The 55,110-nt window shown below is 72.1% G+C and carries 51 protein-coding genes and 4 pseudogenes (2 of these 55 running past the window's edge); 27 read left to right on the top strand and 28 right to left on the bottom strand.

Translation table 11 applies throughout. The features are described 5' to 3' along the window. The 3 genes from ACFYWM_RS08715 to ACFYWM_RS08705 all read right to left on the bottom strand — a co-directional run. Positions 1-551 carry the 5' portion of a DUF4865 family protein gene (locus tag ACFYWM_RS08715; protein ID WP_389911119.1) on the bottom strand. 31 nt of this gene lie to the left of the window's left edge, so the window shows 551 of its 582 coding nt (coding positions 1-551); it begins with the start codon at positions 549-551; its stop codon lies beyond the left edge, outside the window. Positions 552-620: 69 nt separating this feature from the next. Then, positions 621-1,199, bottom strand: coding sequence for a GNAT family N-acetyltransferase (locus ACFYWM_RS08710; protein ID WP_389910779.1), 579 nt, complete (start codon positions 1,197-1,199; stop codon positions 621-623). Then, on the bottom strand, positions 1,196-1,570 hold the full coding sequence (locus tag ACFYWM_RS08705) for a VOC family protein (RefSeq protein ID WP_389910776.1): 375 nt from the start codon (positions 1,568-1,570) through the stop codon (positions 1,196-1,198). The genes ACFYWM_RS08710 and ACFYWM_RS08705 overlap by 4 nt, the downstream gene beginning before the upstream one ends. A 321-nt stretch (positions 1,571-1,891) precedes the next feature. Between ACFYWM_RS08705 and ACFYWM_RS08700 the strand changes: the two genes are divergently transcribed. Further along, positions 1,892-3,517 carry an FAD-dependent monooxygenase gene (locus ACFYWM_RS08700; protein WP_389910773.1) on the top strand — a complete coding sequence of 542 codons (1,626 nt, stop codon included), beginning with the start codon at positions 1,892-1,894 and terminating at the stop codon, positions 3,515-3,517. Beyond that, positions 3,412-4,389, top strand: coding sequence for a hypothetical protein (locus tag ACFYWM_RS08695; protein WP_389910770.1), 978 nt, complete (start codon positions 3,412-3,414; stop codon positions 4,387-4,389). Before ACFYWM_RS08700 ends, ACFYWM_RS08695 begins: the two co-directional genes overlap by 106 nt. 295 nt (positions 4,390-4,684) lie before the next feature. Here ACFYWM_RS08695 and ACFYWM_RS08690 read toward each other — a convergent pair whose 3' ends face one another. Together ACFYWM_RS08690 and ACFYWM_RS08685 are read right to left on the bottom strand one after the other, a co-directional pair. Beyond that, positions 4,685-5,887, bottom strand: a complete 1,203-nt coding sequence (locus ACFYWM_RS08690) for a cellulase family glycosylhydrolase (RefSeq protein WP_389911117.1) — start codon at positions 5,885-5,887, stop codon at positions 4,685-4,687. Between the two features lie 51 nt (positions 5,888-5,938). Then, positions 5,939-6,304, bottom strand: a pseudogene (locus ACFYWM_RS08685) (cellulose binding domain-containing protein); the annotation flags it as partial. A gap of 220 nt (positions 6,305-6,524) precedes the next feature. Between ACFYWM_RS08685 and ACFYWM_RS08680 the strand changes: the two are divergent. Beyond that, complete coding sequence (locus ACFYWM_RS08680; RefSeq protein WP_389910766.1) at positions 6,525-7,526, top strand: carbohydrate-binding protein; 1,002 nt, start codon at positions 6,525-6,527, stop codon at positions 7,524-7,526. A 114-nt stretch (positions 7,527-7,640) separates the two neighbouring features. Here the strand turns inward: ACFYWM_RS08680 and ACFYWM_RS08675 are convergent, their stop codons facing one another. Then, positions 7,641-8,867, bottom strand: coding sequence for a leucine-rich repeat domain-containing protein (locus tag ACFYWM_RS08675; RefSeq protein WP_389910763.1), 1,227 nt, complete (start codon positions 8,865-8,867; stop codon positions 7,641-7,643). Positions 8,868-9,103: 236 nt separating this feature from the next. On the opposite strand from ACFYWM_RS08675, the gene ACFYWM_RS08670 reads away from it, so the two are divergent. Beyond that, positions 9,104-10,276, top strand: a complete 1,173-nt coding sequence (locus tag ACFYWM_RS08670; protein WP_389910761.1) for a glycosyltransferase — start codon at positions 9,104-9,106, stop codon at positions 10,274-10,276. Positions 10,277-10,813: 537 nt separating this feature from the next. Here ACFYWM_RS08670 and ACFYWM_RS08665 read toward each other — a convergent pair. Beyond that, positions 10,814-11,059 (bottom strand): hypothetical protein, encoded by a 246-nt coding sequence (locus ACFYWM_RS08665; protein WP_389910757.1) that lies wholly within the window; start codon positions 11,057-11,059, stop codon positions 10,814-10,816. A gap of 99 nt (positions 11,060-11,158) precedes the next feature. On the opposite strand from ACFYWM_RS08665, the gene ACFYWM_RS08660 reads away from it, so the two are divergent. The 3 genes from ACFYWM_RS08660 to ACFYWM_RS08650 all read left to right on the top strand — a co-directional run bounded on the left by ACFYWM_RS08660 (position 11,159) and on the right by ACFYWM_RS08650 (position 14,256). Next, positions 11,159-12,046: a hypothetical protein gene (locus ACFYWM_RS08660; RefSeq protein WP_389910754.1), complete on the top strand. Its 888-nt coding sequence runs from the start codon at positions 11,159-11,161 to the stop codon at positions 12,044-12,046. Positions 12,047-12,338: 292 nt separating this feature from the next. Further along, complete coding sequence (locus tag ACFYWM_RS08655; RefSeq protein WP_389910751.1) at positions 12,339-13,166, top strand: class I SAM-dependent methyltransferase; 828 nt, start codon at positions 12,339-12,341, stop codon at positions 13,164-13,166. Positions 13,167-13,374: 208 nt separating this feature from the next. Further along, on the top strand, positions 13,375-14,256 hold the full coding sequence (locus ACFYWM_RS08650; RefSeq protein WP_389910749.1) for a TIGR02452 family protein: 882 nt from the start codon (positions 13,375-13,377) through the stop codon (positions 14,254-14,256). A 195-nt stretch (positions 14,257-14,451) separates the two neighbouring features. Here the strand turns inward: ACFYWM_RS08650 and ACFYWM_RS08645 are convergent, their stop codons facing one another. After that, the gene (locus ACFYWM_RS08645) at positions 14,452-15,093 is read right to left on the bottom strand and encodes an NAD(P)-dependent oxidoreductase (RefSeq protein ID WP_389910746.1); all 642 of its coding nucleotides are present in this window, start codon (positions 15,091-15,093) and stop codon (positions 14,452-14,454) included. 84 nt (positions 15,094-15,177) lie between these two features. Between ACFYWM_RS08645 and ACFYWM_RS08640 the strand changes: the two genes are divergently transcribed. The 4 genes and pseudogenes from ACFYWM_RS08640 to ACFYWM_RS08625 all read left to right on the top strand — a co-directional run bounded on the left by ACFYWM_RS08640 (position 15,178) and on the right by ACFYWM_RS08625 (position 18,907). Next, complete coding sequence (locus tag ACFYWM_RS08640) at positions 15,178-15,819, top strand: TetR/AcrR family transcriptional regulator (protein ID WP_389910743.1); 642 nt, start codon at positions 15,178-15,180, stop codon at positions 15,817-15,819. Positions 15,820-16,423: 604 nt separating this feature from the next. Further along, positions 16,424-17,158: an SDR family oxidoreductase gene (locus ACFYWM_RS08635; RefSeq protein ID WP_389910740.1), complete on the top strand. Its 735-nt coding sequence runs from the start codon at positions 16,424-16,426 to the stop codon at positions 17,156-17,158. Positions 17,159-17,240: 82 nt separating this feature from the next. Beyond that, the gene (gene sigJ, locus ACFYWM_RS08630; RefSeq protein ID WP_389910737.1) at positions 17,241-18,206 is read left to right on the top strand and encodes an RNA polymerase sigma factor SigJ; all 966 of its coding nucleotides are present in this window, start codon (positions 17,241-17,243) and stop codon (positions 18,204-18,206) included. A 64-nt stretch (positions 18,207-18,270) separates the two neighbouring features. Continuing rightward, a pseudogene (locus ACFYWM_RS08625) lies at positions 18,271-18,907 on the top strand (transposase). 9 nt (positions 18,908-18,916) lie between these two features. Here the strand turns inward: ACFYWM_RS08625 and groL are convergent. Beyond that, positions 18,917-20,542 (bottom strand): chaperonin GroEL, encoded by a 1,626-nt coding sequence (groL, locus tag ACFYWM_RS08620; protein ID WP_389910735.1) that lies wholly within the window; start codon positions 20,540-20,542, stop codon positions 18,917-18,919. 235 nt (positions 20,543-20,777) lie between these two features. Between groL and ACFYWM_RS08615 the strand changes: the two genes are divergently transcribed. Further along, positions 20,778-21,392, top strand: a complete 615-nt coding sequence (locus tag ACFYWM_RS08615; protein WP_389910732.1) for a TetR/AcrR family transcriptional regulator — start codon at positions 20,778-20,780, stop codon at positions 21,390-21,392. A gap of 140 nt (positions 21,393-21,532) precedes the next feature. Here the strand turns inward: ACFYWM_RS08615 and ACFYWM_RS08610 are convergent, their stop codons facing one another. Then, positions 21,533-22,018: an FBP domain-containing protein gene (locus ACFYWM_RS08610; RefSeq protein ID WP_389910729.1), complete on the bottom strand. Its 486-nt coding sequence runs from the start codon at positions 22,016-22,018 to the stop codon at positions 21,533-21,535. A gap of 81 nt (positions 22,019-22,099) precedes the next feature. Here ACFYWM_RS08610 and ACFYWM_RS08605 point away from each other — a divergent pair, with 81 nt between their 5' ends. Both ACFYWM_RS08605 and ACFYWM_RS08600 read left to right on the top strand, forming a co-directional pair. Further along, positions 22,100-22,699, top strand: a complete 600-nt coding sequence (locus ACFYWM_RS08605; protein ID WP_389910726.1) for a WHG domain-containing protein — start codon at positions 22,100-22,102, stop codon at positions 22,697-22,699. A gap of 278 nt (positions 22,700-22,977) precedes the next feature. Next, entirely contained in the window at positions 22,978-23,649 is a 672-nt protein-coding gene (locus ACFYWM_RS08600) for an SRPBCC domain-containing protein (RefSeq protein WP_389910723.1), read from the top strand. Between the two features lie 44 nt (positions 23,650-23,693). Here the strand turns inward: ACFYWM_RS08600 and ACFYWM_RS08595 are convergent, their stop codons facing one another. The 5 genes from ACFYWM_RS08595 to ACFYWM_RS08575 form a co-directional block, all read right to left on the bottom strand. After that, positions 23,694-23,894, bottom strand: coding sequence for a ferredoxin (locus tag ACFYWM_RS08595; RefSeq protein ID WP_389910719.1), 201 nt, complete (start codon positions 23,892-23,894; stop codon positions 23,694-23,696). Positions 23,895-23,905: 11 nt separating this feature from the next. Beyond that, on the bottom strand, positions 23,906-24,676 hold the full coding sequence (locus tag ACFYWM_RS08590; RefSeq protein WP_389910716.1) for an SDR family NAD(P)-dependent oxidoreductase: 771 nt from the start codon (positions 24,674-24,676) through the stop codon (positions 23,906-23,908). After that, entirely contained in the window at positions 24,664-25,464 is an 801-nt protein-coding gene (locus ACFYWM_RS08585; protein ID WP_389910712.1) for a TetR/AcrR family transcriptional regulator, read from the bottom strand. The genes ACFYWM_RS08590 and ACFYWM_RS08585 overlap by 13 nt, the downstream gene beginning before the upstream one ends. Before the next feature lie 107 nt (positions 25,465-25,571). Beyond that, a complete protein-coding gene (locus ACFYWM_RS08580) occupies positions 25,572-26,789 on the bottom strand; it encodes a cytochrome P450 (protein ID WP_389910707.1) in 1,218 nt (405 codons plus the stop codon). Between the two features lie 142 nt (positions 26,790-26,931). Next, positions 26,932-27,288, bottom strand: a complete 357-nt coding sequence (locus tag ACFYWM_RS08575; RefSeq protein ID WP_389910704.1) for an MmcQ/YjbR family DNA-binding protein — start codon at positions 27,286-27,288, stop codon at positions 26,932-26,934. A 37-nt stretch (positions 27,289-27,325) separates the two neighbouring features. Between ACFYWM_RS08575 and ACFYWM_RS08570 the strand changes: the two genes are divergently transcribed. Further along, positions 27,326-27,829: a DinB family protein gene (locus tag ACFYWM_RS08570; protein ID WP_389910701.1), complete on the top strand. Its 504-nt coding sequence runs from the start codon at positions 27,326-27,328 to the stop codon at positions 27,827-27,829. Between the two features lie 69 nt (positions 27,830-27,898). On the opposite strand, the gene ACFYWM_RS08565 is transcribed toward ACFYWM_RS08570, so the two are convergent. Further along, positions 27,899-28,720, bottom strand: coding sequence for an SAM-dependent methyltransferase (locus tag ACFYWM_RS08565; RefSeq protein WP_389910698.1), 822 nt, complete (start codon positions 28,718-28,720; stop codon positions 27,899-27,901). Between the two features lie 226 nt (positions 28,721-28,946). Here ACFYWM_RS08565 and ACFYWM_RS08560 point away from each other — a divergent pair, with 226 nt between their 5' ends. After that, positions 28,947-30,014 carry a hypothetical protein gene (locus ACFYWM_RS08560; protein ID WP_389910695.1) on the top strand — a complete coding sequence of 356 codons (1,068 nt, stop codon included), beginning with the start codon at positions 28,947-28,949 and terminating at the stop codon, positions 30,012-30,014. Positions 30,015-30,250: 236 nt separating this feature from the next. Here ACFYWM_RS08560 and ACFYWM_RS08555 read toward each other — a convergent pair. Beyond that, positions 30,251-30,889: pseudogene (locus ACFYWM_RS08555) on the bottom strand (ornithine cyclodeaminase family protein); the annotation flags it as partial. Continuing rightward, complete coding sequence (locus ACFYWM_RS08550) at positions 30,886-31,260, bottom strand: proline racemase family protein (protein ID WP_389910692.1); 375 nt, start codon at positions 31,258-31,260, stop codon at positions 30,886-30,888. The gene ACFYWM_RS08550 and the pseudogene ACFYWM_RS08555, both read right to left, overlap by 4 nt. A 142-nt stretch (positions 31,261-31,402) precedes the next feature. On the opposite strand from ACFYWM_RS08550, the gene ACFYWM_RS08545 reads away from it, so the two are divergent. The 8 genes from ACFYWM_RS08545 to ACFYWM_RS08510 all read left to right on the top strand — a co-directional run bounded on the left by ACFYWM_RS08545 (position 31,403) and on the right by ACFYWM_RS08510 (position 39,425). Next, a complete protein-coding gene (locus ACFYWM_RS08545) occupies positions 31,403-31,639 on the top strand; it encodes a hypothetical protein (RefSeq protein ID WP_389910689.1) in 237 nt (78 codons plus the stop codon). A 214-nt stretch (positions 31,640-31,853) separates the two neighbouring features. Further along, on the top strand, positions 31,854-32,942 hold the full coding sequence (locus ACFYWM_RS08540; protein WP_389910686.1) for an AAA family ATPase: 1,089 nt from the start codon (positions 31,854-31,856) through the stop codon (positions 32,940-32,942). Beyond that, positions 32,939-34,285 carry a VWA-like domain-containing protein gene (locus ACFYWM_RS08535; RefSeq protein WP_389910683.1) on the top strand — a complete coding sequence of 449 codons (1,347 nt, stop codon included), beginning with the start codon at positions 32,939-32,941 and terminating at the stop codon, positions 34,283-34,285. The genes ACFYWM_RS08540 and ACFYWM_RS08535 overlap by 4 nt, the downstream gene beginning before the upstream one ends. Beyond that, positions 34,282-35,034, top strand: coding sequence for a hypothetical protein (locus ACFYWM_RS08530; protein ID WP_389910679.1), 753 nt, complete (start codon positions 34,282-34,284; stop codon positions 35,032-35,034). Before ACFYWM_RS08535 ends, ACFYWM_RS08530 begins: the two co-directional genes overlap by 4 nt. A gap of 236 nt (positions 35,035-35,270) precedes the next feature. After that, positions 35,271-35,840 carry a TetR/AcrR family transcriptional regulator gene (locus ACFYWM_RS08525; RefSeq protein ID WP_389910676.1) on the top strand — a complete coding sequence of 190 codons (570 nt, stop codon included), beginning with the start codon at positions 35,271-35,273 and terminating at the stop codon, positions 35,838-35,840. Between the two features lie 450 nt (positions 35,841-36,290). Beyond that, positions 36,291-36,830 (top strand): cysteine hydrolase family protein, encoded by a 540-nt coding sequence (locus ACFYWM_RS08520; protein WP_389910672.1) that lies wholly within the window; start codon positions 36,291-36,293, stop codon positions 36,828-36,830. A gap of 304 nt (positions 36,831-37,134) precedes the next feature. Further along, the gene (locus ACFYWM_RS08515) at positions 37,135-38,139 is read left to right on the top strand and encodes an iron-containing redox enzyme family protein (RefSeq protein ID WP_389910669.1); all 1,005 of its coding nucleotides are present in this window, start codon (positions 37,135-37,137) and stop codon (positions 38,137-38,139) included. Further along, complete coding sequence (locus tag ACFYWM_RS08510) at positions 38,136-39,425, top strand: glycosyltransferase (RefSeq protein ID WP_389910665.1); 1,290 nt, start codon at positions 38,136-38,138, stop codon at positions 39,423-39,425. Before ACFYWM_RS08515 ends, ACFYWM_RS08510 begins: the two co-directional genes overlap by 4 nt. On the opposite strand, the pseudogene ACFYWM_RS08505 reads toward ACFYWM_RS08510, so the two are convergent. Both ACFYWM_RS08505 and ACFYWM_RS08500 read right to left on the bottom strand, forming a co-directional pair. Further along, positions 39,389-39,499, bottom strand: a pseudogene (locus tag ACFYWM_RS08505) (hypothetical protein); the annotation flags it as partial. The gene ACFYWM_RS08510 and the pseudogene ACFYWM_RS08505 sit on opposite strands and share 37 nt — an antisense overlap. 98 nt (positions 39,500-39,597) lie before the next feature. Next, on the bottom strand, positions 39,598-40,497 hold the full coding sequence (locus ACFYWM_RS08500; protein WP_389910663.1) for a manganese catalase family protein: 900 nt from the start codon (positions 40,495-40,497) through the stop codon (positions 39,598-39,600). Between the two features lie 541 nt (positions 40,498-41,038). On the opposite strand from ACFYWM_RS08500, the gene modA reads away from it, so the two are divergent. Continuing rightward, positions 41,039-41,839, top strand: a complete 801-nt coding sequence (modA, locus tag ACFYWM_RS08495; RefSeq protein WP_389910660.1) for a molybdate ABC transporter substrate-binding protein — start codon at positions 41,039-41,041, stop codon at positions 41,837-41,839. Positions 41,840-42,436: 597 nt separating this feature from the next. After that, entirely contained in the window at positions 42,437-47,926 is a 5,490-nt protein-coding gene (locus ACFYWM_RS08490) for a carboxyl transferase domain-containing protein (RefSeq protein WP_389910657.1), read from the top strand. A gap of 111 nt (positions 47,927-48,037) precedes the next feature. Here the strand turns inward: ACFYWM_RS08490 and ACFYWM_RS08485 are convergent, their stop codons facing one another. The 7 genes from ACFYWM_RS08485 to ACFYWM_RS08455 all read right to left on the bottom strand — a co-directional run bounded on the left by ACFYWM_RS08485 (position 48,038) and on the right by ACFYWM_RS08455 (position 53,939). Then, positions 48,038-48,802 (bottom strand): VOC family protein, encoded by a 765-nt coding sequence (locus tag ACFYWM_RS08485; RefSeq protein WP_389910654.1) that lies wholly within the window; start codon positions 48,800-48,802, stop codon positions 48,038-48,040. Positions 48,803-49,111: 309 nt separating this feature from the next. Further along, a complete protein-coding gene (locus tag ACFYWM_RS08480; RefSeq protein ID WP_389910651.1) occupies positions 49,112-50,248 on the bottom strand; it encodes an NlpC/P60 family protein in 1,137 nt (378 codons plus the stop codon). Next, entirely contained in the window at positions 50,245-50,553 is a 309-nt protein-coding gene (locus tag ACFYWM_RS08475; RefSeq protein WP_389910648.1) for a hypothetical protein, read from the bottom strand. The genes ACFYWM_RS08480 and ACFYWM_RS08475 overlap by 4 nt, the downstream gene beginning before the upstream one ends. Positions 50,554-50,705: 152 nt before the next feature. Beyond that, positions 50,706-51,647, bottom strand: coding sequence for an SRPBCC family protein (locus tag ACFYWM_RS08470; protein WP_389910646.1), 942 nt, complete (start codon positions 51,645-51,647; stop codon positions 50,706-50,708). A 43-nt stretch (positions 51,648-51,690) separates the two neighbouring features. Further along, positions 51,691-52,005, bottom strand: a complete 315-nt coding sequence (locus ACFYWM_RS08465; protein WP_389910644.1) for an ArsR/SmtB family transcription factor — start codon at positions 52,003-52,005, stop codon at positions 51,691-51,693. Positions 52,006-52,477: 472 nt separating this feature from the next. Further along, on the bottom strand, positions 52,478-52,762 hold the full coding sequence (locus ACFYWM_RS08460; protein WP_389910642.1) for a hypothetical protein: 285 nt from the start codon (positions 52,760-52,762) through the stop codon (positions 52,478-52,480). 178 nt (positions 52,763-52,940) lie between these two features. Continuing rightward, positions 52,941-53,939 (bottom strand): CPBP family intramembrane glutamic endopeptidase, encoded by a 999-nt coding sequence (locus ACFYWM_RS08455; RefSeq protein WP_389910639.1) that lies wholly within the window; start codon positions 53,937-53,939, stop codon positions 52,941-52,943. A gap of 547 nt (positions 53,940-54,486) precedes the next feature. On the opposite strand from ACFYWM_RS08455, the gene ACFYWM_RS08450 reads away from it, so the two are divergent. Further along, positions 54,487-54,888: an SRPBCC family protein gene (locus tag ACFYWM_RS08450; protein WP_389910636.1), complete on the top strand. Its 402-nt coding sequence runs from the start codon at positions 54,487-54,489 to the stop codon at positions 54,886-54,888. Positions 54,889-55,015: 127 nt separating this feature from the next. On the opposite strand, the gene ACFYWM_RS08445 is transcribed toward ACFYWM_RS08450, so the two are convergent. Continuing rightward, a protein-coding gene (locus tag ACFYWM_RS08445) for an SMP-30/gluconolactonase/LRE family protein (RefSeq protein WP_389910633.1) crosses the window boundary here: on the bottom strand, positions 55,016-55,110 show its 3' end. 793 nt of this gene lie beyond the right edge of the window; only the last 95 of its 888 coding nucleotides appear in the window; its start codon lies off the right edge, out of view; it ends in the stop codon at positions 55,016-55,018.

The raw sequence follows: 55,110 nt of genomic DNA, 5'->3' as shown, positions 1-55,110 counted from the left end.
AGGTGCGGTGTCGACAGGTGCAGCACCCGGTAGGCGGTCCCCTCGTCCTCTCCGGGCACCTCGTGCTCCCACAGCGTGAAGCGCACCAGCTCCCAGTGCCGGGGGTCGACGGCGAGGGCGGCGGAGTGCACGCCCGCCGTGGCGGCGTGGCGGCTCAGTTCGGCCAGGGCCCGCTCGACCACGGGCCCGGGGTCGGCGTCGGCGGGGATCGGGTCGGTGCGGCGCGAGGCCGCGCGGGGGACCGACGCCGCCGACGGCCCCCGCTCGTAGCCGGCGCCGGTCCAGTGCCGGACCACGGGCCTGCCGAAGTCGCGCACGATGTTCTGGAAGCCGCCCCCGCCCCACAGGAAGCCGTTCATGCCGGTCGGGGAGCTCCACAGGTAGAACGGCGCGTACTGGTTGACCGCGGAGCCGTCCACGCCCCGCTCCCTGATCAGGTACGCCTTGAGCCCCAGCCCGGCGTAGCCGTCGAGCGCGTGGCCTCTGGTCGCCACCCGCTCACGGATGATCCCCATGTCGTAGTCGGCGGGCAGGCCGATCTCGTACTGCATGGCGTGCACGGAAGGGACCTCCTGGTGATGGTGTGGTACGGGACGGATGCCGGATGATCCGGGGTGACCTCAGGATTCAGGACTCAGGTTTCCGGCTTCAGGTCTCCGGTTTCCGGTCTCCGGTTTCGCCGGGGCGGTGAGGTGGAACCGGTGGACCGTGCCCGAGGAGCCTCCCGGCGCGGGTTCTCGTGTCATGGAGTTTCGTGAGGCCGGTTCTCGCGTCATTCCCAGGCGCAGGGCCACCCGCGCGGAGGCGGCGTTGCCCCCGTCGACCTCGGCGATCACCCGGGGCAGGGACAGCGTCGCGAAGGCGTACTCCAGGACCGCGGTGGCGGCCTCGGTGACCAGGCCCTGCCCCCACAGGCCGGGGGAGAGGCTGTAGAGCAGCTCGACCTCGCCGTCGGGGGTTCCGCGCAGGCCGCACACCCCCGCCATGGCGGAGTCGGGGACGAGCGCCCACAGGCCGTAGCCCCGCTCGGCGAAGTCGCGCAGGCTCTCCTCGACCAGCCGGTTCACGAGTGCGGGAAGGACGGGCTCGTTGTCGAACAGGTGGCGCCGGACGAGGGGGTGGTCCCAGTGCTCGCGCAGCGCCTCGATGTCGCCCGTCCCGACCGGGCGCAGGGTCAGGCGGCCGGTGGTGAGGATCACGGGCCGTGGTCGAGGTCGATGACGCAGAAGAGGTTGCCCTCTGGGTCGGCGAGGACCACGAAGTCGGGATCGTCCGGGTAGAGGTCCCAGTCGACCCGCTCGGCGCCCAGCGACACCAGCCGCTCCACCTCGGCCGCCTGTGCGGCGGCGTCGGGGGCGAACAGGTCGAGGTGCATCCGGGGGTGCTCCTGAACGGGTGTCAGCGTCACGTCGAGCGCCAGCGGGACGCCGTTCCCCTCCACGGGCTCGATCACGGTCCAGTCGTCGCCGGCCTGGCCCTCGCGGGGCGCGTAGTCCAGCGCCCGCGTCCAGAACCCGACGGCCCGCCCCATGTCGGTGACGCCCAGCACCACCTGCCCGATCCGCACCATGTCGCAATCCTGGCAGGAACCGCCGTTCCGAGGGAATCCGGTATCCCGGCGTCACGGCCGTCCTTACGGGGAAATCTCCGCCTTCCGTCAACCATGGTTGACGTGGACATGATGTCAACTTGTATTGACGGAAGTGGGGGTGCGCGGGCCCGGGGCGGGTCTCCTCACCTGGTCGCGTACGGGTTCCGTGCCCGTTTCCGTAGCTGTTCTTGTGCCCTGCTTTCGGCCGCCCCGGTTCCCGGCGAGCGGCGTGTCACCGCGCCCGTTCCCCCGTACGAGCACGTTCGACAGATCCGAGAAGTTCGACCAAGGAGGTGCCCGATGTCCGTTGACGTCGTGATCGCCGGTGGCGGCCCGAACGGGCTGATGCTGGCCTGCGAGCTGAGCCTGGCCGGTGTCCGCCCGGTGCTGCTGGAGCGGCTGCCGGAGCCGGGTGACGAGCCCAGGGCGAACGGCCTGGTGGGGGAGGTGGTCAGGGTTCTCGACGGCCGGGGCCTGTACCGGCGCTTCACCGGCGCCTCGGAACCCCCGAAGCCGGTGCCGTTCTTCATGTTCGGCGGCATGCTCCTGGACCTGAGCGCGCTGGATCCCGGCCCGCTGCACACCCTCCCGATCCCGCAGCGCCGCCTGGAGCGACTGCTGCAGGAGCGGGCGCTCGAACTCGGGGTGGAGATCCGGCGCGGTCACGAGCTGGTCGACATGTCGCAGGACGAGGACGGCGTCACCGTCGCCGTTCACGCCCCCGGCGCCCCCGACGGCGACTACGAGCTGCGCACCCGCTACCTGGTCGGCTGCGACGGCGCCCGCAGCCTCGTACGTAAGAGGGCGGGCATCGGCTTCCCCGGCGTCACCGACGAGGACGTCGTGTCCCGCAGCGCCCACGCCGCCCTGCCCGCCTCCCTGTTCGACCCCGCGACCGGCGAGCTGCCGCTGGCCGGGGAGCGCTGGAGGCCGTTCATGATCCATCGCACCGCGCACGGCGTGTTCAGCCTCGCCTCGTTCGAGCCCGGCGTACACCTGCTGAGCACCATGGAGTGGGGACAGCGGGAACAGGTCGACGAGCGGGTGCCGATGACCCTGGAGGAGTTGCGCGACAGCGTGCGCAGGGTGCTCGGGGCCGACCTGCCGCTGAGCCCGCCCGAGGGGCCGGGCCCCCACGTGCTGCGCCGCGTCACCGGCGGCAACACCCGCCTGGCCGACCGCTACCGCGCCGGTCGCGTGCTGGTGGCCGGGGACGCCGCGCACGTCCACTCGGCGGCCGGTGGTCCCGGGCTCAACCTCGGCCTGCAGGACGTCGTGAACCTCGGCTGGAAACTCGCCGCCGAGGTCCACGGCTGGGCGCCGCCGGGACTGCTCGACACCTATCACGGCGAGCGGTACCCGGTGGGTGAGCGGGTCGTCATGCACACCCAGGCGCAGTCCGCCCTGCTCGCGCCCGGGGGAGAGGTCACCGCGCTGCGCACGCTCTTCGCCGAGCTGCTCGAACACGACGAGAACCGGCGGCGCGTCGCCGAGCTCATGGCCGGTTCCGACATCCGCTACGACATGACCGGCCCCGGAACGCCCTCCGGCGCGGACCGTCCCGACCCGGCCGACGACGCCGGGCCGCGGCGGGCTGTGGCGGCTTGCGGTCGTTCTCCAGCGACCTCCAAGTGGGACCTCATAGCGTCGCGCCCATGCGAAAAGCCGGTACGGCGCTCATGGCGGTCCTGGTCCTGGCGGGCTGCGCACAAGCGCCCGCCACGTCCCGGGAGCCCGCCAGGACCCGGAAGCCCACCACCCAGAAGTCGGTCAAGACCGGCAAGCCCGCCACCCGAAAGCCCGACAGGAGCGGGGAGCCCGTGGCCACCCGCCTGCTGGACGCGATGGCCGACGTCTCCGGTGACGGCCCCGCCGCCGCGTACTTCGAGTACGGGGAGCCCGCGCGGTGGAGCGAGCTCGGCGTGAGCGCGGGTTCCGGCGGGGCGGCGGAGCGGCGCTGGCTTCCCGCGACCGCCTGGGGTCTCGGCGGGCTGGCCCCCGCCGCGGCGGGACTGCCCGGGGTGACGGGGGTGGCGCCCCTCGCGGCGGAGCGGGCGATCACGATCGGCGTCGCTCCGGGCCAGGCGTTCCGTTTCGACGGGGGCGTCAGGGAGGACGTCATCCGGTCCAGGCTGGAGGGCCTGGGGGCCACGCCGCGTCGCGTCGGCGGTCACGACGGCCTCTCGTTCGCCGCCGGTGCCGACGTGAACCCGCTGCGGCCCCCCGTACCGGTGAGCGGGGTGACCAACCAGTTCAACCAGGTCGTCGTCACCGGTACGACGGTCGCCGTGGCCCCGGACACCGGGCCCCTGGCGGCGGTGCTCGGCGGCGGGCGGTCGCTGGCCGGGAGCGGGGACCACGCCGCGGTGGGCGCCTGCCTCGGCGACGTCGCCGCCGCGACCGTCACGGCCTCCCAGGGCTCCGGGGCGGTGACGCTGTACGGGGTGGGCCTGCGCCGCCCCGCGAGCCCGGGGGAGCGGCCGGTCAACGTGATCTGCGTGCTGCCCCGCCCGGCCTCCGTCGCCGCCGTCGGGAGGACCTTCGGCGCGCGCCTCACCACGGCCGCCACCTCGCGCGGCGGCAGGGCGTTCGGCGAGTTCGCCGGGGAGATCGCGCACGACGAGGTCCGGCACGGTGACCGCACGGTCCTGCGGGCCACCCTCACGCTGACCGGCACCCCGTCCGCGTTGTTCGCAGCCCAGCTGCTCCAGCGCGGGGAACTGCCGTTCCTGGCCGATCCGTCCGCTCCGGGAGACCCTCTCGCGGTCACGCCCACGCCGGGATCACCGGCGCGGTGACCTGGGCGGCGCCCGGCGGACGACACCCGCACGGTTCCCGTCGCAGGGGAAGCCGGAAAAGGGAAGCCGGGAGAAGGAAGCCGGAAAGGGAAGTCGGGAGAAGGAGGCCGGAAGAAGGAGGCCGGAAGAAGGAGGCCGGAAGAAGGAGGCCGGGAGAAGGAGGCCGGAAGAAGAGGGAGACCGGCTGTCGCGCCGGTCTCCCTCTCCGTCATCCCGGACGTTCCCGGCCTTTCCGGGTCCTCCGGTTTCTCAACGTCCTTCCCGCGCCTTCAGGGTTCCGAAAGGCCCTTCCAGGTCAGAAGTCGTCGGCGGTGCGGATCCTGTCGCGGATCCACACCCCGGCCTCCTTCAGCGACGTGGTGCCGGTCCAGGGGCCGCCGGCGTTGCACGTGCCGACCTTGAAGACCGCGCCGGAGCGCTGGTCGTCGGAGAAGTTCCAGTTCACCCAGCTGATCTTCTTGCTCGCCATCAGGTCGAGGTAGCGCTGGGACATGGTGAAGTTGTTGGCCTCCTCCCCGGCGTAGTTCTGCGTGCCGAACTCGGTGACGAACATCGGGATGCGGTCGGCCGCGCGGGACAGCGCGTTGAGGTACTCGTCGCCGTGCGAGGCCGCGTAGAAGTGGAAGGTGTACATGATGTTCGAGGCGTTGACGGGGTTGCCCGTCACCTCGGTCTCCGTGGCGCCCTCCGAGACCCCGAGGGAGGACCAGGCGCGGGTGCCGACCAGGACGATGCCGTCGGGGTCCTGCGCCCGGATCACCGGGATGATCTGCTCGGCGTAGCCCTTGATGGTGCTCCAGCTCACGCCGCTCGGCTCGTTGGCGACCTCGTAGAGGATGTTCGGCTTGGAGGCGTGCCGCTGGGCGATCTCGGTGAAGAAGGTCCTGGCCCGCGCGAGGTTGTAGTTGGGGTCACCGGGGGTGAGCATGTGCCAGTCCACGATGACGTACATGCCCAGCGCGCTGACCTGATCGATGAGCGTGTGCGCGAGGTCGGTGAACATCCGCGGGTTCGTCTCGTAGCCGCCCTCCTGGACGTACGTGGACAGGCGCACCACGTCGGCCTTCCAGTCGGTCGCCAGCGCGTTCAGCGAGCCGGTCGTGACGCACTGCCGGTACCACTGCAGGCCGTGGGTGCTCATACCGCGCAGCTGGATCTGCTTGCCGTTCTTGTTGCACAGCTTGGTGCCGCAGACCCGCAGCTGGCCGTTGGCCGCGACCGGGGTGCCGCCCCCGCCGCCCGCCTGGGTCGTCGCCGTGACGGCCGCGCTCCTGGCCGACTCGTTGTTCGCGGCGTCGCGGGCGGTGACGGTGTAGGTGTGGGTCGTCGAGGCGGCCAGCCCCGAGACCGTGGCGCTCGTGCCGGTCACGGTGGCGACCACGGCGGAGCCCTCGTAGACCCGGTAGTCCTTGACCGTGCCGCTGTTGTCGGTCGAGGCGTTCCAGGCCAGGCTGATGGAGGAGGACGTCGTGCCGGTGCTGCGCGGGGACGACGGCACGCTCGGCGCCGTGGTGTCGCCGGGGTTCTGCCCGCCGCCGCAGGGGGCGCCGTTGAGCGTGCAGTTGAGCGGCGAGCCCGGACCGGAGGCGGTGAAGCCGAAGGTGGTGCTCGCCCCGGGGGCCAGGGTGCCGTTGTACTCGCGGTTCCTGAAGGTGTAGCGGCTGCCGCTGCTGGTCATCAGGGAGTCCCAGTACGTGCCGAGGCTCGTGCCCGACGGGAGGTCGAAGGAGACCGTCCAGCCGTTCAGCGTGGAGGTCCCGGTGTTCTTGACCGTGTACTGGCCGCTGTAGCCGCTGCCCCAGTCTTGTGCCTTGGTGAACGTCGCGGTGTCCGCGTGGGCGGCGGACGGGACGATCAGGGTGAACAGTAACGTCAGCAGCCCGGTCAGCACCAGGGCTGGGGTGGTGCGCCGCATCATCGCTCCTTGAGTGGGGGGTCGGGGCACATCATGGCGCTTTATTAGGAAACTTTCCTAACGTGACACGTGACGTTAGGTGGCGCGGGCCTGTCATGCAAGCCCTTCGCTCCCTTTGCCGGATTAAGAAAATTTAATCGTTAGGAAGCTTTCCTAACGGTTTTCGCCGGGGCAGGATGGCGTTCACCCCCCGAAACACCGCGACTCCGAGGTGGCCGCCATGAAACGTTCGCGCACGGCTCTGCTGGTCCTCGCGACCCTGCTGCTCTCGACCTCCTCCCTGCCCGTGTCGGCGGGAACCGCTCCCACCTGGCGGCTCCGCTGGGCGCCGCAGGCCGCGCAGACGGGCCTGTCGGCCTTCGAGACCGTCGAGGACGACCGGGCGGGCTCCCACTCCCCGGCCGCCCCGCACATCAAGGTGTCGGGCGGCGACTTCCGCTTCGACATGCACACGGCCGACCGCGACACCGCCGCCGACCGGCAGCGCCACGAGGTCACCGGCATGCGCGAGGGCGGCTCGTACCTGCAGTGGCGGCTCGGCGAGACCTGGCGGGTCACCTACTCGATGTACATCCCGAGCACGCTGAAGGCCACCACCACCTTCACCCACATCATGCAGACCAAGCAGCCGGGCAACGGCACCTCTCCCATCACGGTGACCTCGCTGCGCAGGGTCGGCGGCAAGCAGACCATCGAACACAAGATCTTCGCCGAGAACATCCTGGTGGGCCGGACCGACCTCGAACCGCTGCAGGACAGGTGGGTCGACGTCGAGTACGAGATCAAGATCGGGAACGGCACCGCCGGGTCGGTGCGCTGGGTCCTGCGCAGCGGCGGCACCACGGTGATCGACGCAACGAGGACCGGCGTCGACACCTTCCTGGCCGACCGCGTCCGTCCCAAGTGGGGCATCTACCGCTCCCTGGGCGACACCTCGGGCTCGCTGCAGAACACCTACCTGCTCCTGCGCAACATGCGCGGCTACCAGCTGGAGGGCGGGACCACCCCGCCCACCCCCACCCCGACGCCCACCCCCACCCGGACGCCGACGCCGACCCCCACGCCCACCCAGCCGGGCGCCACGTCCTGGAAGGCCGGTACCGCCTACGCCGTCGGCGCCCAGGTCACCTACTCCGGGGTGGGCTACCGGTGCCTGCAGGCGCACACCGCCCAGGCCGGCTGGGAGCCGTCCACCACCCCCGCCCTCTGGCAGCGCCTCTGAGCCGCACGCGCCGAGGGCGCCTGAGTTCGTACGCGCGGGGAGCCTGAGCCGCACGCGCGGGGCGCCCGAGCGCGTGCGTGCCGCCGGGGTCGGGCGGGGCGCGGGCCCGGCCGGTCAGCCGGCCGGGCCCGATCCCTGCCCGATGATCCGGTCTCCCAGCCTGGCGACGAGCTGCGCGCGTACGTGCGCCGGAAGGGCACAGCCGTGCGCGACGAGCGTGTCGAGCGCGGGCAGGTCGAGGAGCACGGCCCAGTCCTGGACGTCGTCGCAGTAGGAGACGTCGAGGTGGCGGAGGTCCTTCAGCGCCTGGAGCGGGGCCAGCGCCCGCACGGGCGTGTTCCTGATCGACAGGTGCTCCAGGGTACGCAGGCCCTCGATGCCGTCCAGGCCGGTCAGCGGCGTGTGCTCCAGGTCCAGCCGGGTCAGCGAGGTGAGGGCCGAGATGTCCTCGGGGACCCGGTGCAGGCGGCTGCCGGACAGGTCGAGCTCCTCCACCCCGGAGGGCGAGGCCAGGGCCGAGAGCAGGAGCGCCGGGGGCGGGAGGATCACCGGCCGGGGCTGGGCGAGCACCGGTGAGCGTCCCGCGGCGGCCTCCTGCAGGACGCGCCACCTGTCCACCGGCGCGCCGTACCCGCCGAGCCGGACGTAGCCCGAGGGCAGCCACGGCGCCAGCCGCTCGGCCACGATGTCGTCGCGGTCACCGGCGCCGATGACCCCGGCCAGCAGCCGCCCGTAGTGCTCGTACGCGTGCTCGGCGGGCACGAACAGGTCCGCCACGATGTCCCCGCCCGTGACGAGGACCCCGTCGTTGCCCGAACAGAAGATCACTCCCGCGGCGACGTTGCCGAGCACGAGGTTGTCCGCCGCGCTGTGCAGCGCGCGGGCCCGCAGGTCACCGGCGACCGCGAGGTAGCTCTCCGAGACGTCACCGTCGTCGAGAAGCCCCTCCACCACCAGCCCGCCGATCACGATCAGGGGCGCCTTCACGTCGAGCCAGCCGGGAACGTAGGTGTCGCCGAACCAGATCGTGGCCCGGTCCACGATCCACCCCGCCTCCGTCCGCTCCGCGCCGTCGGGGAAGACCGGGGGCGTCTCGCCGGGGAACGCCAGCGCCCACGCCTGGGCGAACAGCAGGCCGTAGACGGGAGGCATGATGTGGTGCGGCCACTCCCCGGCCTGGGCCGGTCGCCGTAGCCAGGATCCGATCGGGTGCAACTCCTCCGCGATGTCGCCAAAATAGTCCAGTGCCTCCGCGCCGGCCCCGGCCTGTTGCCGGAGCACCGCCAACGCGTCACCGAGACGCTCCGACGCCCCGGAGAAATGCTCATCCGTCAGATCCATGTCACATACCGTACTCATCGCCGCGAAATCCGAAAGCCGTTCGGATGACGCTCCCGGATGGCGGGCGTGTCGGAGGAGCACCGGGCGCGACCGTGCGGCGACGGAGGGCAAAGTGGATCTTCGCTTTGACGTCGGGTACCGTGCCCGAGGCCCTTGCGCGCTTCGGACGCGAATCGCGTACGAACCCGAACACGACCGGGCACGGACCATGGCGACACCGGAAGGATGGAAGACATATGGAAACCGGAAATCGCCGGACCCTGCGGTTGCTCGTCACCGGAGGCGGGACCGGTGGTCACACCTACCCCGCGCTGACCACCGTCGCGGCCCTGCGCGACCACGCCGCCGCGCGGGGGCTCGACCTGGACGTGCTCTGGGTCGGTACGGCGGCCGGACTGGAGGCCCGGGTGGCGGCGGAGCACGGCATCCCGTTCCGCGCCATCACGGCGGGGAAGCTGCGGCGCTCGCCCAACCCGCGGGAGCTGGCCACCAACCTCGCGGACATGTTCCGGATCCCGGTCGGGGTGTTCCAGGCCTTCGGCATCGCCGCCCGCTACCGCCCCGACGTGGTGCTGTCGACCGGCGGGTACGTGTGCGTGCCGCTGGGCGTCGCCTCCCGGGTGCTGGGCCGCCCGCTGGTGATGCACGAGCAGATCACCTCGCTCGGCCTGGCCAACCGCATCCTGTCGCGCTTCGCCCGGCGGATCGCGCTCACCCACCCCTCCTCGATCGAGCACCTGCCCGCCGGGGCGCGTGACCGGGCCGTCATCACCGGCAACCCGGTCCGCCCCCACCTGCTGCGCGGCAACGTCGACGCGGGACGGCGCCACTTCGGGCTCTCCTCCGACCTGCCCCTGGTCTACGTGACCGGCGGCGCCCAGGGGAGCCGCCAGATCAACACCATGGTCGAGGCGATCCTGCCCGCGCTGCTCTCCCGCGCCCAGGTCATCCACCAGTGCGGGCCCGGCTGGATCGCCCAGTTCACCCGTACCGCCGCGGAGCTGCCCGTGGGCGTGCGCGACCGCTACCGCCCGGTGCCCTACGTCGGCGCCGAGCTGGCCGACGTGTTCGCCGCCGCGGACGTCGTGGTCTCCCGCAGCGGGGCGGGCACGGTCGCCGAGCTGACCGCGGTGGGCAAGCCGTCCGTCCTCATCCCCCTGGTGCCCTCCGCCGCCGACGAGCAGCGCCAGAACGCCCGCTACCTCGCCGAGGCGGGCGCCGCCCGCGCGCTCCTGGAGGACGGCCCCACCGCCGACCACCTCCTGGCCGAGCTCGACGCCCTCCTGCGCGACCCGCACGCCCGCGCCGCCATGGCCGGCGCCGCCGGCGCCCTCGGCCGCGTCGACGCCGCCGACAGCCTGGCCCTGGTGCTCCTGGAGGCGGCGGGGGTGAACGGCAAGGACGGCTGAGCCACCGGGGGCGGGAAGGGGCGGCCGGTGGGGCCTTCGCCCGCTGTCCGGTGTCGGAGAACGCGGGGCGGCCGCCAGGGTCTTCGCCCGCTGTCCGGTGCCGGAGAACGCGGGGTGGCCGGTGGGGCCTTCGCCCGGTGTCCGATTATCCGCGGACGTCTTCGCCGCCCGGATCGACGGGAAGGCCGTCTCCGTCCGCCCATCACCTGACCTGGCGACATACGGCCCCCTTTTCCGGACGTCCCGCTGGAGGGGAGAGCCGGGCACCTAAACGCCGGTCGGGTAACGGCCGGCCACGGCGGGTGGATGCACATGAGGAAACCGCGTCACTCGCGTCCCCGGGAGCCCGCCGACCATGACCGAGCCGTACGGGAACAGGATGGCGGTCCTTCTGTGCCGGGCGGCACTGACGGTCGTCGCCCCGCTCGTGCTCGCCGGTTGCGGCGGCGGCGAACCGCCGGGGACCACCGTGACGGTGACGGAGAGCCCGGACGCCCCGGCCTCCTCGGCTTCCCCGGAATCGTCGGAGACGAGTCCTCAGGACACGCCGGAGCCGTCGCGGAAGTGGCCCACCGCCGATCCGGCCGCCCCGTCGAGGAGACCGGAGAGGCCTCCGGACACGCCGGAGCCGGAGCCGTCGCGGGAGCGGCCCACCGCCGATCCCGCACCGTCGGCGGAACCGTGCCCGACCGGTGGCGGGGACCCCGTCGAGGGCCCCTGCCCGAGCGTCGGCCGCAGGGTGCCGTCGCCCAGCCTCACCGCTCCGGAGCCGGAACCGACCACGACCTCTCCCGAACTGGTCCCCTCCGTGGATCCACCCGGTATCTCTCCCGAGCCGGTCCCCTCCGTGGACCCGCCGTCCCCCCTCCAGACGGGGTGAGTGTGCGGCATGCCGGCCAGGAGCGCCCCGAACGGTCCAGGCCGCTCGACGTGATAGGGCTGGTCACCCTCCTGCTGACCGTCGGCGGCGCGGTGCTCGTCTACATGGGGTGGGCATACCTGGACGGCTATCTGGGGTCGTTCCAGCTGAAGGCGACGGACATGGGCTTCGGGGTGGACGAGTACGCCCTGCGGGGCCTGAACATCTTCTCCCCGGTCTTCCTGCCCTTCATGGTCGGGGGTACGGCCGTGCTTCTGGCGGCCACGACGTACCGGTCGTCGCTGACCGCCGCGCTCCCGCGACGGGTCCGCGCGGCGGGCGCGGCGCTGGCCGCGAGGAGGTCCGTCCAGATCGCGGCGGACCCGAGGTCCGGCGGGGCCGTCGTGACGGTCTGCGGGACCGCCCTGGCGTTCGCCGCGCTGGCCGGACGGCAGGTCGACACCTTCCTCGTGCTGGCCCTGAGCATCGCCGGCCCGCTGCTCCTCACCTGGCCGACGCGCGGGCTGGCGGCCGGCCGTACGGCGTTCGCGGCCGCCGTGGTGACCTCGGTCCTCTGCCTGCTGTGGGCGGCGTCCCTGCACGCGTACCGCAAGGGAGAGGCGGTGGCGGAGCAGTTCGTGGCCGCACTGCCGCACCACACCTCGGTCGCCGTCTACAGCGGGAAGACGCTCGCGCTCAACGCGCCGGGAGTCACCCGCGTCCCGCTGGCCGACAGGACCTACCCGTTCCGCTACGAGGGACTGCGGCTGCTGATGACGCGCGGGGACCGCTACTACCTGATCCCGGTGATCACGGTGGCGGACTGGAGGAAGGGGAACGGGCGCACGTTCGTGGTCGTCGAGCGTGAGGACCGGCGGGTGGAGCTGCTGCCGGGCACGCGAACCGGATGAGGCCCGCCGGGGGTGGTGTCATGGGTGAAGGTTTACCGAACAGGCGGCGCAGGCCCGGCGCCTGCCGGGGGGTGCCCTGAGTAATCTGGCGACCGCACGAAGTGAAGCGCGGTGACACCGAGAACGCCATGAACGCCGCACCGTGAGTGTTCGTCCCGGGATCTCCAGGAAATGTCGCGGGCGGGTGAGCGTGCGGTCCCACGCGGCCGCACAGTCCCCGGCGGGCGCGTCTTTCATGGGGCCGTCCCGCCATGGGGTTCCACGCGGACCGCCGTTGAGAGACAGGTTGGTTATGGCCCGTCAGGAAAAGCCCTCGCCCGAGGTGATCGGCGAGATGGACAACCGGCTCACCGATTCCCGCGCCGACGCGTTCGGCGGCAACCTCCACGTCGGCTACTGGACGGACGACCGCGACGAGGCGCCCGTCGCCCAGGCGACGGACCACCTCACCGACCTGGTGGCCGAGCGCCTGGAGGTCGTTCCCGGCGAGCGCGTCCTGGACGTCGGCTCGGGCACCGGCAGGCCCGCCGTGCGCATCGCCACCGCGCGCGACGTCCACGTCACCGGGGTCACCCTGAGCGAGAACCTGGTGCGGCTGGCCGAGGGGCGCCCCGAGGCGGGCCAGGGGCAGGGACACGCCGACTTCCAGCTCGCCGACGCGATGTGGCTCCCCTTCGACGACGCTTCTTTTGATGCCGCGTACGCCATCGAGTCACTCGTCCACATGGAGAACCCGGCGGCGACCCTCGCCGAGATCGCCCGGGTGCTGCGCCCCGGCGGGCGGTTCGTGGTGGGGGAGTGGTACCTGCTCGGCCTCCTCGCCGCCGACGACGCGGCGGACCTGGAGCACTTCTCGCGGAGCTTCGACGTCCACTTCCTGCCGACCGTCGAGGAGTTCTACGAGGAGATGGACCGCGCCGGGCTGAAGATCGAGATATTTCACGACATATGGCCAAATATCAGCCGATCCTTCCAGCTCGTGGACGACATCCTCCCGGCCTCCGTCATCCAGCTGGGCGGTGGGCTCGGCGAGCAACTCGCCCTCCGCGAGCGGATATACCGGCGCTTCGGGGAGATCCCGCAGATCAGCTACGCGCTGTTCACCGCGGTCCGCCGCTGAGAGCTCGCCGCTCGTCCGGGGAAGGTGACCCGATCCCGCCCGGCCGGAGCTCCCGGAGCGGCGGTGATTCTCTCGTGGCCGGTCGCCGTGGCGCCGCGCCCGCCCGGCCGCAGGTCGTGCGCGAAAAGCATCGTCTTCACGTCTTTCTCGTATTGAGAATTTCTCAGCATGAGGATAACTTGTGCCCGGAGGGAAGCCGGGAGGAAGAATGACGCAAGCACGCCGGGCGCTCGCCGCGGAGACCGTGGAGATCCTGGAGCGCGGCTGGTACGACCACCCCTCGCGGGGGCGGGTGTCCATCGCCGAAGAACTCGCCGGTGCCGTCGCGGGCACCCGGCTGTGGGGGCCCGACGAGCCGGTCGGGCCGCCCACCGCGCCTCCGGCCGTCGCGACCTCGGTGGAGGTCGTCAACGAGACCTCCCTGTCGGCCGCCCGCCGGATGGTCGGCGGCGACGTTGACGGCGGCGACGGTGACAGGAATGGCGGTGACGGTAGTGGCGGTGGCGGTGCCGTCGGCTGCCTGAACTTCGCCTCGGCGAAGAATCCCGGGGGTGGTTTCCTGAGGGGGACCCAGGCGCAGGAGGAGAGCCTGGCGTACGCGTCGGGGCTCTACCGCTGCCTGGTCGAGGCGCCGGACTTCTACGCCTTCCACCGCGAGCGGGGCGATCCGCTCTACAGCGATCGCGCGATCCTCTCGCCCGCCGTCCCGGTGTTCAGGGACGATCGGAACAGCCTGCTCGCCCGCCCGTACCCCGTCTCGTTCCTGACCGTGGCCGCGCCGAACGCCGGTGCGATGGACGAGAACGACGAGCGGCGCGCCCGCCTGCCGGAGGTGCTGTTCGAGCGCTCGGGGAGGGCGCTGGAACTCTTCGCCGCCTCGGGGCTGCGCAGGCTCGTACTGGGGGCGTGGGGGTGCGGGGTGTTCCGCAACCCGCCCGCGCTCGTGGCCGGCTGCTTCGCCACGCACCTCGGCCCCTCGGGGGCCTTCCACGGGCGTTTCGAGCAGGTGGTCTTCGCCGTGCTCGACCACGCTCCCGGAACGCCCACGCACGACGCGTTCGCCCGGGTGTTCACCGACGAGCCCGGCTAGGGCGCCGGTCCCCGGGCTCCCGGAAGGGGCGTATGCCGGTCCGGCCCTGCCCCGGATGGTCCTCCTCTCAGGACGGTCGTATGCCGGTCCGGCCTGCGCCGGATGGTCCTCGGAGCGGCTCTGTGCCGGGTCCTGCCGGGTGCGGGTGCCGCCGGGAACGTCCGGGCGGGAGCGGTTGACGGAGGTTCGGGGGAGTCAGTACGCGACGCCGACCACCTGTCCCGCCGTCGCCGGGTCGTCCAGCACCGCGAGGATCGCGTGGGCCAGGTCGGAGCGGGCGATCGTGCGTCCGCCGGGGACGTTGCCGCCGACGGCGAGCCGGTAGGTCCCGGTGAGGGGTTTGTCCAGCAGGCGGGGCGGCCGGATGACCGTCCACTCGGTGTCGCTGCCCCGGATGGCCTCCTCCATCGCCCCCAGGTCGGTGTAGACGTCGCGCAGGACCCTCCGGATCAGCGGGGTCATGATCTCGCGGTCGAGGAAGGGGTCGCCCTGCGGTGACGGGCCGACCGGGGCCGCGCTCACCGCGACGAGGCGGCGCACCCCGCAGATCTCCAGGGCGGACAGGATCCCCCGCGTCGCCGGTGCGACGACGCCGTCCCGGGCGTGCTTCCTGCTGCGCGGGCCGAGAGCCGAGATCACGGCGTCCCGTCCCTCGATCGCGGGGCGCAGCGACTGGGGGTCGGTCACGTCTGCCGTCACCACCCGCACGCCGCCGAGGCCGTCCGGCAGTCGCGCGGGGCCGCGTACCACCGCCGTCACCTCGTGCCCCGCCTCCAGCGCCTGTCGTACGACCTCCCGGCCCGTACCGCCCGTCGCTCCGCAGACTGTCAGCTTCATGGTGCCCTCCTGGTTAGTGAGTGCTCACTAACCAGTAGGGTGAGTGCTCACCCACCCCTTCGTCAACTCCGGGGAGCGCCCAGCATGAAGCCGACGCGGGTCCGGATCCTGGACGCGGCCGACCAGCTGATGCGGACCGTCGGGCTGGCCCGCACCACCACCAAGGAGATCGCCCGCGTCGCGGGATGCTCGGAGGCCGCGCTCTACAAGCACTTCGACAGCAAGGAGGAGCTGTTCACGTTCGTGCTGAGGGAACGGCTGCCCCGGCTCGCCCCGCTCCTCGCCGAGCTGGAGAGCGGGGGAGCGAGCGGGGCCGGGGACGGTCATGACGTCGAGGAGACCCTGATCGAGATCGCCCAGAACGCCGTGGCGTTCTACGCGTCGACCTTCCCGATCGCCGCCTCCCTGTTCTCCGACCCGGCGCTGCTGCGGCGGCACGGCGAGGAGATGGACAGGCTCGACATGGGCCCGCACAAGCCGCTCGACGCCCTCGCCGCCTACCTGCGCGGGCAGCGCGCAGCCGGGCGTCTTCACGCGGGCGCCGACCCCGAGGCGGCGGCGGCCCTGTTCCTCGGGGCGTGCTTCCAGCGCGCCTTCCTGCACGCCTTCGCCGGGGATCGCCCGCCCTCGGGCCCGGCCGCGCAGCCGATCGACGAGTTCGCCGCCGCGCTGGCCAGGACCCTCCTGGAGGGCGTACGGGAGCCGGAGGGGCCCGTCCGGCCGTGACCGGAGGCGGACGCGGGAGTGCGTGACCGGAGGGACCCGTCCGGCCGCGATCGGAAGTGGACTCGGAGTCCGTGACCAGGGACCCGGAAGCCCGTGACCGGGGACGGACTTACCGATCGTTTCAGAATGAGGTTCGCGGGCGGCGGAGGCATATGAGGCCGCAGGCCGGTTCGGGCAGCCCGTGGCGGAGGTCGGCGCGTCGTTCGGGAGCAGGCGGCGACAGCGGAGCGACCCGCTCCCACAGGTCGTCAGGAACAAGATCAGCACGCATCCCGGACACACCGCCGACCAAGATCGTCGAGCACAAGGCCCGCGACTCAACCCATTCTGAAACAATCAGTTAGGGCGATGCCGCTGGGTCGTCGAACGCACCATCCCTGGCTGTCAGGCTACCGCCGGCTCGGCCCCCGCTACGAACGCGATCCCCGTAACCACCTGGCCTTTCTCGGACTCGCCGCCGCCCTGTGCCGCTACGGGCGACTCCTCCGCCTCACCGCACAGGACACGGTGTGGCAGCAATCCTGCTTCGCGACCTCACATTTTTCCGGCCTGCGTCGTCCTGTTGGCGAGGGCGGCGACTGGTGCCCCGGAACGGAGTGAGGAAATGAAGGTTTTCATCGCTGGTGGGCGCGGCCGTGTCGGGTCCCGCCTTGCTGACAACCTGGAGGCCAAGGGCATCGAGGTGGTCTCGGGAGGACTCGAGGACGGGATCGACGTGATCTCGGGCAAGGGGCTCACCGAGGCTCTCGCCGGAGTCGACACCATCGTGAACGTCCTCAACACCCCCCGCTTTGACGCGGAGGGGGCAATCTCGTTCTTCGAGGGAGCGATCGACAACCTGACCGCGGAGGGCAAGCGGGCAGGTGTGCGTCATCACATCGTGCTCTCCATTGTCGGCGTTGGGGAAGGGGACGCATCTGAGATCGGGTACTACCTCGGCAAGGTGGCGCAGGAGAAGGCCGTGCGATCCGCTTCGATCCCCGCCACCATCATTCGGGCCACCCAGTTCCAGAGCTACATCCCTGTCCTCATTGACCAGCACACCGTGGACGGAAAGGTTCTCGCTCCGAGGTCATTCGTCCAGCCCGTCGAGCTGGACGAAGTCGTCGAGCTGCTCGCCGAGGCTGTCACGACGCTGGAGCCGGGAAGTGTGGTCGAGATCGCTGGACCCGACCGGTTCTACCACGACGACCTCTTCCGTGCCACTCTGGCCGATCGCGGAGACGATCGTGAGGTTGTGACCGTGGACGGACAGGAGCCCCTCGATGCCATGGTTCCGCGCGGCGCGTGCCGGACAGGCAGCGTGCGGTACCCGATTACAGGGATCCCCACCGCCTGAATGCGATAGTGGAGAGAGGCGGGAACGTCTGACCGCCAGGCAACAGGTTAGGCGTGCTGCGCCCAATGGGAAAGGGTGCCCCATGTCGGAAGATCTTCCTGTCGAATCCGCAGAGTTCGGAAAAGCCGAGCGTGACGAATCACGGGCTCTCGATTCGGTCATGGCGGAGCGGCATCGTCTGCTGTCGCTAGCCTTTCGCATGATGGGCACCCTGGCCGATGCCGAGGACGTCGTGCAAGAGACATATGTGAGGTGGTACCGCCTTGAGCCCGAGGAACGCGACGAAATTGCCGCGCCTGTGGCATGGCTGATTCGAGTTGCGAGCCGCATCTCACTCGACCTGCTGGGTTCCGCGCGGGCACGACGGGAGACGTACGTCGGGCAATGGCTGCCGGAGCCGGTTCCGGCTGACCTCTTTGCAGACACAGCCATTGCGCCACTGAACTCCAGTCATCTCGCTGCTGATCCGCTCGAACGTGTCACCCTCGATGATGCCGTCAGCATGGCATTGCTGACGGTCCTCGAGGCCATGACCCCAGCAGAGCGAGTGACGTTCGTCCTGCATGATGTGTTCGGCGTCCCGTTTGACGAGATTGCTGGTGTCGTAGGTCGTTCAGCAGCAGCAACAAGGCAACTGGCGACGTCCGCACGCCGCCACGTCCGACGAGGAAGACGCGCACAGGTTTCTCCCCACCAGCATGATGAGGTTGTTCGGGCATTCCGTGGTGCAACTGTCGGAGGGGACATCGAGGACCTGCTCCGCGTGTTGGCTCCAGACGTCGAACTACGAGTAGACGGCGGCGGCTTCGTCAATGCCGCACCTCAGGTCATCCGTGGGCCGGATCATGTAGCCCGGTGGCTCATGGGAGTGATGCGCAAGCAGCCCGCCCTCCGTCTTGAGCGACGCGACACAGCTGACGGTCTCGGATACATTCTTCGAAATGAAGGGCGTCGATACGGAATGGTTACCTTTGACGTCAGCGATGAAGGCATCACGAATGTGTGGCTGATGCTGAATCCAGTAAAGCTAACGAATTGGTCACTCTGATTGTTTTAGAATGGGTTGAGTTGCGGGTCTTGTGTCGACGATCTCGGTCGGCGGTGTGTCCGGGATGTGTGCTGATCTTGTTCTTGACGACCTGTGGGAGCGGGTTGCTCCGCTGTCGCCGCCTGCTCTCGAAGGGCGCCACCGCTATCCCGGGCGGCTGCGCGTTCCGGACCGCGTGGCACTCGCCGGCGTCATGTACGTGCTGCGGACCGGTGTCGCCTGGCGCGACGTCCCCCCGGAGACCGTGGGCTGCTCCGGGGTGACGGCCTGGCGTCGGCTGCGGGACTGGACCGAGGATCGTCGACCGTCACGGAACCCCGCTCGCCGTCACGCTCGCCGGCGGCAACCGGCACGACGTCACCCAGCTTCTGCCACTGCTGGACGCGGTCCCACCGATCCGGGGTCTGCGCGGACGCCCCCGCCGCAAGCCCCGGCGTCTGTACGCCGACCGGGGCTACGACTTCGACAAGTACCGCCGCCTGCGGTGGAAGCACGGCATCAAACCCATGATCGCCCGACGCGGTCTCGCCCACGGCTCGGGACTGGGCAAGGTGCGTTGGGTGGTCGAGCGCGCCTTCGCCTGGCCGCACCAGTTCAAACGACTCCGCACCCGCTACGAACGACGCGCCGACCTCCACCACGGGCTGCCCGAACCGGCCTGCGGCCTCATATGCCTCCGCCGCCCGCGAACCTCATTCTGAAACGATCGGTTAGAAGTCCATGTCGCCGCCGCCGGGCACGGCGGGGGCGGCTCCGGCCTTCTCGGGCTTCTCGGCGATGACGGCCTCGGTGGTGAGGAACAGCGCCGCGATGGACGCCGCGTTCCGCAGAGCGGAACGCGTCACCTTGGCCGGGTCGATGATGCCCGTCTCGAACAGGTTGACGTACTCGCCGGTGGCGGCGTTGAGGCCCTCACCCGCGGGAAGGTTGCGCACCTTCTCCACCACGACGCCGCCCTCGAGACCGGCGTTGACCGCGATCTGCTTGAGCGGCTCCTCCAGAGCCTTCTTCACGATCGCGGCACCGGTGGCCTCGTCGCCGAACAGCTCCAGCTTGTCGAAGGCCTTGGCGCCGGCCTGCAGCAGCGCCACGCCGCCGCCGGGCACGATGCCCTCCTCGACGGCCGCCTTGGCGTTGCGCACGGCGTCCTCGATGCGGTGCTTGCGCTCCTTGAGCTCGACCTCGGTCGCCGCGCCGGCCTTGATGACGGCCACGCCGCCGGCCAGCTTGGCCAGACGCTCCTGGAGCTTCTCGCGGTCGTAGTCGGAGTCGGTGTTGTCGATCTCGGCGCGGATCTGGTTGACCCGGCCGGCGATCTGCTCGGCGTCGCCGGCACCGTCGACGATGGTGGTCTCGTCCTTGGTGACGATGACCTGGCGGGCCCGGCCGAGCTGGTCCAGGGTGGTGGACTCCAGCTTCAGGCCGAGGTCCTCGCTGATGACCTGGGCACCGGTCAGGACGCCGATATCGCCCAGCATGGCCTTGCGGCGGTCACCGAAGCCCGGCGCCTTGACCGCGACCGACCGCAGGACGGCCTTCAGCCTGTTGACGATCAGGGTGGCCAGGGCCTCGCCCTCGACGTCCTCGGCGATGATCAGCAGCGGCCTGCCGGCCTGCACGACCTTGTCGAGCAGGGGCACCATCTCCCGGTTGGCGGAGAGCTTGCCGCTCACGAGCAGGACGTACGGATCGTCCAGGACCGCTTCGAGCCGGTCGGGGTCGGTGACGAAGTGCGGGGCGACGTATCCCTTGTCGAAGCGCATGCCCTCGGTGAGCTCCAGCTCAAGGCCGAAGGTGTTGCTCTCCTCGACGGTGATGACGCCTTCCTTGCCGACCTTGTCCATCGCCTCGGCGATCATCTCGCCGATCTGCGGGTCGCCCGCGGAGATGGAGGCGGTGGAGGCGATCTGCGCCTTCGTCTCCACGTCCTTGGCGAGCTCGGACAACTCCTCGCTGACTCGTTCGACGGCGGCCTCGATGCCCTTCTTCAGCGACATCGGGTTGGCGCCGGCGGCGACGTTGCGAAGACCCTCACGGACGAGAGCCTGGGCGAGCACGGTGGCGGTGGTGGTGCCGTCGCCCGCCACGTCGTCGGTCTTCTTGGCGACCTCCTTGACGAGCTCGGCCCCGATCTTCTCCCACGGGTCCTCGAGCTCGATCTCCTTGGCGATGGAGACACCGTCGTTGGTGATGGTGGGGGCGCCCCACTTCTTCTCCAGCACGACGTTACGGCCCTTGGGGCCGAGGGTCACCTTGACGGCGTCCGCGAGCTGGTTCATGCCGCGCTCGAGACCGCGCCGGGCGTCCTCGTTGAACGCGATCATTTTCGACGTCATTCCTGCTCCTGCTCTCGACTGCTCTCGGCTGTTCTCGACGGGGGTCTCCGGGACGGCGCCCGCGACGGACGGTCCGGCGGCGGGCGGCCGACCCGCCGGCGAGCCTCGCCGTCCCGGCACGCGCCTCGTGGTTGGCACTCTCCAGGCGTGAGTGCCAGGCGCTCCACCGCACTCTATCCACAACTTGCGTGTCACGCACATAGTGCGGGGTGCGCAATATCGGTAGGATCGCCGCATGAACGACGACGCGATGGACCTCCGGGCACGCAACAGCCAGGCCACCCGGGAGGCGATCGGCCACGCCGCGCTGCGCCTGGCCATCGAGCAGGGCCCCAACGGGCTCGCCCTCGTCCGCGTCCACGACATCGCCACGGCCGCGGGAGTCTCGCCCCGCACCTACAACAACTACTTCTCCAGCAGGGCCGAGGCGATCTGCGCCTTCCAGGCCGACCAGTCCAAGCGCCTGGGGCGGGCGCTGCGCTCGCGGCCCGCCGGCGAGCCGCTCGGTGAGGCCGTCGTCGCCGCGGTGGTCGAGCTCTACACCGACCCCGAGCCCGACAAGGCCGGTCTACGCATGATCATGTCGACGCCCGAGCTGGAGGGCGAGGCGCTGAGGGCGTTCACCATGGCGGAGGGCCCGCTCGCCGAGGCGATCGCGACGCGCACCGGCGCCGACCCCGGGCGCGACCTCTTCCCCGCCGTCACGGCCGCCGCGGTCGCCGGTGCGATCCGCGTGGCGGGGCGGCACTGGCTGGAGCCCGGCAACACCGAGTCCTTCGCCGCCACCCTGCGCCGGGCCCTGTCCTGCGTCCTGCCGGTCGCGCCGCCGGAAGGCCCGCCCGGTCGCTGACCGCCTTCCCCGCTCGCCGTGGGCTCCGGCCCCCGCGGCGACCCGCACCGCGTTCAAGTGAAGCGGCAGGGAAGGCTCGAACATGATGCGAGTGATCGCTGAGCTGAGTTCGGGGCGCCCGGCCCGGTGGGGGGCGTCGGCTATCGGGTCACCTTCAGGAGGAAGCCGGTCACGTTGACCGCGGTCCTTTCGATCTTCTCTTCGAGTGTGAGCGACTCGGGCATCCGCCCGCCGGGCCCCGCGTCCTTCTTGCCGCGCAGGTAGAGGGAGCAGGCCAGGTCGGTGCAGATGTAGGCGCCCACGGAGTCGCTGTTGCCGCCGGTGCGGCGGGCGGTCATCAGCGACACGCCGTCGCCGGTGTGGGTGGTCAGGCAGAGCGAGCACATGCTGCGCCGCATGTGCCCGGCGCCGGGGGTGGCCCGTCGCAGCGCCACCCCGACCAGCCGGTCGCCGTACTCGGCGACCAGGTAGGCGCGGCCGGGGGACGCGGGGTCCCGCCAGCCCAGGAAGTCGAGGTCCTCCCACGGCAGGGCGTCGAGGTCCCTGGGTGCGGCGAGGCGCTTGACCTCACCCTTGGTGCAGTTGACGAAAGAGGCACGGATCTCGTGCTCGGCGAGCGGTCTCATAGCCGAAAAGCTAGCTTCCGTATAAACAGATCGCAAACTATTATGTGTTTACCTAGAGGTCCTAGGAAAGGGAGATGGTTCGTGGCGCGTGCCGGAGTGACCGTCGAGCGGCTGGCCGAGGCGGCGGCGGAGCTGGCCGACGAGGTGGGGCTGGAGAACGTGACCGTCTCGGAGGTCGCGCGCAGGTTCGGCGTGAAGGACGCGAGCCTGTACTCGCACATCAGGAACGCGCGCGAGCTGCGGGTCCGGGTGGCCGTGCTGGCGCTGGCCGAGCTCGCCGACCGGGGCGCGGCGGCGCTGGCCGGCCGGGCGGGCAAGGACGCGCTCGTCGCCTTCGCCGACGTCTACCGCGACTACGCCAGGGAGCATCCGGGCAGGTACGCGGCGGCGCAGGTCGAGCTCGACCCGGAGACGGCGAGGGCGAGCGCGGCGCGACGGCACTCGGACATGATGCGGGCCATCCTGCGGGGCTACTCGCTGGTGGAGCCCGACCAGACCGACGCGGTCCGGCTGCTGGGCAGTGCCTTCCACGGGTTCGTGAGCCTGGAGCGGGCGGGCGGCTTCCGCCACCACCCGCGCGGCGCGGACGAGTCCTGGGGCCGGATGCTCGACACGCTCGACGTCGCGCTCCGCAACTGGCCGGCGGACGCGGGCGACGCCGGGGCGAGCCGTACGCCGTGAGGGTGGTCGAGGCCGTGGCCGATCGCGAAAGTAGATAAGACTTGACTTATATAAGCCAATGATGAAATTCTCGATGCCGCGCGGGACTTCGGGGCCCCGGTGATCCGGCGCGACGCCGGCCGCCGGAACCGCTCACCGGCGGTGAGCGGAACGGGGGTACCGGGAGCGGCCTGAGAACCTCATCGGGACGCCGCCCGGGTACGGACACCTCCCAGCACCCTCCAGCGACTCCCAGTGAAGAACTCAGTGAAGAACTCAATGAAGAACGAGGAAGACACGTGATCGACATCGTCAACCAGATCAACGCCACCCACCGGGAGATCGGCGACCTTCCGGTCGCCACCGGCGCGGGGCGGTCGCTGCTCCTGCGCCGCGCCTACGACGCCTCGATCGAGGATGTGTGGAGCGCCTGCAGCGATCCCGGCCGGATCGGCCGCTGGCTGGCCCCGATCGACGGCGACCTGCGGCCCGGCGGCACGTTCCAGCTCAAGGGCAACGCCGGCGGGACGATCCTGCGCTGCGAGGAGCCCCACCTGATCAAGGTGACCTGGATCCTCGGGGAGGGCATGGACACCGAGGTCGAGGTCCGCCTCGCGCGCGGTGAGGGCGGCGGCACCGTCCTGGAGCTGGAGCACGCCTCTCCCGCCGAGATCGTCGACGAGCTGGTGCGCACCTACGGGCCCGGCGGCACGATCGGGCTCGGCGGCGGCTGGGACCTCACGTTGCTCGGTCTCGGCCTTTTCCTGAACGGGACCACGTTCGACCCCGGGACCTGGGAGGACACGCCCGAGGCGAAGGAGTTCGCCACCCTCAGCTGCCACGCCTGGGGGGCCGCGGTCCAGGCCGCCTGGGGGACCGGTGACGACGACCTCGCCGCGGCCGTCGCGTTCGGGGTGCGGCACTTCGCCCCCGAGGCCGCGGGCGACGGCGACGGTAACAGCAACGGCTGACCGTCGTCCGGCCCGAACCTGCCCCGCGCGGGTGGATCGGGGGGTCAGGGCCGCTCGTCCAGCGAGATCGCACCCGTCGGGCAGACACCGGCCGCCTCGCGTACGGCGGCGTGCAGCGGCTCGGCGGGGGCGGGGTCGAGCAGGACGACGATGCCGTCGTCGTCCCCCTGGTCGAACACGTCGGGGACGAGCAGCACGCACTGCCCAGCGCCGCAGCACCTGCCGGTGTCGACGGTGACGTTCATGGGTGATCTCCTCAGTCGTGCAGGGAACCGCCGCCGTCGACGGACCAGGTCTGGCCGTTGATCCATCCGGCGTCGTCGGACAACAGGAACGCGGCCGCGGCGGCCAGGTCGGACGGCCTGCCCAGGCGGGTGCTGCGCGTGCCGACCAGGCCGGCGGCCTTGAACTCCTCGCTCATCTGCGCCAGGCCGGTCTCCGACAGCACCATGCCGGGGGAGACGCCGTTGCAGCGGATGCCCTCCTTGCCCCAGCGGGAGGCGACGTGCCGGGTGAGGGCGTTGACGCCCGCCTTGGACGCGGCGTAGGCCGGACGCAGCGGCTCGCCGACGAAGGCGGCGCTGGAGGAGGTGTTGACGATCGCGCCGCCACCGGCGGCCAGCAGCAGCGGGATCGCGGCGCAGCAGCTGTGGGCGTAGCCGATCAGGTTGACCTCGAAGGTGCGCCGCCAGACGGCCACGTCCATCTCCGACAGGTCCCCGTCGCGGCCGATCGTGTCCAGGGACAGGTCGGCGCCCACGTTGAACACGCCGTCCACGCCGCCGAACTCGGCGACCGCCCGCTCGAACAGCGCCCTGACCGACGCCTCGTCGGACAGGTCGAACCCGACGGCGACCGCCGTGCCACCGGCGGCGGCGAGGCGCTCGGCGGTGGCCTCGGCGCCGGGGACGTTGACGTCGCCGACCAGGACGCGCGCGCCCTCCTCGGCCAGCCGTTCGGCGGTGGCGGCACCGATGCCGGTGGCGCCCCCGGCCACGACGATTCTCTTGTCCTTCAGTCCGCGCATTGGGGGTCCGTTCTCCGAGGTGGTGGGGGATGTGCGGTGGAGGGGTCTGCTCTCCGGAGTGGAAGGTGTGCGGTGACGGGGGCCAGCCAGAGGCCGGTCAGGGCGTCGATGAGCCCGACGGCGACGGCCTCCCAGCTCGCGTGGGGCGTCGAGTCGCCCTCGTGCAGGGCGCGCTCGCGCTCGGCGAGGGTGTACGCGAGGAGCAGGCGGGTCATGTCGCCGCGCTCGACGTGCACCTCCTCCGGCAGGTCGGGCAGGAACCGCAGCATGCCGTCCAGGGTGCGCCGCATCGACGGTGCCGCCACGGACTCCTCGGTGACGATCTGACGCAGCGCGGGCACGGTGGTGACCTGGGCCAGGCAGCGGGCCCGCCAGCTCGGCACGCCCAGCGCGTCGAGGTGGTCGGTGGCGGGGCGTACCAGGCAGGAGATCAACGCGCGCAGGCCGGCGGAGCCGTCCCCGATGTCGCCGATCGCCTCCAGCATGCGCAGCCGCCGCTCCTCGGTCTCGGTGGTGTAGCGGCGGATGAGCGCGCGTACCAGGTCGGCCTTAGTGCCGAAGTGGTAGCCGACGGCGAAGTTGTTCGCCTGGCCGGCGGCCTGGCCGATCTGCCGGTTGGAGACCTCGCTGACGCCGTACTCGGCGAACAGCCGCTCGGCGACGTCCAGGATGGTCCCGCGCGTCTCCTGCGCCCGTTCCGTCCTGCCGGGCGCGGGCTTGCCGGATGTGGGCTTGCCGGGCTTCGCCTCGGCGCGGGCGGTCCTGCCGGGTACGGGCTGGTCGGGCACGGTCTTCCCGCGCGCTGTTTTCCCCTGCCCCGTCTTGTCGCGCGCTGTTTTTTCGCGTTTCGTCTTCCCGCGTTCCGGTTTTCCGTGTTCCGTTCTGCCGGGCACGGTCACCATCGGACCGGAACCCTCTCCAGCCCGCCGACCACGAGACCCTCGCGGCGCCTGAGCTCGGCGACCGGGACGGCCAGCTCCAGCGCGGGCAGTCGCTCCAGCAGCACGGCGAGCACGGTCTGCAGCTCGGTGCGGGCCAGCGCCTGCCCCAGGCAGGAGTGCGGGCCGGCGCCGAAGGTCACGTGCGGGTTGGGCGAGCGGTCCAGCCGCATCTCGTCGGCGCCCTCGAACTGCCGCTCGTCACGGTTGGCCGAGGCCATGCTGCAGATGACCGTCGTACCGGCGGGCAGCTCCTCCTCCGCCACCGTTACCCCCTCGCTGAGGTAGCGCGGCATGCCGAAGCCGGGGTTGGCGTCGAACCGCAGCACCTCCTCCACCGCCGGGCGGATCAGCGAGCGGTCGGCCAGCAGCGCCTCCCAGCGGGAACGGTCGGCCAGCAGCATCGACACCATCTTGCCGATCATGTTGGCGGTGGTCTCGTGCCCGGCCACCAGCAGGCCCTTGGCCGTCATCGTCAGCAGCTGCTCGGTCAGCCGCCCGTCCAGCCCCTCGACCAGCGCGGCCAGCTCGCTCAGCAGGTCGTCGCCCGGCTCGGCCCGCTTGGCCTCGACGTGTGCCACCAGGTAGGCGTCGAACTCGGCCTGGGCCGCGTCGATCTCCTCCTGGCCGAACCTGGTCATGCTCAGCATGGTGTCCGACCAGTACGCGAACCTGTCCCGGTCGGAGTCGGGCACCCCGAGCAGGTCGCAGATCGCCCACACCGGCAGCGGGAAGCCGACCGCGCCCACCAGGTCGGCGGGCTCGCCCTGGGCGATCATCTGCTCGACCAGCCGCTCGGTCATCGCCTGGATCCTGGGCTGCATCGCGATGACCCGCTTGGCGGTGAACGCCCTGCCCACCAGCTGCCGCCACGCCCGGTGCGTGTCACCCGTCATGCCGCCGCCGCTGTCGGCGCCGCCGCCGAACACGCCGCCCGACTCGTTGGCGGTCACCCGCGCCGCCCCCTCGGCGTCGAGCTGGCGGGTGAAACGCGGGTCCGACAGGACCTCCTTGACGTCCTGGTAGCGCGTCAGCAGCAGCGCGGTGTCACCGCTGGCCAGCCGGATCGGCGCGACCGGGCAGCCCTGCCGCAGCTCGGCCCACTCCTGTGGCGGCTCCAGCGCGCTGGGGTTGCGGAAGGGGTATTCGGGCGCCTCGGCGCCGGGCTCGCTCAAGATCGTTCTCCCTTGAGTGTCGCGATCGACATCATCTAAGTCTTCTGACTTATTTAAGTCAAGCGACTCAAACCGACCGCTTGCCGGGCGTTCCGGTGGTCGCGGGCCGGCGGCGCGCCTCGTGGGGGACGTGCCCGCCGGCTCACTCCAGGCGGGTGACCAGGCGTTTGGGAGCGACGGCCCGGTAGGCGTCGGTGACGATCTCGGCGATCTCCGCCCGCTCTTGGGGGACGTCGAGGTACACGCCGAGCCAGCCGCGGTGGCCGACGTACGGCGGGCGGAAGAAGCGCCGCGGAGCCTCGGACGACAGGGCCTCCTGGACGCCGGGCGGGGCGGCGCACCAGAAGGCGAGCCGGTCGTCGTGATGGTGGTCGGCGTACATCACGAACATCTTCCTGTCCCGGACGAACCAGGCCGGCTCGCCGTGACTGAGCCGTTCGTTGGTCTCGGGAAGCGCGAGGCAGAGCCGGCGCAGTGACTCCAGGGGATCATCGGCCATGACCAGACGCTACGTCGCGATGCGAGAATCGTTGGCCGTGACCGACAACCGTATCCCTCCACCCTTCATCGGCGACGAGCGCGCCATGCTGAACAACTGGCTCGACTGGCACCGTGAGACCCTGGCCGTCAAGTGCGCGGGGCTCTCGGAGGAGCAGCTCCGGCAGCGCTCGGTGCCACCGTCGTCCCTGTCGCTCCTCGGCCTGGTCCGTCACATGGCGCACGTGGAGCGAGCCTGGTTCCGCCGCGTGCTGAACGACGAGGACGTCCCCCTCCTCTACAAGACCGACGACCCCGACGCGGAGTTCAACGACGTGGACACCGCCTCCGCCCGGGAGGCCCTCGCCACCTGGCAGGCCGAGATCGAGATCGCCCGCAAGCTCTCGGCCGACGTGCCGCTGGACGCCGTCGCGAAGCGGCAGCGCCACGGGCAGGACTGCTCGCACCGCTGGATCCTCGTCCACATGATCGAGGAGTACGCCCGGCACAACGGCCACGCCGACCTGCTGCGTGAGCGGATCGACGGTCTCACCGGCGAGTAGGCGTCCGGCCCTCGCCGGGGGCGCCCGTGCCCTCGCCGGGCCGACGAGGGCACGGGCACGGCGCGAACGTCAGGGCTTGCGCCCGACGCCCACGTACCCCAAGCGGGCCATCTCCTCGTCGATCGGCATCGCCGACCCGGGGTCGGCGAACGGCAGCGTGTGGTCCTGCTGCCTCCCGTTGGCGAGGCCGGGGGGAATGAGCTCGAAGTCGCCGAAGAAGCGGCCGATCTCCTCGCCTGGGCGGGGGCGGAACGGCATGTTCGCCTTCTGGTAGAACTCGCTGATCCGGGCCGTGCGCTCGGGCGCGGCGTCGCCGCCGACGTGGGAGATGGCCAGGTAACTGCCGGGCGCCAGCGCCTCGCGGTAGGCGGCGACGAAACCCTGGGGGTCGTCCTCGTCCGCGACGAGGTGCAGGAGGAACATCATGAGGACCGCGACGGGCTGGTCGAAGTCGATGAGCGCCCGGACCTCCGGGTCGCCGAGGATGCTCTCCGGCCTGCGTACGTCCCCCTGCACCATGGCCGCCCTGTCGCCCCCGGCCAGCAGGGCGCGGCCGTGCGTGCAGACCACCGTGTCGTGGTCCACGTAGACCACGCGCGCGTCCGGCGCGAGCCGGAGGGCGACCTCGTGCACGTTCTGCTGGGCGGGCAGCCCCGAACCGAGGTCGAGGAACTGCCTGATGCCCTTGCCGAGGAGATACTCCACGATCCGGCCGATCAGCTTGCGGTTCTCCCTGGTGCCCTCCCGGGTCTCGGGAAGCACGCTCAGCACCAGCTCGGCCAGCTCGCGGTCGGCCTGGAAGTTGTCCTTGCCGCCGAGGAAGTAGTCGTACATCCGAGCCGCGTTCGGGATGTGTGGGTCCACTCCCGGGGGCGCCTGCTCCTTCGTCATCGACGTCCTCGCCGTCTGTAGTGTTTCCCGTGCTCGTTCCTTTCATGATCGCGGCGTTCGACGTCGGCTGCCACCTTCTCTGATCTTTTGCGTGGCTGTCGGGCAGAAGGTTCCGAGCGCGTTCGGCGAAGAGGGCGGGAGTGCTTCGAGGACCGGACCGAGGCCGGCACCCGCCGCCGGCCGGTACGCATCGGAACGGTGACGGCACGCGGCGAGGAGACAGGCGATGGGATGGTCGAGCTTCTCGATCGGACGGCACCTGCGAGCCCGGTTCGGTCCCGTGACCCGGCTGCGCCGGCTGACCAGCAGCCCGCGCTCGCGCGTGTGGCGCGCCGAACTGGCCGGGACCACCGTGGTGGTCAAACAGATCGTCGGCGGTACGGACGCCGGCCCGCGCTTCCGGCGTGAGGTGACCGCGCTGCGGCTCGCCGCACGGGCCGATCCGCCGCTGGTACCCGAGGTGCTCGGCACCGATCCCGGCCACCGGATCCTGGTCCTGGAACATCTCGACGCCGCGGACCCGGCCGACGGCTGGGCGGTCGAGTACGCGACGGCACTGGCCCGGCTGCACGCGACGACCGGCGCCGCCGACGCCGGGACGCTGCCGCGCTGGTCCCCGCCGGGGGCGGGGGACCTCGACGCGTTCCTCCGCCTGGCCGGCCGCCTCGGCGTCACGGCGGGGCCCGCGGTTCGCGCGGAGTTCGACGGCGTGCTCGACCGGCTCGCCCGCGCGCCGGGGAACGCGTTGCTGCACGGTGATCCCTGCCCCGGAAACGATCTGCACACCCGTGACGGAGTCCGCTTCGTCGATTTCGAGCAGGCCGCGCTGGGCAACGGGCTGACCGAGCTGGCCTACCTGCGCGTCGCCTTCCCGACCTGCTGGTGTGTCACCGCCACCCCTTCGCCGCTGCTGCGCCGCGCCGAGGAGGCCTACCGCGCGGCCTGGCGCGCCGCCACCGGCGCCGAGCCCCAGGGCGACCTCGCCGACGCGTGCGTCGGCTGGCTGCTGCGCGGCGACGCCCTCGTCGAACGGGCCCACCGCGACGGTACCGACCATCTGGCCAGGGTGACCCACCGTGACTGGCGCTGGGGCACGGCCACCGCCCGCGAGCGCCTGCTGCACCGTCTGGGCGTCGTCGCCGAGATCACGGCCGGTGACGCCGGCCTCGCGGGGATCAACGGCCTTGCCGCGACGACGCGCGGCCGCATGCTCGACCGCTGGCCGTCGCTGCGGCCGCTCTCCCCGGATCGTCCTCCGGGCGACCACGGCCGCCGGAAAGTCATCGGCGGATGAACGCGATCACTGCCGCGAACCGCACTGCCGCGAGACGCACTCCCGCGAACCGCACTGCCGCGAACCGCACTGCCGCGAGACGCACTCCCGCGAACCGCACTGCCGCGAACCGCACTGCCGCGAACCGCACTGCCGCGAACCGCATTGCCGCGAGGCGCACTCCCGCGAGGCGCATTCCGGGCATCGGGCTCGTGCGAGCCGACGGCGATGACGACGGCCCGGTCCCGGATCGAGGCCGAGTCGAAGAGCGGTTCGCGGGCGGTCGTCGCGCAGACGACGACGTGCGCCCGGGAGACGGCCCGCGCGGCCCGCGCGCCGCCGGAGCCGGCGACCGTGACCGGCAGCGCGCCGTGGACGGGCACGTCGACGCGCCCCGGGTGGCCTACGAGATAGGTCACCTCGGAGAGGTCGCGGTGCCCCGACAGGGTGTCGAGGAGGGTGTCGACGTGCCCGCGTCCCTGGGGGCCCGCGCCGAAGACGGCGACGCGCAGCGGGTCGCGCTCGCGGCGCAGCAGCGGCAGCACCGCGGCGACCGACACCGCCGGTGTGCGCAGCGTGGTCAGCGCGATGCCGTCGATCAGGGCGACCGGGGAGAGGCCGCGGGCGTCGAAGAGCAGGTAGAGGCCCTGGATGCGGGGCCGGCCGTGCGCCGGGTTGTCCGGCGCCACGCTCACGACCTTCACCCCCGCGTGGGCGCCGCTCTCGGCGGGCATCAGCAGCAGGTGCCCGCCGGCGACGGGGACGACGGTACGGGCGGGGTCGGCGGCCGGGTCGAGACCGCCCCGCAGCGCGGCGACGACGGCCTGGACGGCCTGGCGGGGGCCGAGCAGCCGCCGCACGTGGTCGCCGGTGATCACCGGAACGTGGCCGGTCATCGCAGGACGAACCCGGGGAAGAGCTCGTCGGCGGGGTCGGCCTCGACCGGGCCCGACTCCACGGCCCACGTCCCGAGCGCGATCGTGCCGTGCCCGCACGCGGTGGAGAACCCGTCCTTGTGCCGGAACAGGACGCCGAACAGTGCGCCGCCGTCGTCGGGCGGGGTGATGAACCCCCCGTACATGTCGGCGTGCCCGCGCGGTTCGAAGCACGGCATCCGGCGCAGCCCGTCGACGGCCGGGTCGGAGACGGCGAGGACCCTGCGGTCGGCCACCGTCCGGCCGGGGATGGCGACCGGCGGCTCGGCGACGATGCGGAAGGGCTCGCCGCCGGTGTGGTGGTCGACGGTACGGACATCGGACTGCGACATTGCGAGGCCCATCTGCCGGTGATCGGGTCCACCCGGATCGTACTGCCCGCACCCTGTCGTGATCTTCGCCTCCTCCCCGGTGGTCCTTGGCGGCTGTCATCTTTGGTTGACGGCCGGATGGATGTCAACCTAGGATGACAGCATGAAGGCCGACAGCGTCACCCTGCTGGCGGAGGCCACGAGCGGTGACGACCCGATCGTCTCGCTCGGCGCCACCGTCGAGCTCCGCCGCGAGCTGGAGCGCCTGGAGGCGGTGCTGGTCCGCCGGGCGCGGACCCAGGGCCGGACGTGGACGAGGATCGCCGCGGCCCTGGGCATCAGCAAGCAGGCGGTGCACAGGAAGTACGGCGGCCGGGGGCTGTTCCGCAACCAGGAGTAGCCCAACCGGGAACAGCCCGCGAGGACGGCACCGGACGCCGGCGACGGCGGCCCGGCGTCCCCGTGCGCACCGCCCCGAAATCGCGTGCCGTCCGTGGAAGCGCACGGTGCCCGGAAATCACGTGCCGCCCGGAGATCGCGTTTCGCGGGGAAACCGCACAGGGAAACCACACGCCGCCCCGGAAACCCCCGGGCGGCCGGCGAGGAGGAGGATCATGGCGGTGCCGTCAGTGACACGGGAGGCCCTCGCGGTGGCGGTGACGGCCAACCTGCCGGTCATCCTGTGGGGTGCGCCGGGCACCGGCAAGACGTCCGCGGTCACCGCGCTCGGTGCCGCCGCCGGGCTGCCGGTCGAGGTGGTGGTCGGCTCGATCCGTGAGCCCAGCGACTTCTCCGGGCTGCCGGTGCTGCGCGACGGCGGCACCTGGTTCGCGCCGCCGCGATGGGCCGAGCGGCTCGCCGCCGAGGGCGACGGCCTGCTGTTCCTCGACGAGCTGACCACCGCGCCGCCGGCCGTGCAGGCCGCCATGCTGCGGGTGGTGCTCGAACGCACGGTGGGCGACCTGGTGCTGCCGGAGCGGGTCCGGATCGTGGCCGCCGCCAACCCGCCCGAACAGGCCGCCGACGGCTGGGAGCTGTCCGCGCCGCTGGCCAACCGGCTCATCCACCTCGACTGGACGGTCTCCGCCGAGGACATCGCCGAGGGCTTCGCCGGCGGTTTCCCGGTGCCCGAGTTCGACATGAAAGACACGGCGGCGCCCGCCGAGGTGGCCGGGGCGCGGGCGCTGGTCGGGGCGTTCCTGCGGGCACGGCCGGAGCTCGTGCTGGCGGTCCCGGACAGCCCCGAGCGGGCCGGACGCGGCTGGCCCAGCCCGCGCAGCTGGGAGACGGCCGCCAGGGCGGTCGCGGCGTGCGACCACCTGGGCGCCGGCGAGCCGGTCCTGGCCGAGCTGGTGCTCGGCGCGGTCGGCGAGGCGGCCGGGTTCGAGCTGCTCTCCTGGCGCCGCAACCTCGACCTGCCCGATCCGGCGACCCTGCTGAAGGACCCGGAGGCCCGCCTGCCGGAACGGCTCGACCGGCTGCACGCCCTGCTCGGCGCGCTGGTGGCGCACGTGCGGGTGGACGGCACCCCGGACGCCTGGGAACGGGCCTGGACGGTGGTGGCCCGGGTCGCGCGTACGGCACCGGACGTCGCGGCCACCGCGGCCCGCTCCCTGGCCCGAGGGCGCCCCGAGGGCGCCACCCTGCCCGGGACGATGCTCGAACTCGCACCGGTGCTGCGGTCGGCGGGACTCCTGCGATGACCGCCGACAGCCCCGGCGTCCCGGCCCGCGAGGAGTACGGGGAGGCGGTGCGCGCCCGGATCGCCGCCGCCCGGCTGTGGGCGGCGCACCGGGCGCCGTACCTCGCCTCGGCCGTCTTCGCCCTCAACCCGGTGATCCTGGAACCGGTCCTGGACGAGGACACCGGCCTGCCGGTCGCGGACCCGGAGTTCCGCGCGTTCCCCGCCGACACCCGATGGAACCTGCACGTGGAACCGGGCACCGCGCTGGCCACCCCGGTGGAGGAGATCGGCTGGTGGATGCTGCACCACGTGGGCCATCTGGTACGCGGCCACGCGGCCCGCTCCCCGGTACGTCCCGAGCCGGGGCACCGGGTCGGTCACGCCGCCGGCGCGGCCGGCGACGAGGAGGCCCACCGCTGGAACCAGGCCGCCGACGCCGAGATCAACGACGACCTGGAGGACGGGGACCTGCGCGGCCCGGCCGGTGTGGTCTCGCCCGCCGAGCTGGGCCTCCCGCCCAACCGCACGGCCGAGGAGTACGTGCCGATGCTCGACGTGCTGGCCGAGGCCATGGGCCGTGGCGGCGGGGCACTCGCCGAGGCGATCGACTGCGGCGGCGCGGCGGACGGGCGGGAGCGCCCGTACGAGGACGGCGGCTCCGGCGAAGGGCTCACCCGGCTCGACCGGGAACTGCTCGAACGCTCCATCGCGGCCGGTATCCAGGACCGGGCGGGCGCGCGCGGCGAGGTGCCCGCCGGCTGGCGCCGCTGGGCCGGGGAGCGCGTGCGCCCGTCGGTGAACTGGCGGGCCCGCCTCGGCGCGCTGATCCGGCGCGGAGCCGGCACGGCGGCCGGGCGGACCGACTTCGGCTACCGCCGCCCGTCGCGCCGGGCCGGGGCGTACGCCGAAATCGTGCCGCCGTCGATGGTGCGCGCGGTCCCGGACACGGCACTGGTGATCGACACCTCCGGCAGCGTCACCGGCGACGTGCTGGACCGGCTGCTCGACGAGGTGGGCGGCGTCGTCGACGGGGTGGCCGGGCCCGACCGGCGGCTGCGGGCCATCTGCTGCGACGTCCGCCCGCACCCGGTCCAGGTGGTGCGCCGGGCGGGCGACATCGACCTGGTCGGCGGCGGCGGCACCGACATGCGGGCCGGCATCGCCGCGGCGATGGCCCTGCGGCCCCGCCCCGGCCTCGTCGTCGTGCTGACCGACGGGGAGACACCGTGGCCCGAGCGGCGCCCTCCGGCGTACATGGTCGTCTGCCTGGTCGGTGACGGCGGGCACGCGCCCGATTGGGCCGCCGTGGTGCGCGTCCCGGCGGACGCGCCGCGGCGGGTGACAACGAGAGGACAATCATGACGACGGGCTACTACGCCGACGAGCCTGCCCCCGAGCCGCTGCACGAGTGGCGGAGCTGCGGTTTCACCGTCGCCGAGGCGCGGCAGTGGATCGGCGACGGCTTCTCGATCACCGAGGCGGAGCGCTGGCGTGCGTCCGGCGTCTACACCGCCGCCGACGCGAGGCCGTGGCGCACCGCCGGAGCCACCCCGTACACCGTGGATCTCTGGTTGCGGGCCGGGATGACGCCGCGGGACGCGGTGCGGTGGCGCGAGTTCGGCTACCCGCCCCGGGAGGCGGCCGATCGGCACCTCGCCGGGGAGCGCCCGTACCCGCGCGGCCGGTTGTGGCGGCTGCTGCACCGGAACGCGCGTCCGGGCGAGGCGTTCGCCGACGAGGAACGCTCCGCAGGCATGCGGGAGCTGCTGCGGGCCGGCGTCCCGGTGGGCCTGGCACGCGCCTACGTCGATGCGGGCTGGGCCGGTGCCGGGGCGGTGGACTGGGCGAGGCACGGCATCGAGCCGGGCCAGGCGCGCGTCTTCGAAGCGCTCGGCCTGTCCGCCCGCGAGGCCGGGAGGGTGCTCGGCGCGGGGGAGGACGCGATCTCGCTGATGACCGGGTTCTGGCGGGCCGGGGTACCGCTGGAGGAGGTGGCCGCCTGGCGCGCGGCGGGTTTCACGGCCGCCGAGGCGGCCCGGATGCGGGCCGAGGGCACCGGCGTCGAGCAGGCCAGGGTGCTGCGGGCGTTGACCGGCGGCGACGAGCCCTGATCGGCGGGCCTTCGGCCGGCGGGCGGCGGGTCCTGACCGGTGGGGCTTGGAGCGGCGGGCGACGGGCCCTGATCGGCGGGCCTTCGGCCGGTGAGCGGCGGGTCCTGACCGGTGGGGCTTGGAGCGGCGGGCGGCGGGTCCCGGTCGGCGGGCGACGACGCCGGACGGCGGCCCCGCCGTTCGTGGTTCGGTAGGGTACGGCGGACCCCGCCACTTGGCAGATGTGAGGTGACGCCATGCCCGCCCAGCGTGCGGACGCCCGCCGCAACTACGCGCGCCTGCTCGCCGTGGCCGAGGAGGCGGTCGCCACGCACGGCGCCGACGCCTCCCTGGAGGAGATCGCCCGCGTCGCGGGAGTCGGGTCCGCCACCGTGCGCCGGCACTTCCCCAGCCGCCACGCGCTGCTGGAGGCGGTCTTCCGCGAGCGGGTCGAGGCCCTGTGCGCCCGCGCCCGCGAGCTGACCGGCAGGGCCGACACCCGGGCCGCGCTGCTGGAGTGGCTGGGCGCCGTCACCGCGGACGCCGCGACCATCCGGGGGCTGGCCGTCGCGCTGACCCGCGACCGGGCGGCGGGCCCTGACGTGGCGCACGAGCACTGCTGCTCGGCGCAGCTCACCGAGGCGGGCGACCCGCTGGTGCGCCGCGCCCTGGACGACGGCGCGCTGGCTCCGGGGGTGACCGTCGCCGACCTGCTCGCCCTGGTCACCGGCATCGCCCTGGCCACGGAGCACCACCCGGACCCCGCCGCAGAGGCGGGCCGGCTGCTCGGCCTGACCGTGGCGGGGATCAGCCCTCATCAGGGGTGAGCGGGGACCGGCGCCCCGGATCATGGTCTTTCACCGGTCGGTACGGTTTCCAGCGCTCCGCGCGGATTTCACCGCTCCGTACGGTCGGAACGTGACGTCGCCGAGGGGCGGCGGACCTTTCCGGCGGTGTCGCGCGGGTGCGCCGGACCGGCGATCCTGTGCTCCTACATGGATGTTTGCCCACCGGGGAGCGGGTAAGGGCTCGCTCGACAGGCGAAAACCCACGGGCCGGAATCCGCGGCCGGAATCCGCGGGCGGAGAACTCGCAAGGGAGAACCCGCGGGCGGGGAAAGAGGCGTCGCGGCGCGAGAGGGGCGTGGCGCGTCTGGAGGAGTGGCGCCTGCACGAGCGGCTCGTTCGGAGTTCGACCCCTGGCCCGATAGGTCCGGGACGAACGATCCGAGAGGTCCGGGACGAAGAACGATCTCTGCGGTCACGTCGGGGGAAGACATGAGTGCTGTTGCGCTGATCGTGGTGGACATGCTGAACCCCTACGACCACGAGGACGCCGACGAGCTGCAGAAGAGCGTCGAGCAGGTCGTGGAGCCCCTGGCGGGGCTGATGCGGCGTGCCCACCGGCATCGGGACGCCCAGCTGATCGTGGTCAACGACAACCACGGCGACTTCACCGCCACCCGCGAGGACCTGCAACGGCGCGCTCTGGAGGGCCGGCGGCCCGATCTGGTCGAGCCGGTGCTGCCGCCGGCCGACTGCGCCTTCATGCCCAAGGTGCGCCACAGCGCGTTCTTCGGCACGCCGCTGGAGTATCTGCTGCGCCGCGAGGGGATCGACACCGTCGTGCTGGCCGGACAGGTCACCGAGCAGTGCGTGCTCTACAGCGCGCTGGACGCCTATGTACGCGAGTTCTCCGTCCGGGTGGCCTCCGACTGCGTGGCCCACATCCACCCCGACCTCGCCGAGGCGTCGATGCGGATGATGGAGCGCAACATGCGCGCCGATCTGCTGCCCGCCGACCACTGCTTGGAATAACGAGCCACCGCCAAACCGCCCTTGATCACGACTTTTCCCGTCATGGATCCGGTGTGGAGGTTAATGCGGGAAAGACGAGGGCATCAGGGGCGTATGGCATGAGTTTCCGATAAATCCAGATATGCCGGTTATGCGACCATTTTTGTCACTGACGGTCGCACCGTCACCATGGCATGCGCCTTCACCGAATTCAGGAGTGAACCAGTCGCGCGACCTCACGACGAGACGCCTTTCCGGAAGATGAAGCCGCCGAGTTTCTCCCCGAATCCTTCACCTGAGCTTTTCTTCGCCATGGGAGATCGTGATGCTGCTTCCCGCGCCCCGAGGTCCCCTCACCGCCGCGCTCTTCGAACGGCTGGGACGACCCCCGCACGCCTTCGACCCGCCACCGGTCCCGGCCGGGGGATCGGTCCTCGACGACGAGGATCTCCAGCTGGCGCTCTTCGCCTGCTACGAGCTGCACTACCGGGGCTTCGAGGGGGTGAACGAGGACTGGGAGTGGGAGCTGTCGCTGCTGGCGGCCAGGAAGGCGCTGGAGCGGCGCTTCGAGGACGGTCTCGCGCGAGCCGTACCCCGTCCGTCCCCGGCTCCGGGCGTGCCGATGCGCCGCGCCCTGGCCGAACTGATCGCCGCCGACGAGGGGCCCCGCCTGTCGGCGTTCCTGGCCAGGCGGGCCGACCTGGAGCAGTTCCGCGAGTTCGTCACGCACCGCTCGATCTACCACCTCAAGGAGGCCGACCCGCACACCTGGGGGATCCCCAGGCTGAGTGGCGTACCCAAGGCGGCGCTGGTGGAGATCCAGGCCGACGAGTACGGCGGCGGGCGCGTCGAGCGGATGCATTCGGAGCTGTTCCGGGCCACCCTGCGCGGGCTGGAGCTGGACGACTCCTACGGCGCCCACCTGGATCGGGTCCCGGCGGTCACGCTGGCGATCTCCAACGCCATGTCGCTGTTCGGGCTGCACCGGCGCCACCTCGGGGCGCTGCTGGGCCACCTGGCGGCGTTCGAGATGACCTCCTCCGCGCCCAACCACCGCTACTCCCTGGGCCTGCGCAGGCTGGGCGGGGACGAGACGGCGAGGCGTTTCTACGACGAGCACGTCCAGGCCGACGCCGTCCACGAGCAGATCGCCGCGCACGACATGTGCGGCGGCTTCGTGGCCCAGCACCCCGCGCGGGCCGGTGACGTCCTGTACGGCGCGGCCTGCGCCCTGACGTTGGACCGGCTCTTCGCCGAGCACGTCCTGGATCACTGGCAGCGCGGCGCCTCCTCGCTGCGCGAGACGCGCCTGATGGCGGGGAGCCGATGACAGAGCCGTACCCGAACCCGGACACGACCCCGGACGCGGGCGGGGAGGCGGATCTCGGCATGGACTACGTGCTGCCGCTGCGCTGGAGCGACGACGCCGGCCTGGGGGAGCTGACCGCCTACCTGCGCCGGCTGCGCCCCCATGTCCGCGTCATCGTCGTCGACGGCTCCCCGGCCGCGCTGTTCGCCCGGCACGCCGCCCGCTGGAACGGCCTGGTGACGCATGTACGGCCCGACGGCGACCTCGGTTTCGCCAACGGAAAGGTCAACGGGGTGGTCACCGGGCTGCGCCGGGCCCGCGCCGAACACGTGATCATCGCCGACGACGACGTCCGCTACGACGCCGGCCAGCTGGCCCGGGTCGACGCCCTGCTGGAGGACGCCGACCTGGTCCGCCCGCAGAACCACTTCGACCCGATGCCCTGGCACGCCCGCTGGGACACCGCCCGCACCCTGCTCAACCGCGGCCTCGGCGCCGACTACCCCGGCACGTTCGGGGTGCGCCGCTCGACCTTCCGCGCGATGGGTGGCTACGACGGGGACGTGCTGTTCGAGAACCTCGAACTCATCCGCACCGTCCGCGCCCACGGGGGCCGTGAGGATCGCCGCCTCGATCTCTACGTCCGCCGCCTGCCGCCCGACCCGCGCCGTTTCTGGTCCCAGCGGGTGCGCCAGGCCTACGACGACCTCGCGCAACCGGCCCGCATGGCGTTCTTCCTCGCCCTCGGGCCCGCCGTGGTCCTGGCGCTGCTGCGGCGGCGTCCGGGGCCGGTCCTGGCCGGTGCCGGGCTGGCGGTGGGCCTGGCCGAGATCGGCCGCCGCCGCGCGGGCGGGCGGCGGATCTTCCCCCGCACCGGGGCCCTGTTCGCCCCGGTATGGATGCTGGAGCGGGCCGTCTGCAGCTGGCTGGCCCTGGGCACCCGGATCCTGCGCGGTGGCGTCTTCTACGCCGGCTGCCGGATACCGGTCGCCGCCCACCCGGCCCGCCACCTCAGGGCGCGCTCTCAGGCCGCCGCGTCTGACCCGCCCGAGGCTGCCCGATCGGGCTCGCCCGCGACCGGTGAAGCCGCGTCGAGCCCGATCGCGGTCCGCGAAGCCCCGTCGAGCCCGCCCGGTACTGCCCGGGGATCAGGCTCGCCCGCGACCGGTGAAGCCGCGTCGGGCCCGCCCGCGGCCCGGAAACCGGAACGCTTGTGCGAGCCGTCGCAGAACGGCTTGGACGCGGACCGGCCGCAGCGGCACAGCGCCACCGTCGCCCGGCCTGGCTCGATGACCACCCCGTCCTGAGTGAGCAGCGTGTACGGCCCCCGGATCAGCAGCGGCCCGTCCTCGCAGAGAGTCACTGTGACCGAATCATCCATTTTTAGAGCCATATGCCCCCTTGTGCCCGACGCACCCGTGAAGAAACGCCGATCACCTCTCCCGTGAAGCTCTTTTGGCGGCCCCCGGAGGACTCCGGTCAGGTGAGCTTGTCCTTGAGCTTGCCCAGCGGGCCGACCTCGGTGCCGAGGGCCGGGCCGGCCGGATCGCCCATGCTGCCGTCGTAGGTGGCGTACAGCTTGGGGTCGGGGGGCGGCGCGCTGGCCGGGCCGCCGAGCGGCTGGGGGTCGAGGAGGTAGGAGAACTCGTGGCGGCCGTCCGGCTGGATGCCGGAGGCCCAGCCTCCCAGCGTTCCGTCGGTTCCCTCCGACAGGTCCCAGATCGCCGAGGCGTGCTCGGCGTACTCCTCGTCGAACAGGTCGTTGGGGACGATGACCTCTTCCAGGCCGTCGGTCTGGAGCTCCTCGATGGCCTTCAGCCACATGTTCTGGTGCAGGGTGTCACGGGCCAGGTTGAACTTGAGCATGTCACGCACGCCCGGGTCGTCGGTCATGTGGTAGAGCCGGGCGGTCTGCAGGCGGCCCTGGGCCTCGGCGGCGACGTTGGCGCGGAAGTCGGCCAGCAGGTTGCCGCTGGCCACGATGTAGCGGCCGTTCCAGGGGTAGCCGTTGCTGTCGGCGAGCAGGGGGCCGCCGCCGGAGACGATGACCTGCTGGGGGTCCATGCCGCCCAGCACGGCGCCGACCACGGGGTCGGCGGCGGCCATCTTCGAGGTGGCGGTGGCGGGTGCGCCCTCCAGCAGCCGGGCGATCATGGTGGCGATCATCTCGACGTGACCGATCTCCTCGGTCGCGATGTCCATGATCAGATCCTTGTACTTGCCGGACATCCGGCAGTTCCAGCCCTGCATCAGGTACTGCATGGTGACGGTCATCTCGCCGTAGGCGCCGCCGATCAGTTCCTGGAGCTTGTGGGCGTAGGCCGGGTCGGGCTTCTCCGGCTTGGCCTCGAACTGCAGATGCTTGGTGTGCAAGAACATCGACCGCTCCTCGTGTCGGGCTCCGTGTCCGGAGCCGCACGGAGACGCGCGTCGCCTGCCGACGAGAGAGCGCGACCCCGTCTGGTGGATCTGGTGGGGGTCACCTGTGAATCCCAGCAGACCCGCCCGCGAGGCTGTGACAACGACATGCCCGTCTTTGTCGTCAACCTCCTAAAATCCCGGCCACGAACGGACGGTCCGCGTCCGGTACGCACGGAGCCCCGGGCGGCACTCCGGCGCCGGTGTGCGCGCGGGGGCGCGAACACCTCCCCATCTCTCAAATTCAATACCGGAGTGACAAGAAATGCTGCAACCACCAACCAATCCGGCTTTCTGGGCCAGCATGCGCGAAGGTATCGTGATGGTCCGTGACGACGCTTCGTTCAGCGGGGCCGCCGACGGGAGGACGGTGTCGCGGATGAGACGCCGGCCGCGGACGAGCCGGCCACGACGGTGGGAGCGGTCGCCGTGATCGAGTTCACCGGCGTCGTCGTGGAGATCGCCGACCCCGCTCGCCTGGCGAGCCAGTAAGGAGCCCTTGTTGTCCAGGCGCGTTTCCCGGTGGGCCGTCACGGTCCCCCTCGCCCTCACCCTGGCCGCCCTGTCGGGCTGTGGCTCCGGCGCCCCGGCCACCCCCGCCTCTCCGGGGGCGTCGGCGCCGCCGGACGGGGCCGCGACGCTGACGGTGTTCGCCGCCGCGTCGCTGACCGGCACGTTCACCGAGCTGGGCAGGACCTTCGAGGCCGCGCACCCGGGCACCACGGTGCGCTTCAACTTCGGCTCCAGCGCCACCCTGGCCCAGCAGATCGTCGCCGGAGCCCCGGCCGACGTCTTCGCCGCCGCGAGCCCGGCCACGATGAAGACCGTCACCGACGCCTCCCTGGCAGCCTCGCCGGCCACGTTCGCGCGCAACAGCCTGCAGATCGCCGTCCCGGCCGACAACCCGGCCGGGGTCGACGCCCTGGCGGACCTGACCGACCCGAAGGTCAAGGTCGCGCTGTGCGCCGAGCAGGTGCCCTGCGGCGCCGCCGCCGTCAAGGCCCTGGCCGCCGCCGGGCTGAAGGTCACCCCCGTCACCCTGGAACAGGACGTCAAGGCCACCCTCACCAAGGTCGAGCTCGGCGAGGTCGACGCCGCCCTCGTCTACAGGACCGACGTCCTCGCCTCCGGCGGCAAGGTCGGCGGCATCGACTTCCCCGAGGCCGAAAAGGCGATCAACGACTACCCGATCGCCTCGCTCTCCACGGCGCCCGCCCCCGAGGCGGCGAGGCGGTTCGTCGACCTGGTGCTGTCGCGGCAGGGTGAGGAAGTGCTGACCAAAGCGGGTTTCCAGGCCCCCTGATACGCGATAGCGGTGCCCCTGTCATCGGAGGGCACGGACAACAGGGGCGGTACGGGCGCGGACGGGCGGCCGGCACGGGTACGGCGCGCGGTGAAGCAGGGGCGCGACGCGCGGAAGGCAGGGGCACGGCGAGCGGGCGGCAGGGGTATGACACGCGGGCGGCACGGGCGCGGCGAACGGAAGGCAGGGGCGCGACGCGCGGAGGGCAGGGGTACGGCGAGCGGGCGGCACGGGTACGACGCGCGGAAGGCAGGGGCGCGACGCGCGGAGGGCACGGGTGCGGCGAGCGGAAAGCGGGGGCGCGACGCGCGGAAGGCGCGAGCGAGAGCAGTGCCCTTTGTCGCCGCCCGGCAAACGGACTACCCTCGCCCCTGTCCAGTCCGAACGGGCCTTCGAGTCCAGGAGCCGCCGCGCGACCATGACCACACCCGCCGCATGCCACGCCACCCCGACGGGCGCGTTTGTGCGAGCCACACAACTCCGGCCGCGAAACACGCTTAGTCCCCACCATTCCGGGATCCGGGGACAGTCGAGAGTATGTACCCCGGTTACGGCGGGGACGACCGCCGTGTTCACCGTCTTCGAAAGGCCCGCTCAGTGTTCAGTCGTGTCGCCATCGTCAACCGTGGTGAAGCCGCCATGCGGCTCATCCACGCCGTTCAGGACCTAGCAGCGGAGACGGGCACACAGATCGAGACCGTCGCCCTGTACACCGACTCCGACCGGACGGCCACGTTCGTCCGCGAGGCCGACATCTCCTACGACCTGGGACTCGCCGCGAACCGGCCGTACCTGGACCACGCGGTCCTGCGGAGGGCCCTGGTCGAGACCGGTGCGGACGCGGCCTGGGTCGGCTGGGGCTTCGTGGCCGAGGACCCGGCGTTCGCCGACCTGTGCGCCGAGATCGGCGTGACGTTCGTCGGCCCGGGGGCCGAGGCGATGCGCAAGCTGGGCGACAAGATCGGCTCGAAGCTGATCGCCGAAGAGGTCGGGGTGCCCGTCGCGCCGTGGAGCCGGGGCCCGGTGGAGACGCTGGAGGAGGCGAAGGCGGCGGCGGAGCGGATCGGCTACCCGCTGATGCTGAAGGCGACCGCGGGCGGCGGCGGCCGCGGCATCCGGATGGTCGCCGACGCCGACGAGCTCTCCCAGGCCTACGAGCTGACGCGCCAGGAGGCCGCGCGCGCGTTCGGCAGCGGCGTCGTGTTCCTGGAGCGCCTGGTGACGGGCGCCCGGCACGTCGAGGTGCAGGTCATCGCCGATGGGCAGGGCACCGCGTGGGCGCTGGGCGTGCGCGACTGCTCCGTGCAGCGGCGCAACCAGAAGATCATCGAGGAGTCCGCCTCCCCGGTCCTCGACGCCGGCCAGGTCGCCGAGCTGAAGGCGGCGGCCGAGCGGCTCGTGCTCGCGGTGGACTACAAGGGCGCGGGCACCGTCGAGTTCCTGTACCACCCCGGCGAGCGGCTGTTCGCGTTCCTTGAGGTCAACACGCGCCTGCAGGTCGAGCACCCGATCACCGAGATCACCACCGGCGTCGACCTGGTGAAGGCCCAGCTGCACGTCGCGGCGGGCGGCAGGCTCGAAGGCGACGCCCCGGCGGAGTGGGGGCACGCCGTCGAGGCGCGCCTGAACGCCGAGGACCCCGACCGCGACTTCGCCCCCTCGCCCGGCCGGATCGCGCGGCTGGCGCTGCCCAGCGGCCCCGGCATCCGGGTGGACACCGGGTTCAGCGAGGGCGACACGATCCCCGCCGACTTCGACTCGATGATCGCCAAGATCATCGCGCACGGCCGTGACCGCACGGAGGCGCTGGCCCGCCTGCGCCGCGCGATGTCGCAGACAACCGTGATCATCGAGGGCGGCGTGACGAACAAGGGCTTCGTCCGCACGCTGCTCGACGAGCCCGCGGTGATCGACGGGTCCGCCGACACCGGCTGGATCGACCGGGTGCGCGCCCAGGGCGCCCTCGTCTCCCATCGGCACTCCGCGATCGCGCTGATCGCCGCCGCCGTCGAGGCCTACGAGGACGAGGAGGCCGTGACGCGGCAGCGCTTCCTGACCACCGCGCACGGCGGCCGTCCCCAGTCGCAGCACGAGAGCGGGCGCGCGCTGGAGCTCAAGCTCCGCGACGTCGGCTACCGCGTCCGGGTCGCCCGCACCGGCGGCCACCGCTTCCGCGTCGGCATCTCGGCGGGCGGCCCCGAGCACGCGGCCGACGTCGACATCGAGCGCTTCGACGAGCACAGCGGCCAGATCACCGTGAACGGTGTCCGCTTCAAGGTCGTCATGAGCACCCACGGCCCGATCCACCTGGTCGAGGTCGACGGCGTCACCCACCGGATCAGCCGCGACGAGGGCGGCATCGTGCGCTCGCCCGTGCCCGCGCTCGTGGTGGCCACGCCGCTGCAGGCGGGCGACGAGGTCGAGGCCGGGGCTCCGCTGCTCGTGGTCGAGAGCATGAAGATGGAGACCGTGCTGCGCGCGCCGTTCCGCGGCCGGGTGCGGGAGCTCGCGGTGTCGGTCGGCAGCCAGGTGGAGGCGGGCGCGCGCCTGCTGCGCCTGGAGCCGCTGGGCGACGGCGACGGGGCCGCCGGTCCGGTGGCCGAGGCGCGCGAGGTCGAGCTGGACCTGCCCGCCGAGCCGGTGGGCGTGCCCGCGGCCGAGCGGGTCGCGCGCGGGCTGCAGGACCTGCGCAACCTCCTGCTGGGCTTCGACATCGACTCGCAGGACGAGAAGCGCCTGCTCGACGACTACCTGGCCGCGCGCGCCGAGCTCGCCGACAGGGGCGAGCACGAGCCGGCCGGCGAGGTCGAGCTGCTGCGCCTGTTCGCCGACCTGAGCGAGCTGAGCCGCAACCGGCCCGCCGGGGAGGAGACGAAGCCCGACTCCTCGGTGCACAGCCCCCGCGAGCACTTCCACACCTACCTGCAGTACCTCGACCCCGACCGGGCCGGGCTGTCGGAGAGCTTCCGCCAGCGGCTCACCCACGTGCTGTCCCGCTACGGCGTCGAGGGCCTGGAGCGCACGCCGGAGCTGGAGGACGCGGTCTTCCGGATCTTCCTCGCCCAGCGGCGCGCGTCCACCGACGTCGCCGTGGTGACGACCCTGCTGAGCCGGTGGGTGAAGGAGGCCCCGCCCGCCCAGGCGGACCGCGTCACCGTCGGCCTGGCGCTGGAGCACCTGGTCGCCGCCACCCAGGTCCGGTTCCCCGCCGTCGCGGACCTGGCGCGCGGCGTGGTGTTCGCCTGGTTCGCCCAGCCGCTGCTGCGCCGCACCCGCGCCAAGGTCTACACGGCCGTACGCAAGCACCTGCGCCACCTCGACCGGCACCCGGACGCGCCCGACCGCGCCGAGCGGATCTCCGCCATGGTCGCCAGCGCCGAGCCGCTGGTCCGGCTGATCGGCCAGCGGATCGGCCGCGAGGGCACCGACCCCGTGCCGCTGCTGGAGGTGCTGAGCCGCCGCTACTACGGCAACCGCGCGCTCAGCGGCATCCGGGTGAGCAGGGTGGCGGGCTGCACGTTCGTCGTCGCCGACCACCGCACCGCGATCGGCGACGGCCGCGTCGTGGCCACCGCGGTCGACTTCATGGCGCTGGCCGGGGCGGTCAAGGCGGTCGGCGAGTTCGCCGGTGACGGCGAGCTGGTGGCGGACATCTACCTGACCTGGCCGGACGGCCCGAGCGACCCCGACGAGATGGCCGCGCGCCTGCGCGAGGTCGTGGTCGCGCAGGCGCCCTCGAACCGGGTCGGCCGCATCGTCACGACCGTCGCGGGCGACAGCGGCGCCGTGATGCACCACCACTTCACCTTCCGGCCGTCCGCGGAGGGCTTCGTGGAGGAGCGCCTGCTGCGCGGCCTGCACCCGCGCATCGCCGAGCGCATGCAGCTGGAGCGGCTGCGCGACTTCGACCTCACCCGGCTGCCCGCGCCCGACGAGGAGGTCTACCTCTTCCGGGCCACGGCACGGCAGAACCCGTCCGACGAGCGCCTCGTCGCCCTGGGACAGGTCCGCGACCTGACCCCGCTGCGCGACGACGAGGGCAGGCTCGTCGCGCTGCCCGCGGCCGAGAACATCCTGGCCACCTGCCTCGACGCGATCCGCCGGGCCAAGAAGCCCGGCGCGAAGGCGTCCGCCACGAACCGGATCGTCATCTACGTGTGGCCGCCGAACGACCTCTCGCCGGAGGACCTGAACACCGTGGCCAGGCGCGTGCTGCCGACCACGGCGGGCGCGGGCCTGGAGGAGGTGCTGTTCCTCGGCAGGCGCCGTGACGGCGCCACCGGCGAGCTCGTCGACATCGCCGTCCGGATCGGCTACGACGTGGGCTCCGGCGTGCAGCTGTCCGTCGTGCCGCCGCCGACCGAGCCCATCGAGCCGCTGGACGACTACCGCCAGGAGGTGCTGCGCGCGCACAGCCGGGGCACCCACCACCCGTACGAGCTGACCGGCATGCTCGCCGGGCCGTTCGGCTCGTTCACCGAGTACGACCTGGACGAGCGCTCGGAGCTGGTGCCGGTGAACCGGCCCAAGGGGCGCAACACCGCCGCGCTCGTCGCGGGTGTCGTCAGCACGCCCACGCCGCGCCACCCGGAGGGCATGACCCGCGTCGTGCTGCTGGGCGACCCGACCAAGGCGCTCGGCGCGCTGTCGGAGCCCGAGTGCGCGCGGGTGATCGCCGCGCTCGACCTGGCCGAGCGGATGCGGGTGCCGCTGGAGTGGTTCGCGCTCTCCGCGGGCGCCCGGATCTCGATGTCGTCCGGCACCGAGAACATGGACTGGGTGGCGGCCGCGCTGAAGCGGATCGTGACCTTCACCCAGGACGGCGGCGAGATCAACATCGTGGTCGCGGGCATCAACGTCGGCGCCCAGCCGTACTGGAACGCCGAGGCCACGATGCTCATGCACACCAAGGGCATCCTGGTGATGACGCCCGACTCCGCGATGGTGCTGACGGGCAAGCAGTCGCTCGACTTCTCCGGCGGCGTGTCGGCCGAGGACAACCACGGCATCGGCGGGTACGACCGGATCATGGGCCCGAACGGCCAGGCACAGTACTGGGCCCCGGACATCCGCGGCGCGCGCGAGGTCCTGATGTCGCACTACGACCACAGCTACGTCGCGCCGGGCGAGAGCGGGCCGCGCAGGACGGTCACCGGCGACCCGCTGGACCGCGACGTGTCGACGTTCCCGCACGCGGCGCCCGACAGCGACTTCACGACGGTGGGCCAGATCTTCTCCGCCGAGTCCAACCCGGACCGCAAGAAGCCGTTCGACATCCGCACCGTGATGCGCGCGCTGTCCGACCAGGACCACCCGGTGCTGGAGCGGTGGGCGGGCATGGCCGACGCCGACACCGCCGCGGTCCAGGACGTCCATCTCGGCGGCCGGCCGGTGTGCCTGCTGGGCATCGAGTCCCGGTCGGTGCCGCGTCGCGGGTTCCCGCCCACCGACGGCCCGGACACCTACACCGCGGGCACCCTGTTCCCGCGCTCGTCCAAGAAGGCCGCCCGTGCCATCAACGCCGCCAGCGGCAACCGCCCGCTGGTCGTGCTGGCCAACCTGTCGGGGTTCGACGGGTCACCGGAGTCGATGCGCAAGCTGCAGCTGGAGTACGGGGCGGAGATCGGCCGCGCGGTGGTGAACTTCAAGGGCCCCATCGTGTTCTGCGTGATCTCGCGGTACCACGGTGGCGCGTTCGTGGTGTTCTCCAAGGCGCTCAACCCGAACATGACCGTGCTCGCGGTCGAGGGCTCGTTCGCCTCGGTGCTCGGCGGCGCCCCGGCTGCCGCGGTGGTCTTCGCGCGCGACGTCGACAAGCGGACCGGCAACGACCCCCGCGTGCTCGCGCTCGCCGCCCGCGTCGCCGAGGCCCCGGCCGCCACCCGGTCCGCGCTCGCCACCGAGCTGGCCGATCTGCGCTCGTCCGTACGGGCCGAGAAGCTCACCGAGGTGGCCACCGAGTTCGACCGCGTGCACAGCATCCAGCGGGCGGTCGACGTCGGCTCGGTGGACATGATCATCAGCTGCGCCGAGCTGCGGCCGAGGATCATCGAAGCGGTCGAGAAGGGGCTCGCCCGGCAGGGCTGACCCGGTGCCCTCACCCACGCGTGGGCGAGGGCGAGGGCACCGATGCGCCGGCCGGGTCGTGGCCGAGGTCGACGGCCGCGGAGCCCTCGCCCGCCGCCTGATCCGCGAGGGTCAGCCGACGCTGGTGATGACGGCGAAGCGCGCGCCGTGGGGGTCGGAGACCACGGCGAAACGGCCGACGCCCTCGATGTCCGAGGCGGGGGCGACGAGATCGCCGCCGAGCTCCCGGACCCGGACGGCGGACGCGTCACAGTCGGCCACCTCGAAGTACGGCAGCCAGTGCGGCCTGTCGCCCGCCTGGAGCGGCTTGACGCCTCCCAGGCCCGGGTTGTCGCCCTCGGAGGTCGACAGCAGGAGGTAGGGCATGTCGCCGAACGTGATGTCCTGGATGCTCCAGTCGAAGACCGCCCGGTAGAAGGGGCGGACGGCCTCCGGGTCGGGGACGTACAGCTCGAACCAGGCCAGGGAGCCGTTCTCGGTGACGAGGTCCAGGCCCTTGGTGGTGCCCGGCTGCCAGACGGCGAACTCGGCGCCGCCGGGGTCGGTGAACCCGGCCATCCGGCCCTTGGTGAAGACGTCGTCCGGCGCGACGCGCACCGTACCGCCCGCCTGCTCGACGGCCTTCGCCGTGGTGTCGGCGTCGGCGGTCTGGAAATAGGGCGTCCAGGCCGAGACCGCCCCCTCCTCGCTGAGCGGCCCGACGGCGGCGACGGTTCTGCCGTCGAGCTGGAAGAAGCCGTAGCCGCCCGCCTGGGGACCGGCCGACTGGAAGCTCCAGCCGAACAGGGGGCCGTAGAAGGCGGTGGACGCCTCGGTGTCGGGCGTGCCCAGGTCGATCCAGTTGGGAGAGCCGGGGACGTAGCTGGTGGTGAGCATGACCTCTTCCTTCGATGCGTTCACGTGCCGGTGACCTGTCTTCCAGGCTTCCGTGCACAGGGGCGAAACCAGTGAGCCGGGCGCCCGTCAGCCTGCCAGATCCCGCCGACAGTTCCCTCCCGCCCGCACCCGGTGCGCGGGCGGCCGGGCGGTCCGGCACGTCTCGGCCGGCGAGAGTACGGGCGGCGCCGGGTGCGGCCCGCGCGGACCCCGCGGCGCGTCCGCCGCTTCCGAGATGGCGGGGGGGCCGGGGACGGCGCCGCCACGGTGTTCACGCCGGGCGTCACCGGGCGGGCCTCGTGCGGGCGCTCAGGTGAAGCGCCGGTAGGTGATGGGCTGCGCCCCCACCACATCCTGGATCTTGACGTGGTCGCCCGGCTTCGGGGCGGCGATCATCTGGCCGTCGCCCATGTAGACGCCGCAGTGGGTGGCCGGATCGCCGAAGAAGACGATGTCGCCCGGCTGCGGCGGGCCGGTGATCGGCTGGCCGCTCGCCTGGTACCCGGCGGCGGTGTTGTCCCCGATCTTGATCCCCGCCTCGTTCAGCGAGACGTGCACCAGGCCGCTGCAGTCGAACGTGTCGGGCCCGTCGGTGCCGAAGACGTAGGGCTTGCCGATGTGGCTCCGCGCGGCGGCCACGACGTCGGCCCCGGTGCCGTCGCCGGTGACCGTGTACGGGATCGCCTGGCCTCCACCGCCTCCGCCACCCGAGCCGCTCCCGCCACCCGAGCCGCCACCGCTGCCTCCGGACGACGATCCGCCACCGCCGTCGCCACCGTTGCCGCCGCCCTGGGAGCCGGGTTCCGTACCGGCGAGCGTGGTGCGGAACTCCTCCTCGGGCACCGGCACCCACCGGGTGGTGTGCCCGGAGCCGGGAACGAAGTCCTGGTCGCCCGCGGCCGGGATGGCGGAGAACACCGTGGTGTCGCCGAGATGCTTGTCGATCTCGCGCCGCGCGGCCGACAGCGCGGTCTCGGCCGTTTCGACGTGCTCGCGCACGAGGGACGCCGTCATCTCGACCTGCTGGCCGATGCCCGGCTTGAGCTGCTCCTCGGTGGCCTGCGGGTAGCGGCGCCGGTATTCCGCCACCCAGGCCAGCAGGTCACCGCAGACGCGCTCGGTGTTCGACCTCGCCGTCTCGACGGCGTCCGCGGCGGTGTCCAGAGAGCCCGCGCAGTCGCCCAGCGCGTCCCGCAGGGAGTCGCCCGCCTTGCTGTACCGCCGCATGTACGCCACGAACGCGTCGGCGGAGGCGCCCTTCCAGGCGACGTCCACCTGGTTGACCGCGTTGTTCAGGAGGGTGAACGGCTCGGTGGACGAACCGGCCGCCTTGCGCCACCGGGCGGCGATCGCCCGGATCGCGCCGGGGTCCCCGTCCGTCTTCTTCGCCAGCGCGACCAGGGCCTGCCCCCCGGGCAGCGCCGCGACGGCGTTCATGTCGGTCATATGGCGGGAAGGTGGTTCGTGGTGCCCCGCTCGGCCGCGGTCACGTTGTCCTCGATCGTGTCCAGAGCGCGCTCGACGCCGTCAAGACGGCTCTTCACCGTGCCCAGCTCGCTGTCCGCGTGCCCCTCGACCCGGCCGATCGCGCCGGCCAGCTCCTGGGCGCCGGCCAGGGTCCCGAAGAGCGACGAGCTCGCGCCGCCCTTGGCCGGGAAGTCGTCGCCGACGGTGGCGAGCTTCCTCCCCTGGGTGTTCACCGTGACGCGCAGCTTGGCCAGCGCCTCGCGATTCAGATCAAGCTTTCCCACCGGAGCCGGCTCCCTCCGCCGCCGCCGAGAGACCACCTGCTCGGACGCCGGTCTGGCTCGTTGACCGGTTGCTTGCCCACCGTCCGGCCATATCTACCAAGAAGAGATCATAACAACCGAGTGACGATCATCGCAGTACAAAAGAGCATCTGTCAGCCCAAGCGGTGCTCGTACATCTTCCGTAGTTCCTCCACGCGGCCCTCGGGCCGGTGCCGGGGCCGGTCCTGGACGGCCGCGAAGAGCGTCTCCAGGTGCGCCTGCCAGGCGGCGAGCGCCGTCGCGCGGAGATCGGCCAGTCGTGCGGGAACCGTCTGCGTCAGCACGACCCGGGTGCCCTGCTCGGGGTCGTGCGCGAGCTCCCAGCGCACCCGCCCCGCGGGCTCGCCGTCATGGAGCCACTCGTACTCCAGGACGCGCGGCGCCCCGGCCTCCGTCACCGGACCCGCGGGCACGTACGGGTTCGTGAACCACCCCGGCGGCTCCGCGCCCGGCCGGGGGGCGTCCCGCTCGACGAGGACGTCCCATACCTCCTCGACGGGCTTCCACATCAGGTCGCGCGCGAACCTCACGAGGTGGCCGTCGCCGCTCTCCCGCGTCTCGCCCTCGGCGAGCCCGAAGGCCTCGGCGTAGGCCCCGATGCGATCGACCAGGTTCGAGGGCTGTTCGAAGGCCTCGCCGTCCAGCCTGGCCGACAGCGCGGCCAGGCAGGTGTCCCAGCCTGCCGCGGTACGGCCCGCGGTCAACCTGCCGGTCCACCCGCCTCCCAGCGTGTGGGTGAGGACGAGCCGGCAGCCCGGCCCGTCGGGGAGCACCTCGAAGCGCAGCACGTCCTGGTTCCAGCGGAAGGCGTACACCTTCGGGGGGTCGAGTTCCAGGATCCGGCCGTGGGTGACGTCGTCCCCGCCCTCGAAGGTGAAGCGCATCTCGGCGCCGACGACCTGCTCGGTCTCCACCGCCGCCGGGAACCAGTGGACCATCTCGGCCGGGCTGGTGACGGCCTTCCAGACCTTCTCGGGGGAGTGGGCCAGCCGCCGTTCGAAGCGCAGCACCGGCCGGCCGTCGACGGTCCGCAGGGTCGCCTGTTGTTCTTCCACTGCATCATCCTTTTTTGTGTTTTGTCGGATTCCTGATGTCCTGTCAGGTCTCTTCCGGCATGGTGTCGAGGTGGCGTTCGAGCGCGTCCAGGCTGGTCTCCCACATGCTCCGGTACGGCTCCAGCCAGGCGGCCATCTCGGCGAGCGGTTCCGGTCGCAGCCGGTACCACCGGCGCTGCGCGTCCTGCCTGACCTCGACCAGGCCCGCCTCGCGCAGGATCCTCAGGTGTTTCGACACCGTCGGCTGGGTCAGCGCGAGCCGCTCCACCAGGTCGCCCACCGGACGCTCGCCGGTGCGGAGCAGGTCGAGGATCTCCCGGCGCCTGGGCTCGGCCAGCACTTCGAATGTGGTTGCCACTTCAGCAATATAGCCGTGTTGACATATAAACTGTCAAGGAGCGCGAAGGGCGATCCGGGTGTCGCATCCGGCATGTATGTGGTCCGACCGGTTTTCAGGCGGGCGACGGGGCGCCGACGCCGGAGGGTGGGCGGCCGGAGGTTCTGGCGTGGTGCGTCCGTGGGTAAGGGGTGGTTGTAAATCGAATGATCGCCGACCCGTCGCCACAGCAGGACGGGCTCACCGTCGTCGGTGGTTTCGAGCCGGAAGGTGGCGCGCCCGTCCGGAGAGGCGAAGTTCCAGGTCAGCGAGTAGATGTCGGTGTCCGTGAGCTTGTGGATACGCAGCCTTGCCGGCCATGGCACGCGGCCGGCGTGCGCTCCCTGCTCGAGCGCGGGGAGAAGGTGTTTGTGGACGGCGTCCTTGAACATGGCGTAGTGCTCGGCAGGAAGTCGTGACGCGTCCCGCAGAAAGGACGCCGTACGCGCGTATCTCACCGTGGGTCGTCTCCCCGGACGGCGTCGATCTCGGCGAGCATGTCGTCCATGCTGTCGAACGTCCGCACGCGACCTTCCTGGACGTCCGTATCGGCTTCGCTCTCGGCGGACTGCCAGCCGGAGGTCCAGTACCAGGCTTCGTCGGCGGGGACGATCGCCGCCACGCGGCGGCCGTGATCGGTGAGGTAGGCGATGGTGTTGCGCTCGGCCGCGGCGTTGATGACATCGGGCAGGTGGCCGTCTGCCTCGTCCAACGGGACCTCGAACGCGTTCTCGCCCATGTCGTGAGTGTAGGTCGTGACCTGGGTGGGGGGCATGCCTCAAGGGCAGTCGTACGGATGCGTTGAGTAATCACCTTCTTGCCGGAGAGCTGGAATCCGCTTTGTTCGCCCTCGGCCCCGTGCCCCCTTCGCGCCGCTCCGTCGCTCGGGGCGGCGCGATGCCGTGGCCGCCGGGGTCTCAGCGGGAGACGGTCTCGATTCTCCGCCGCCTGGCCAGGACCAGCACCACGATCGCGTAGAGGCCGAGCTGCACCACGGTTCCCGCCAGGGTCTGCCAGGGCACCGACCCCTGCTTCAGCGCCTCCGACAGGGTCCCGTCGGCGCCGCTGACCCCGAACGCCAGCACGTTGTTGACCACGTGCAGGGCGATGGCGGCCTCCAGGCCGCCGGTCCGCACCGCCAGCCAGCCCATCAGCGCCCCGAAGGCGAAGACGTCGACGATGCCCCAGTCGATGTAGGCGTGTACGGCGGTGAAGCCGACGGCGCTCAGCAGGATGCCCGGCCACGGGTTGGAGAGGAAGGCGCCGAACGCCTGGAGCAGCCATCCCCGGAAGACGTACTCCTCGGCGGCGGCCTGGAAGGGCACCAGGAGCAGGGTGATGACCAGGGCGGGCAGGAAACGCTCCCAGCCGACCCAGCCGAACATGTCGCCGAGGTCCTTGCCCGAGACGACGTAGGTGAGGGCGACCGCGGCCTGGCCCAGCGCCACGGCGGCGATCGCCACCGCCGCGCACCACGCCATCCACCGCCACCTCAGGCGGCCCATGACGGAGGAGAGGGTGCCGGGCGGGCGCCGCTGGATCCACGCCACCACGCCGTACACGATCGGCAGGACGACCGCGATCGAGAGCAGGTTGATCCCCAGGTCGACCACCGGATCGGTGAAGATCTGCCCGCCGGATTCGTTCATCTCGGCGCCCACGACCACGCCGACCGTCGCACCGCCGAGGATGACGACGAGCCCGGCGAGCATCAGGCCCGCGAGCCCCGCGACCGTGCCCAGCACCGGCCGCCACCAGGCGTGCAGGCGGTTGCGCGCCAGCCGGTCGTAGCGGCTGCCGGGCGGCGCCGGCACCAGCCAGGGGTCACGCCGGGGCGGGGGCGGGAAGTGCTCCATGGGGACGCCGGGCGGGTAGGGGGTGCCGGGGGCGTCGAACGGGTGAGGAGCGGCGGGCATGCCGGACGCGTTGGGAGCGCCGGACGTGCTGGAAGCGCCCGGCGGGTAAGGGGCGCTGGGGACGCCGGGAGTGCCGGGGACACCGGAGCGAGGGGCGCCGGGTGCGCCGGAGGTGCCGGGATCGCCAGGAGGGCCGGGCGGGTGGGGCGGCGGGCCGGGAGGCCGGAGGGGCTCCGCCCCGGGCCGGGGGTCCTGGGGGACGTGCATGGCTTTGTTCCGTTCCGAAGGGTTCACGGAGTTTAAGGGTTGGGGAGCGGGACGCGCCTCGCCGAGCTCGACGCTCCACCCGAGATCCCGAGATCCCGGAATCCCTCCCGGCACAACGACACCCGGTGCCGTTCGGTTCCGCGCGGCCTTTTTTCGAGATCGCCACGGGTCCCCGGCGGGCGATCCCGGTGAGAGCCCCGGCCGCGAGCTCTCGGCATCCGGTTCGACCTGGTGCTTCGTGGATGGATCTCGCCGGGCGGGGTAGGTCGCCGATCAACGTCCACGACCGGCCGGCGACCCCGGCGCCGAGACCGGGGGCTCCAGAACCGGAGGAATCGAGATGAGTGAATACGAGCGTTCCCGTACGATCGCCGCGTCACCGGAGGCGGTGTTCGAGCGGGCGGGCGACCTGGACAGCCTCGACGAGTGGCTCCCGCACGACCTGCACGTACGCCCGGGAGAGCTGCCCGCGGTGACGGTGCACGAGGACGCCACCGGGCAGGACGCCCGCGCGCTGCTGCGCACCGACCACGACCAGCTCCGGATGGAGTGGGGAACCCGCGACAACGGCAGTTACGCCGGATGGCTCCAGGTGGCCGGCATCGGCGACACCGAGAGCGAGGTGACGATCCACCTGTCCTTCTTCGACGAGGCGCACGCCCCGCCGGGCGACGCCGCCGACCGGGCGCTCGACGACAGCCTGGAGCGGCTGGCCGGTCAGGTGGACCGGCGGGGCGGCTGATCCCCGTCCGGCCCCCGCGGGCGGCTGACCACGCCCGGTCGCACGCCGGGCCGGGTCCGGTTCCGGTGGACCTTCCGGCCCTGCCCAGGAAGGTCCCGGAACCCGGGGCCCGGGGTCCGGGAAGGGCTCACGCCCCGCGGACGTTGGTCATGATCGCGTAGACCGAGGTGGAGGCCGTCATGAACAGCCAGTTGCGCTTGAGGCCGCCGAAGACCAGGTTGG

Origin of the sequence: Streptosporangium sp. NPDC002721, assembly GCF_042888905.1 — a bacterium.
Classification (GTDB): domain Bacteria; phylum Actinomycetota; class Actinomycetes; order Streptosporangiales; family Streptosporangiaceae; genus Streptosporangium.
This window is presented reverse-complemented; position numbering and strand designations above follow the sequence as displayed.

What these genes read in the sequence shown, in the direction of transcription:
- ACFYWM_RS08705 (WP_389910776.1), bottom strand. Translation starts at nt 1,570, where the DNA reads ATGGTGCGGATCGGGCAGGTGGTGCTGGGCGTCACCGACATGGGGCGG.
- ACFYWM_RS08700 (WP_389910773.1), top strand. Translation starts at nt 1,892, where the DNA reads ATGTCCGTTGACGTCGTGATCGCCGGTGGCGGCCCGAACGGGCTGATG.
- ACFYWM_RS08680 (WP_389910766.1), top strand. Translation starts at nt 6,525, where the DNA reads ATGAAACGTTCGCGCACGGCTCTGCTGGTCCTCGCGACCCTGCTGCTC.
- ACFYWM_RS08675 (WP_389910763.1), bottom strand. Translation starts at nt 8,867, where the DNA reads ATGGATCTGACGGATGAGCATTTCTCCGGGGCGTCGGAGCGTCTCGGT.
- ACFYWM_RS08670 (WP_389910761.1), top strand. Translation starts at nt 9,104, where the DNA reads ATGGAAACCGGAAATCGCCGGACCCTGCGGTTGCTCGTCACCGGAGGC.
- ACFYWM_RS08655 (WP_389910751.1), top strand. Translation starts at nt 12,339, where the DNA reads ATGGCCCGTCAGGAAAAGCCCTCGCCCGAGGTGATCGGCGAGATGGAC.
- ACFYWM_RS08650 (WP_389910749.1), top strand. Translation starts at nt 13,375, where the DNA reads ATGACGCAAGCACGCCGGGCGCTCGCCGCGGAGACCGTGGAGATCCTG.
- ACFYWM_RS08645 (WP_389910746.1), bottom strand. Translation starts at nt 15,093, where the DNA reads ATGAAGCTGACAGTCTGCGGAGCGACGGGCGGTACGGGCCGGGAGGTC.
- ACFYWM_RS08640 (WP_389910743.1), top strand. Translation starts at nt 15,178, where the DNA reads ATGAAGCCGACGCGGGTCCGGATCCTGGACGCGGCCGACCAGCTGATG.
- ACFYWM_RS08635 (WP_389910740.1), top strand. Translation starts at nt 16,424, where the DNA reads ATGAAGGTTTTCATCGCTGGTGGGCGCGGCCGTGTCGGGTCCCGCCTT.
- sigJ (WP_389910737.1), top strand. Translation starts at nt 17,241, where the DNA reads ATGTCGGAAGATCTTCCTGTCGAATCCGCAGAGTTCGGAAAAGCCGAG.
- groL (WP_389910735.1), bottom strand. Translation starts at nt 20,542, where the DNA reads ATGACGTCGAAAATGATCGCGTTCAACGAGGACGCCCGGCGCGGTCTC.
- ACFYWM_RS08615 (WP_389910732.1), top strand. Translation starts at nt 20,778, where the DNA reads ATGAACGACGACGCGATGGACCTCCGGGCACGCAACAGCCAGGCCACC.
- ACFYWM_RS08610 (WP_389910729.1), bottom strand. Translation starts at nt 22,018, where the DNA reads ATGAGACCGCTCGCCGAGCACGAGATCCGTGCCTCTTTCGTCAACTGC.
- ACFYWM_RS08595 (WP_389910719.1), bottom strand. Translation starts at nt 23,894, where the DNA reads ATGAACGTCACCGTCGACACCGGCAGGTGCTGCGGCGCTGGGCAGTGC.
- ACFYWM_RS08590 (WP_389910716.1), bottom strand. Translation starts at nt 24,676, where the DNA reads ATGCGCGGACTGAAGGACAAGAGAATCGTCGTGGCCGGGGGCGCCACC.
- ACFYWM_RS08575 (WP_389910704.1), bottom strand. Translation starts at nt 27,288, where the DNA reads ATGGCCGATGATCCCCTGGAGTCACTGCGCCGGCTCTGCCTCGCGCTT.
- ACFYWM_RS08565 (WP_389910698.1), bottom strand. Translation starts at nt 28,720, where the DNA reads ATGACGAAGGAGCAGGCGCCCCCGGGAGTGGACCCACACATCCCGAAC.
- ACFYWM_RS08560 (WP_389910695.1), top strand. Translation starts at nt 28,947, where the DNA reads ATGGGATGGTCGAGCTTCTCGATCGGACGGCACCTGCGAGCCCGGTTC.
- ACFYWM_RS08550 (WP_389910692.1), bottom strand. Translation starts at nt 31,260, where the DNA reads ATGTCGCAGTCCGATGTCCGTACCGTCGACCACCACACCGGCGGCGAG.
- ACFYWM_RS08545 (WP_389910689.1), top strand. Translation starts at nt 31,403, where the DNA reads ATGAAGGCCGACAGCGTCACCCTGCTGGCGGAGGCCACGAGCGGTGAC.
- ACFYWM_RS08540 (WP_389910686.1), top strand. Translation starts at nt 31,854, where the DNA reads ATGGCGGTGCCGTCAGTGACACGGGAGGCCCTCGCGGTGGCGGTGACG.
- ACFYWM_RS08535 (WP_389910683.1), top strand. Translation starts at nt 32,939, where the DNA reads ATGACCGCCGACAGCCCCGGCGTCCCGGCCCGCGAGGAGTACGGGGAG.
- ACFYWM_RS08530 (WP_389910679.1), top strand. Translation starts at nt 34,282, where the DNA reads ATGACGACGGGCTACTACGCCGACGAGCCTGCCCCCGAGCCGCTGCAC.
- ACFYWM_RS08525 (WP_389910676.1), top strand. Translation starts at nt 35,271, where the DNA reads ATGCCCGCCCAGCGTGCGGACGCCCGCCGCAACTACGCGCGCCTGCTC.
- ACFYWM_RS08520 (WP_389910672.1), top strand. Translation starts at nt 36,291, where the DNA reads ATGAGTGCTGTTGCGCTGATCGTGGTGGACATGCTGAACCCCTACGAC.
- ACFYWM_RS08515 (WP_389910669.1), top strand. Translation starts at nt 37,135, where the DNA reads ATGCTGCTTCCCGCGCCCCGAGGTCCCCTCACCGCCGCGCTCTTCGAA.
- ACFYWM_RS08510 (WP_389910665.1), top strand. Translation starts at nt 38,136, where the DNA reads ATGACAGAGCCGTACCCGAACCCGGACACGACCCCGGACGCGGGCGGG.
- ACFYWM_RS08500 (WP_389910663.1), bottom strand. Translation starts at nt 40,497, where the DNA reads ATGTTCTTGCACACCAAGCATCTGCAGTTCGAGGCCAAGCCGGAGAAG.
- ACFYWM_RS08485 (WP_389910654.1), bottom strand. Translation starts at nt 48,802, where the DNA reads ATGCTCACCACCAGCTACGTCCCCGGCTCTCCCAACTGGATCGACCTG.
- ACFYWM_RS08480 (WP_389910651.1), bottom strand. Translation starts at nt 50,248, where the DNA reads ATGACCGACATGAACGCCGTCGCGGCGCTGCCCGGGGGGCAGGCCCTG.
- ACFYWM_RS08460 (WP_389910642.1), bottom strand. Translation starts at nt 52,762, where the DNA reads ATGGGCGAGAACGCGTTCGAGGTCCCGTTGGACGAGGCAGACGGCCAC.
- ACFYWM_RS08455 (WP_389910639.1), bottom strand. Translation starts at nt 53,939, where the DNA reads ATGCCCGCCGCTCCTCACCCGTTCGACGCCCCCGGCACCCCCTACCCG.
- ACFYWM_RS08450 (WP_389910636.1), top strand. Translation starts at nt 54,487, where the DNA reads ATGAGTGAATACGAGCGTTCCCGTACGATCGCCGCGTCACCGGAGGCG.